Annotated in this window: 33 protein-coding genes; 20 read left to right on the forward strand and 13 right to left on the reverse strand. The window is 68.5% G+C overall.

The genetic code is table 11. The annotated features are described in order from the left end of the window. The first annotated feature begins 272 nt into the window (after positions 1-272). From HR086_RS48445 to HR086_RS11300, 4 genes are all read left to right on the forward strand, one after another. Positions 273-2,135: a sensor histidine kinase gene (locus tag HR086_RS48445; protein WP_174476173.1), complete on the forward strand. Its 1,863-nt coding sequence runs from the start codon at positions 273-275 to the stop codon at positions 2,133-2,135. A 221-nt stretch (positions 2,136-2,356) separates the two neighbouring features. After that, complete coding sequence (locus HR086_RS11290) at positions 2,357-3,346, forward strand: hypothetical protein (RefSeq protein WP_141643196.1); 990 nt, start codon at positions 2,357-2,359, stop codon at positions 3,344-3,346. A 236-nt stretch (positions 3,347-3,582) separates the two neighbouring features. After that, complete coding sequence (locus tag HR086_RS11295; RefSeq protein WP_174465601.1) at positions 3,583-4,440, forward strand: MbnP family copper-binding protein; 858 nt, start codon at positions 3,583-3,585, stop codon at positions 4,438-4,440. A 36-nt stretch (positions 4,441-4,476) separates the two neighbouring features. After that, positions 4,477-5,622 (forward strand): methanobactin export MATE transporter MbnM, encoded by a 1,146-nt coding sequence (locus tag HR086_RS11300; protein WP_141643194.1) that lies wholly within the window; start codon positions 4,477-4,479, stop codon positions 5,620-5,622. A gap of 26 nt (positions 5,623-5,648) precedes the next feature. Here the strand turns inward: HR086_RS11300 and HR086_RS11305 are convergent, their stop codons facing one another. Genes HR086_RS11305 through HR086_RS49560 form a run of 3 tightly spaced genes read right to left on the reverse strand, consistent with a single transcriptional unit; the run spans position 5,649 to position 7,482 of the window. Next, positions 5,649-6,119 (reverse strand): NUDIX hydrolase, encoded by a 471-nt coding sequence (locus HR086_RS11305; protein ID WP_141643193.1) that lies wholly within the window; start codon positions 6,117-6,119, stop codon positions 5,649-5,651. Then, positions 6,116-7,321 (reverse strand): DUF2380 domain-containing protein, encoded by a 1,206-nt coding sequence (locus tag HR086_RS11310; protein WP_306663262.1) that lies wholly within the window; start codon positions 7,319-7,321, stop codon positions 6,116-6,118. Before HR086_RS11310 ends, HR086_RS11305 begins: the two co-directional genes overlap by 4 nt. 32 nt (positions 7,322-7,353) lie before the next feature. Next, positions 7,354-7,482, reverse strand: a complete 129-nt coding sequence (locus tag HR086_RS49560) for a hypothetical protein (RefSeq protein WP_306663263.1) — start codon at positions 7,480-7,482, stop codon at positions 7,354-7,356. A 514-nt stretch (positions 7,483-7,996) separates the two neighbouring features. Here HR086_RS49560 and HR086_RS11320 point away from each other — a divergent pair. The 12 genes from HR086_RS11320 to HR086_RS11375 all read left to right on the forward strand — a co-directional run bounded on the left by HR086_RS11320 (position 7,997) and on the right by HR086_RS11375 (position 27,542). Further along, positions 7,997-10,492: an ATP-binding protein gene (locus tag HR086_RS11320; protein WP_174465603.1), complete on the forward strand. Its 2,496-nt coding sequence runs from the start codon at positions 7,997-7,999 to the stop codon at positions 10,490-10,492. A 76-nt stretch (positions 10,493-10,568) separates the two neighbouring features. Next, positions 10,569-15,674, forward strand: coding sequence for a hypothetical protein (locus HR086_RS11325; RefSeq protein WP_174465604.1), 5,106 nt, complete (start codon positions 10,569-10,571; stop codon positions 15,672-15,674). Continuing rightward, positions 15,671-18,718, forward strand: a complete 3,048-nt coding sequence (locus tag HR086_RS11330) for a helicase-related protein (RefSeq protein ID WP_174465605.1) — start codon at positions 15,671-15,673, stop codon at positions 18,716-18,718. Before HR086_RS11325 ends, HR086_RS11330 begins: the two co-directional genes overlap by 4 nt. A 144-nt stretch (positions 18,719-18,862) precedes the next feature. After that, the gene (locus HR086_RS11335) at positions 18,863-20,173 is read left to right on the forward strand and encodes an AHH domain-containing protein (RefSeq protein WP_174465606.1); all 1,311 of its coding nucleotides are present in this window, start codon (positions 18,863-18,865) and stop codon (positions 20,171-20,173) included. A 227-nt stretch (positions 20,174-20,400) separates the two neighbouring features. Next, positions 20,401-20,997, forward strand: a complete 597-nt coding sequence (locus tag HR086_RS11340) for a hypothetical protein (RefSeq protein ID WP_174465607.1) — start codon at positions 20,401-20,403, stop codon at positions 20,995-20,997. Between the two features lie 256 nt (positions 20,998-21,253). Next, positions 21,254-21,871 (forward strand): hypothetical protein, encoded by a 618-nt coding sequence (locus HR086_RS11345; RefSeq protein ID WP_174460704.1) that lies wholly within the window; start codon positions 21,254-21,256, stop codon positions 21,869-21,871. Positions 21,872-21,898: 27 nt separating this feature from the next. Beyond that, entirely contained in the window at positions 21,899-22,507 is a 609-nt protein-coding gene (locus HR086_RS11350; protein ID WP_141643184.1) for a hypothetical protein, read from the forward strand. A gap of 71 nt (positions 22,508-22,578) precedes the next feature. Continuing rightward, entirely contained in the window at positions 22,579-23,481 is a 903-nt protein-coding gene (locus HR086_RS11355) for a hypothetical protein (protein ID WP_174460705.1), read from the forward strand. A gap of 207 nt (positions 23,482-23,688) precedes the next feature. Then, entirely contained in the window at positions 23,689-24,618 is a 930-nt protein-coding gene (locus HR086_RS11360) for a lytic transglycosylase domain-containing protein (protein ID WP_174465608.1), read from the forward strand. A gap of 210 nt (positions 24,619-24,828) precedes the next feature. Next, complete coding sequence (locus tag HR086_RS11365) at positions 24,829-26,004, forward strand: hypothetical protein (protein WP_174465609.1); 1,176 nt, start codon at positions 24,829-24,831, stop codon at positions 26,002-26,004. A gap of 356 nt (positions 26,005-26,360) precedes the next feature. Further along, the gene (locus HR086_RS11370) at positions 26,361-26,936 is read left to right on the forward strand and encodes a hypothetical protein (protein ID WP_254626284.1); all 576 of its coding nucleotides are present in this window, start codon (positions 26,361-26,363) and stop codon (positions 26,934-26,936) included. A 9-nt stretch (positions 26,937-26,945) separates the two neighbouring features. Then, on the forward strand, positions 26,946-27,542 hold the full coding sequence (locus HR086_RS11375) for a hypothetical protein (protein WP_174460708.1): 597 nt from the start codon (positions 26,946-26,948) through the stop codon (positions 27,540-27,542). Between the two features lie 69 nt (positions 27,543-27,611). Here the strand turns inward: HR086_RS11375 and HR086_RS11380 are convergent, their stop codons facing one another. The 5 genes from HR086_RS11380 to HR086_RS11400 form a co-directional block, all read right to left on the reverse strand. After that, complete coding sequence (locus HR086_RS11380) at positions 27,612-27,764, reverse strand: hypothetical protein (RefSeq protein WP_174460709.1); 153 nt, start codon at positions 27,762-27,764, stop codon at positions 27,612-27,614. Positions 27,765-28,029: 265 nt separating this feature from the next. Beyond that, a complete protein-coding gene (locus HR086_RS11385; RefSeq protein WP_141643180.1) occupies positions 28,030-28,590 on the reverse strand; it encodes a response regulator transcription factor in 561 nt (186 codons plus the stop codon). Then, positions 28,587-29,894, reverse strand: a complete 1,308-nt coding sequence (locus HR086_RS11390; RefSeq protein ID WP_174453894.1) for an ATP-binding protein — start codon at positions 29,892-29,894, stop codon at positions 28,587-28,589. Before HR086_RS11390 ends, HR086_RS11385 begins: the two co-directional genes overlap by 4 nt. After that, entirely contained in the window at positions 29,891-30,640 is a 750-nt protein-coding gene (locus tag HR086_RS11395) for a hypothetical protein (RefSeq protein ID WP_174460710.1), read from the reverse strand. The genes HR086_RS11390 and HR086_RS11395 overlap by 4 nt, the downstream gene beginning before the upstream one ends. Before the next feature lie 3 nt (positions 30,641-30,643). Next, a complete protein-coding gene (locus tag HR086_RS11400; RefSeq protein ID WP_371745540.1) occupies positions 30,644-31,537 on the reverse strand; it encodes a transporter in 894 nt (297 codons plus the stop codon). A gap of 196 nt (positions 31,538-31,733) precedes the next feature. On the opposite strand from HR086_RS11400, the gene HR086_RS11405 reads away from it, so the two are divergent. Continuing rightward, positions 31,734-32,177, forward strand: a complete 444-nt coding sequence (locus tag HR086_RS11405; protein ID WP_174453896.1) for a DoxX family protein — start codon at positions 31,734-31,736, stop codon at positions 32,175-32,177. A gap of 13 nt (positions 32,178-32,190) precedes the next feature. Here the strand turns inward: HR086_RS11405 and HR086_RS11410 are convergent, their stop codons facing one another. Continuing rightward, positions 32,191-33,099, reverse strand: a complete 909-nt coding sequence (locus HR086_RS11410; protein WP_141643175.1) for a metallophosphoesterase — start codon at positions 33,097-33,099, stop codon at positions 32,191-32,193. A gap of 373 nt (positions 33,100-33,472) precedes the next feature. Here HR086_RS11410 and HR086_RS11415 point away from each other — a divergent pair, with 373 nt between their 5' ends. Then, positions 33,473-34,633, forward strand: coding sequence for a HAMP domain-containing sensor histidine kinase (locus tag HR086_RS11415; protein ID WP_254626285.1), 1,161 nt, complete (start codon positions 33,473-33,475; stop codon positions 34,631-34,633). Positions 34,634-34,714: 81 nt separating this feature from the next. Here HR086_RS11415 and HR086_RS11420 read toward each other — a convergent pair whose 3' ends face one another. The 3 genes from HR086_RS11420 to HR086_RS11430 form a co-directional block, all read right to left on the reverse strand. Beyond that, positions 34,715-36,271, reverse strand: coding sequence for a hypothetical protein (locus HR086_RS11420; protein WP_174460711.1), 1,557 nt, complete (start codon positions 36,269-36,271; stop codon positions 34,715-34,717). A 196-nt stretch (positions 36,272-36,467) separates the two neighbouring features. Next, positions 36,468-37,037, reverse strand: a complete 570-nt coding sequence (locus HR086_RS11425; protein ID WP_174465610.1) for a hypothetical protein — start codon at positions 37,035-37,037, stop codon at positions 36,468-36,470. 134 nt (positions 37,038-37,171) lie between these two features. Then, entirely contained in the window at positions 37,172-37,549 is a 378-nt protein-coding gene (locus HR086_RS11430; RefSeq protein WP_174453900.1) for a response regulator, read from the reverse strand. A gap of 330 nt (positions 37,550-37,879) precedes the next feature. On the opposite strand from HR086_RS11430, the gene HR086_RS11435 reads away from it, so the two are divergent. After that, a complete protein-coding gene (locus tag HR086_RS11435) occupies positions 37,880-39,148 on the forward strand; it encodes a trypsin-like peptidase domain-containing protein (protein WP_254626286.1) in 1,269 nt (422 codons plus the stop codon). A gap of 127 nt (positions 39,149-39,275) precedes the next feature. On the opposite strand, the gene HR086_RS11440 is transcribed toward HR086_RS11435, so the two are convergent. Beyond that, a complete protein-coding gene (locus HR086_RS11440; RefSeq protein ID WP_141643171.1) occupies positions 39,276-39,725 on the reverse strand; it encodes a Fur family transcriptional regulator in 450 nt (149 codons plus the stop codon). A 725-nt stretch (positions 39,726-40,450) separates the two neighbouring features. On the opposite strand from HR086_RS11440, the gene HR086_RS11445 reads away from it, so the two are divergent. Then, on the forward strand, positions 40,451-42,391 hold a 1,941-nt coding region (locus HR086_RS11445; protein ID WP_174465612.1), incomplete at its 3' end, for an ATP-binding protein.

Consider the following 42,391-nt stretch of genomic DNA (forward strand, 5'->3'; position numbering starts at 1 on the left):
GGGGCGAGCCGGTCGGGGCGTCGGGGGCGCGAGAGGACGTGGCTCGCGCCGCACAGTGCTTACGGGTGAGCACTGCGGCAATCGCTGTACCCGAGGACAAGTTCGCGACACCTCGGACATGGCACTCTCTACCAACGCGCGTTCCGCGCCCCAGTCTCCGCACGTGGACTGGAGGGGTGCTGGGCGCCGGGGGGAAGTCGATGGTGAGCCTGTCGTCGTTGCCAGGGAATGCCCTGGCACGGTCGCTCCATGCCGGAAGTCCCGCACCGTGCATGCGCTTGGAAGCGCTGCGGGGACCGGCGGGCGAGGTGCTCGACTTCCAGTGGTCGTCGCTCAACGCGGCGGCCGAGCACTTCGTGCATGACTGGGGCGTGCCCTCCTGTGTCTCGCGCTGGGTGCAGCAGGGCCTGCGCGGCGTGGAGCTGGAGGCGTGCGTGCGGGTCTGGGCCACGGGCGTGCCCCTGTCCTCGACGTTGCGCCTGTCCCGCGACGGGCTGGACGCATGCTTCCAGGTGGTGGGCGTCAAGGAGGCGGACGGCCTGGCGCTGTGGTTGTTGGAGCCGTCACCGGAGGACGCGGCGGGGCTGCGCGACGCGCTGGAGCGGGAGCGGGAGGCCCGGCGGCGCGCGGAGGGGGCGCTGGAGAACACCCGGGACGTGCAGGCCCGCGAGGAGCTCTTGCGGCTGGCCCTGTCCAAGGCGCGCATGGTGGCGTGGGAGTGGACGGAGGCGCGGCGCGTGGTGACCTGGTCCCAGGACGCGGACGCGTTTTTTGGCCAGGCGCCAGCAACGCTGGGCACCTCGCTGCCGAGCTTCCTGTCCTGTGTGGTGGTGGAGGACCGGCACCGCGTCGCGCGGGGAATCGAACAGGCGCTGGCGGTGGACGGGGCCTACACGCTGAAGTTCCGCTGTCGGCACGCGGACGGCACCACGCACTGGTACGAGGCGGTGGGACAGAGCTTCCACGAGGCGGAGCGGCCGCACCGCATGGTGGGCGTGGTGGCGGACTGCACCGAGCGCGAGCAGGCGGAGTCCGCGCTGCGGGAGGCGGAGGAGCGCTACCGGCTGGCCGCTCGCGCCACGCATGACGTGCTGTGGGACTGCGACCTGGCGACGGGGCGCGTGCGCTGGGATGCCGGACAGGAGGAGCTGTTCGGCTACGGACGCGACGCGGCGGACCATGAGCTGGGCTGGTGGACGCAGCGGCTGCACCCGGACGAGCGCGACGCGGTGGCGGACGGGCTGCGCGACTTCGTGGCGTCCACCCGGGCCGCGTGGCAGGCGGAGTACCGCTTCCTGCGCCATGACGGAAGCTGGGCCCATGTGTTGGACCGGGGCGTGCTGTCGCGTGACGCGGCGGGCCGGCCGGTGCGGATGATTGGCTCGATGATGGACATCACCGAGCGCAAGCACGCGTTGGAGCGGCTGGCGGAGGAGGCGGAGTTCCGCGAGCGCTTCATCGGGATTCTGGGCCACGATTTGCGCAACCCCCTCAACGCCATCACCCTGTCCGCCCGGGCCCTGCGGCGCCGCGCCCCCATCAGCTCCACCCAGCAGCAGATGGCCCAGCGCATCGAGGCGTCCGCGGAGCGGATGGGCACCATGATTTCGGACATCCTCGACCTCACGCGGGCGAGGCTGTCCGGCGGCATCCCCCTGCAAGTGGCGCCGGCGAATCTCTCCACCGTGTGTCAGCAGGTGGTGGAGGAGCTGTCCGCGGTCCATCCGGACCGCTACATCGCCTTCGACGTGGACGGCCGCTGTGACGGGCTGTGGGACGCGGACCGGCTGGCGCAGGTGCTCAGCAACCTGGTGGGTAATGCGCTGGAGCACGGCGCCCAGGACGCACCCGTGCTGCTGCGGTGTCTGGATTATGAGACGCGCCAGGTGGTGGAGGTCCACAACCCCGGCGCGCCCATTCCCGCGCCGCAGCTGGCCACGCTGTTCGACCCGTTCCGTCAGGCCGGCGCCGCGCGCGAGAAGGGCCGACGACGGGGTGGGCTGGGACTCGGCCTGTTCATCGTCCGGGAGATTGTCCACGCGCATGGTGGCAGCGTGGACGTGCGTTCCTCGGAGCTGGACGGCACGACGTTCACCGTGACGCTGCCGCGCGACGCCCGCCGCGCGGCGCGGTGATGTTTCAAGAACGTCTCGCGGTGTGTCACGGCCAGTGAATCATCGTCAACCGTGAGTCGATACACGGCTGAATCGTCAGCCGTTTCACGATGTCCCTGTCTGACGCACGACCCCAGCGGAAGAATTGCACGTGGGTACACCTGTCGCTCCTGGCGAGAAGCACTACCCGTTGTCTTGGCCGCGAGAAACCGCGCGGTCACCCCCAACGCGGAGACAGTCCCATGCGCCAGTGCTTCAGCCGTTTCGAGTCCCGTCCTTCCTTCCTTCGAGAACTGACGGCGTGGGGGTTGCCCGCGCTCTTGAGCGTCACTATCGGATGTGGCCCCGCGGGGATGGGTGATGGCGAGCCGAACGAGTCGACAGGCACCCACGAAGAGGGGCTGGTCTCGACGAATGGCTTGTCGACGAACGGGCTGAGCACCAATGGCTTGTCGACGAACGGGTTGAGCACCAATGGCTTGTCGACGAACGGGTTGAGCACGAACGGGCTGAGCACCAATGGCGTGTTCAATACATGGTTCAGCGCCAATCCAGCCCAGGCGGAAATGCTGATGAAGTATGTCGCCCGCTGTGCATTGTCGCCCACGCAAACACTGTCGTACACCCATGGCGGAACGACGTACTCGTGGCCGGGCTCGTTGGGGCTGGCGCCGTCGTGGACGGGGAGCGTGGCGGGCTCGCAGCCGCAGCCCGCGTCGGTGACGGAGCAGCAGGTGGTGTCCGCGTGCCTGGCGGCGCATGCGAACAAGTTCGGCGTGCACGTGAACATCTCCGTGCTGGGCAAGGGCGCATCGAACGTGGCGATTCCCTCCACCCCGGAGGAGCTGCAGTTGTTCAGCAAGCCGGAGGCGTGCTTCTTCGGCAACCTCTTCGCCAATGAGGGCCTCTTCGCGGCGAACGACACCAGCTACCTGTCCTATGACGAGAGCACGGTGCGCACCTGCGGCCTGTCGTCCTGGAGTGGTGACGCCGCGTGTGCGCCCGCGATTGCGCACGTGGGCAACTGCCTGGACCACTGCCAGGCGGACCCGTTGCGCGGCGGGTTCTACAAGAGCTGCACGTACAACGGGAAGCCGTACCGCCCCATCAGTACGCGCATCCGTCCCCAGGACATCTACCGGTGCGGCGACGGCGTGTGCCAGATTTCCGAGCAGTGCGGCACGGGGACCGCCGCGAACAACTGCGCGTCGGATTGCGGCGCCTGCCCGTAGTGCGAGCAGGCTGACCTGGACCCGCGGCTCCCCGCGCCGCGAGGTGTCACCAGGGCCGACCGGCTGACGGGCGGCGATATGTTCGGGAGTCGTTGGCGTTCCCGCCCCGAAGGACCCTGGGGCGCGTGTGCATTCCCGCCGCGACAACATGCCACACGGCGTTTGCTCCCCGGGGCTGGTACCCCTGCAGTCCGTCGCGGTGCGCTCCTCGCATCCGCCCCGTGGAGGTCGATTCGATGAACGCCGTCCGGAAGCTCGCGTCCTGGGCCCTCGTGCCCGCCCTCCTGCTCCTGCAGGGCTGCGGTGATGACGAGAAGAGCGACAAGACCTACACCGTGCGTTTCAGCCCCCAGGTGCGACAGGAGGCGCTGACGTGCGGCGGCAGCTACCCGGATATCGGCACGTCGCGGGGCGTCATCGAGCTGCTCGACTTCAAGATGTACCTGCGGGACGTCACGTTGGTGCGCGCCAATGGCGAGCGCCACGCGCTGAAGCTCGCGCAGGACGGGACGTGGCAGCGCGATGCGATTGCCCTCCTGGACTTCGAGGATGGCACCGGGACGTGCGCCACGGGCAGCCCCGAGGTGCGCCGCGAAGTGGTGGGCACCGCGCCGGAGCATGACGACTACACGGGCCTGGAGTTCAAGGTGGGCCTGCCGCCGGAGAAGAACCACCTGGATGCGGAGGCCGAGCGCGCGCCGCTCAACGTGGCGCCCATGTGGTGGAGCTGGCAGGGGGGCTACAAGTTCGTGGCCCTGGACGTCCGCTCCCGCGCGAACGAGAGCTTCTACTTCCACATGGGGGCCTCGGGGTGTCGGGGCTCGGTGCCGGACGGCTTCACCTGTGCGGCGGACAACCAGGCGACCATCACCCTGGCGGGCTTCGACCCGGAGGCCAATCAGGTCGTCCTGGACCTGGCGGGGCTGTACTCGGAGTTGGACGTGAATCGTGTCCCGGATGGAACGACGGACATGATGCCGGGGTGCATGTCGGGGGCGACGGACCCGGAGTGCCCGGGGTTCCTCGCGCAGTTCGGCCTGACCGCGGACGGCCGCCCCAAGGCGCTGCCGACGACGTTCTTCCGGGTCCGCTGAAGCCCTGTCCCGCGGCGAGTGAACGAGGAGTGCCAGATGTTCCGCGCATGGAAGGTGAGCGCCGCGCTGGGCGCGTTGTTGCTGGTCGGCTGCGGGGGCGATGAAGGCGCGCCGCCTCCCACGCCCTATGCGTGGAAGCTGCCCGCGGGCTTCCCGGAGCCCTTCGTTCCGGCGGACAACCCCATGTCGGACGCGAAGGTGGAGCTGGGGCGCCACCTGTTCCACGACAAGCGGCTGTCGGGCAACGGCACCATGGCGTGCGTGAGCTGCCACGAGCAGGCGCGGGCGTTCTCGGATGGGAAGCCGACGCCCCGGGGCTCCACGGGGGACCACGTCGCGCGCAACTCGCCGGGGCTGGCGAACGTGGCCTATCTGGCCACGTACACTTGGGCGAACCCGCTGCTGGAGACGCTGGAGACCCAGGCGCTGGTGCCGCTGTTCAACGAGTTCCCCACGGAGCTGGGTGTGACGCCCCGGCTGGAGGAGGTCTTCCAGCGGCTGCGGGACGACGTGAAGTATCCGGAGCTGTTCCGCGCGGCGTTCCCCGACGCGGTGGAGCCGGTGGACCGGGAGACCATCGTCAAGGCGCTGGCGTCGTTCCAGCGCACGCTCTTGTCGGGCGGCTCGCCGTATGACCGCTATCTGCAAGGGGAGCGGGAGGCGCTGACGCCGGAGGCCCGGCGGGGCATGGAGCTGTTCTTTGGCGAGCGCGCGGAGTGCTACCACTGTCACAGCGGGAGGCACCTCTCGAACTCGTTCCGCTCGAAGGACTCGGTGCTGCCGAACATGCAGTTCTTCAACAACGGGTTGTACGACGTGGACGGGAAGGGCGCGTACCCGTTGGACAACCCGGGCCTGTTCGAGTTCACCCAGCGGGCGGAGGACCAGGGCCGCTTCCGCGTGCCGCAGCTGCGCAACGTGGAGCTGACGGCGCCGTACATGCACGACGGCAGCATCGCCACGCTGGAGGCGGTCATCGACCACTATGTGGCCGGTGGGCGCAACGTGACGGAGGGGCCGTTCGTGGGAGATGGACGGGCGAACCCGAACAAGGACCCGCTGGTGCGGCCGTTCGAGCTGACGGAGTCGGAGCGCGCGGACCTGGTGGCGTTCCTCAAGAGCCTCACGGATGTGGAGTTCACGCGCGACGCGCGGTTCGCGAACCCGTGGGAGGAGCCATAGGAAGCTCCGGCCAAGCGGCCCAGCGGTCAGGCTTCGTCGTCGGGGAGAAGCCTCCGGAGAAGCTCGTCGTCAGGTCCGAGTGGACGCCATCCAGCGGGAGGTGGATTGGCGAGCAGTGCATCACCTGCCAATCGCACGCGGTCTTCATGCGTCTCTGGGACGATGCCGGACCAGAGCCCGAGTGCCTTGGCGACCCTGAAGCGGTTGTCGTCATCCAGCATTGCCGGCCAACCATCAGGGAGGCTCCCCCATAGCTCGCGCACGAGATGCCCACGAACCAGGCGGGTCACTTGCTTGCTTCGCACCGCTTCGGCCACCAATCCGTCGTACACCTGAACTCCGGCAACGTCGTCCGGACCCAGCTCCTCGGCCAATGCCACCCACGATGCGGTGGGACGGGCCTCGGCAAAGGCCGTGAGTGAATCGTAGCCGCGCTCACGAACGCGCTCATACAAGCGGGCCTTCCAATTCCCCCGCCATGAAAGTTCGTCCGTCATCGGCTCCTCCCCTTCGTGAACACGATCGGGACTTTGTAGAACTGCATACGCTCCGCGACGATGTCCAGGACCTGATTCCGCGTCAACATCCGGCCTGCTCTAGCCTCGGCGTCGCGCAGCGTCTTCATGATCATCCGGTTCCACTCACCGGGCCACACGCGACCCAGCGTCCAGTTGCCTCCGCCGTGAATGGCCTCGTGGTGGGCCTGCTCCAGCCGGACGCAGAACTGGTCGATGTCCATGTCGCCCTTGAAGCCGCGCTGCTCGAACCACTCCCGGTGCTCTTTCGGTAGGACGTGGTGCTTCGGGGCGTCGGACATGGCCGCTCCTGCCTTGCCCGTCACCCGCATGCCCCTCACCTCGGGACTGGCTCCCAGCGCGTCACGAACGCCCTCGGGCAGGTCTTGATGGGCCTGAGCCATCATCACCTGACCCCCGTGGATGCGGACGGCCGCGCTGACGGCGGGGAGGGAGATGACGCCTGCCTGCACGAGCCTTCGCATCAGCTCCACCCACTCGGCGGAGACAACGATGCGTGAGCCCGCCATGACGCCCCCTGAACTCATCGCGAGGCCCACGCCGAGCGTCGCGGGCGCGGCCGGGGGCAGTCGAGGCAGCGACATCTTCAGCGAGGAAATCAGGGTGACCATCTCCAACACCCGCACGGCCACCAGAACCTTGCCTCCTTCCTCCATGGCCGCCCGTCCGTCCGAATGAATCGCGTTGAACTCCCGGGTCAATGCCCCCATCAGCTCGGGCATCGCGAGTGCCGCGGCTTCGACACGGTTCGGGTCCTGGGAAGCGAGGTCCGACAACGGGGTCTCCACCAGGCCCCGGACGCGGTTGAGGTCCACGAACTGCTTCTCGAAGCTGCAGATGAAGCACTCCCGGAGCAATGCGTCGGTGAGCTGGAGGAAATCAACCCAGGTGGCGAGCAGCAGTGTTCCGAACATCGCGGCCTGGAGCCGTGGCCCCGTCATGCGCAGGACGCCCAGCTCCATCTCCGGGTTCTCCAGTTCCGACGCGGCCCCAGCCATCACCGTCGCGCTTCCGAGCGTGCCGTGAATCCACGTCACCTGCTTGGAGCCAAGGCGGAGAAAGCGCATGAACACCTCGCCGTTGATGCCCCGGCAATCGAAGCCGGGCCGACGTGTCGAAATCCTGGACAACGCGGACTCGACCCTCCCCAGCGAGCCCTTCATCTCGTCGATGGACTCGAGGATTGCTTGTCGAGTCAGTGTGGCGCTCCGCGCTCCGCCTCCAGTCGCTCCAGCCACGGTGCCAGGCCCAGCCCGGGTTGCGTCGCTGCGTGGTCCCCGATGCCGCCACAGCCGTTGTCCTGCTTCGGGTCCCGCGATGGCATGCGTGCGGTCGTCGCTCGGCTCCCCTTCCCACGCGGGGGACGAGGCTGCATGTGGCGCGTGGTTCAGCGTTCTGTCGCGCCCGGGAGCATGCGTCACCGAGGCGCACCCCGTGGCCAACAGCGCCATGGCCAACAAGGCGCTAACGCGCATTGTCCACCCCTGGCTTGAGCGTGCTGAACCCGCTCTCCAGGGCGGCGTTGTCGTAGCAGTTGCCGCATCGGCTGATGCCGCGGACGATGCCGTGTCTCGCCAGAACGTGCTGGTAGTCCTCACTGGCGTATGTGCTCCCCTGGTCCGTGCGGTGCCAAAGCCTACCAGCCCGACGCCGCACTGTACGGCGAGGCCGGAGGAGCACATGAAGCGAAGGCGCGGCGGTGCGCCCCTGGCGCCCGTGCCTTGACGCAATACCTCCTGAGGGGGATGGCCGGCCCCGGTGCCTTCGGGTGTCATTCGCGCGGGTGTGCGACGAGAGTGTCCACCTCGTGCCATGCTCTCGACCCTGGGAGGGGCGTCATGAAGGTCATGGTTGGCGATACCGTGGTCATCACGCAGCAAACGGGGAATCCCATTGGCATCGTGACGCGGCGCAGCGGCACCATGCTCACGGTGCGGCTGCCTCTCAAGGGTAATACCCTGGAACGGGTCTCCCGCGCGGACGTGGAGCTGCTGGCCCTGTGGCTGGCGGATGCTCGACGGCGGCAGACGAAGTTCAGCAACACCCTGAGCCTGGTGGGCCAGTCCTCTTTGTCCGAGCTGGTCGGGGTGTTTGGCTATTCAACAGACGTCAAGATGCAGCGCACCTCGTTGGGGAGCGTCGTGCGGCAGCTTGAGCGGGCAGGGCTGGATGTCAATCCCACCACGGGAAGCTGGGACCGCCACGCGCCCTTCGTTCTGTCATTGAAGAAGGCCCTCATCGACCCCTCGCCGGAAGAGGACGACACCCCGGATTCGGAGCCCTCCCAAGGCTTCGCGCTGCCGCAGCCCTTCTGGCCCAGTGCATTGGGTTTGTCGCAGGACCGCGAGGTGGCGTTCCTGCGAGCGCTCACCGGTGCCGAGCCGCTCCTCGCGCTGCTCTATCTTCCAGAGCGTCGGGAGACAGCGGACTGGCTTCAGGCCACCTGGGAAGGGGTGATGGGCTGGGCCTACCGCTCCGCGCAGCGCTTCGTCTGGACGGGGCGTGGGGAGAACGGGGCCCCCGCGGTTGTCCGAGGTTCGTCCCACTTACTGCATGAGTATCTCAAGCCCTCGCTGCTGGACTCGGATGGGCCCCGGCTGCGCGACGCGCCCCATGCCCTCAACCTCATCGCGCTCCAGCGAGACAGGGAGGCCCCCGTCGATTTGTCGCGCCTGCTGGCCGCGTGGCCGGGACCCATCTTCGAGTTCGATGCCACGGCGATTGCTGGGGGTGGGGTGCCCGTGTCCCAGTTGTTGTTGATGGTGGGAGGCAAACCCGCGCTGGCGACAGAGGCGGTCGTGTCGGAGCTGTCTCCATTGAAGCTGGTGTTGTGGAGTCGCGAGGCCAGCGCTCAGGGGGCGGCCCAGGCGATGAACTCGTGGGGAGACCTCCTCACGCGGACACCGCTCTCCCGGTTCAAGGGCAGCAACGAAAGCAGCACGTCACTCTCCCTCAAGGCCCGGCTGGCGCAGTGGCTCCTGGTGAGGAATCCCGAGGCCTCGCTCCAGTTCGAGCAGCACCGGACCGAGGTCCTGGACGATGAAGGTGACGAGCAGGAGGTGATTCGCACGGACCTGCATGTGGAGGGGCAGGGGACGTTCGAGGTAGAGACGCTGGTGGGCAGCGGCCCGATGGAGACCTTCTACCACCGGAAGATCTTCTCCCGTCGCAAGCCGGACGAGCCTTTCTCCCTGGTGGTCCCTGGCGAGGCGCTGCTGTGGGCTGGCCCCTTTCTGGCGGATATCGCCCACCACCTGGGCGAGGGAGGCTCGGTGCTGGTGCCCGTCGCGGGAGCCGCCTTCGCCTCGCTCGAGGCGCGTGCGCTGGTGGAGAATGCCTCGGAGGTAAAGGACCCGGAGGAGGCGGCCCGGCGCGAATCTTCGGTCGAGAAGTCGGAGCGCCGCGACGACGCGTTGCCGCTGCTGGACGACGTGGCTGGCTATGCCTCCGTCAAGGAGCGGATCCGCCGCGATATCGTATGGCCGGAGCAGCGCGGGGCGCTGCTGCGAAATGTCTCCCGGGCCTCGGGGATTCTCTTCTTCGGGCCCCCTGGCTGCGGCAAGTCGCTGCTCGCTCGTGCGATAGCGGGTGAGCTGGAGCAGGAGGTGCGGCTGCTCTCGCCTTCGGATCTGCGTGGCCCCTACGTCGGTTGGGGGCAGCGCATGATTCGCGAGCAGTTCGACTGGGTGGTGGAGCAGGAGAAGCGGATGCTCGTGCTCGATGAGCTGGACGCGGTCGCGCGCTCCCGTCGCTCGGGCGATATGCACAGTGACGAGAAGGCGGACGTCAACGAGCTGCTGGTGCAGTTGGACCGGGCGGGCAGGTTGCGACGCATCATCGTGGGCACGACGAACTTCCTGGGTGCTCTGGATGAAGCAGTCATCCGGAGCGGCCGTTTCGGACGCTTCGTCCCCGTGCCTCCTCCGGACCTGGACGAGGCGGTGGAGATTGTCACTCACTACCTGAGTCGGCTGGCGCGAGCGGAGACCGCGGCTGCGGACCGTGTCCCCAGCGCCGTGGAGCTGAAGGCCATCTTGTCTCCACTGTTCGCGCGGAACCTGGTGGACCAGCGCTTCTTCTCGGGCTCGGACCTGGAGGCCGCGGTCACCGAGTCCTATCTGGGCTGCGCGCTGGGCAAGGCGCCGAGTCTGGAGCAGAGCCTGGGGCCGGTGCACCTGACCGTGGAGGCGCTCGCCGCCGCGTTGGAGCGTGGGCCCCGGTCCGTCTCCAAGCGCTCCATCCAGCGGTTCCTCACCGAGACGCGACGTCACTGCGGAGCGAGCCTGGCGGATTTGCTGGCGGGACGGTTCGAAGCCCAGACGCGAGCACCCTGAAGGGCCTACCTCGAATCCAGGCGAAGGGAGCGGTTCTCGGGGGCTTCAAGGGGGCTCATTGTCGAACGAACAAGACATGTCCGCGTCATCCGTCGTGCGGCAACTGCTCTCGACACTGGAGCAGTCGTCTCTCCGCGAGGAAGCACGCTCCTTACGGCAACAGTTCGACCAACGAGGTTGGGCGGGGCTTGGTGCTCCGGACATCGCGCTGGTGGCGGCCCTGGTGGGGCGGCTGCAAACGTTTCCTCCCGCCGCGGTGGTCACTCCCGTGGCGCCGTTGCCCGCCGCTGTTGCGCTTGCTCGGGATGCGTCGGCACAACCCGAGGAGGTGGGGTGGAGCCCCTGGGAGAACGGCTCGGCATGGATTGACACCATTCCACGAGGGAGGGAGTGCCTGTCCCTGCTGGATGAACTCGCCCGGTGTGACGAGGCAGATGCGGCGCTCACCCTGTTGAGCCGCTTGTTCGTGGGGCATCTCCGATACGAAGCCCACGTGGTGGATGAGACGCAGCGGCTGGACTCCACGGCGGTCATCCGTCGACTCCGCACCATCGCTCGCCATGGCGACTTCATGGTGTCCCTGGCGGAGCTCGTCTTTCCCTACCCCCATGGCTCCAACTTCCAGCCCATCTTTCGCAGACATCCCTATGGACTCGTGGTGGCCATCGCGCCCGGATGGAATGCCTGCCAGTTCGCCTATCGGGAGGAGAAGGATGGAGGGACCCTCGTTCCCAGAACGCGTCAGATGGTGGGCTATGCGAGGGGCGGCGAGCTGCGTGACACCCTGTTGATATGGCTGCGCCGCATGAGCTTGCTCCGGCTGACAGGCGGGGAAGAGGTGGTGGAACTGGTGCGGCGCGTGGAGTCCGCGTTGGGGCCGGACCCCGTGGAGGTGTCACGCCAATGGAACCCGGTGGCCCTCGCGCCCTCGCTGTCGACGCCTCCAGGGGTTACCTGGGACCGGCTCCTGGACCATGAGCGGCGCGCGTTCCTGCAAGAAGACCGTGGTGCGCCAGGTCAGCAACCCCGGCTCTGGTGGGGATTGGAGCGGGTGCTGCGCATGGCCCTTCCCTTCACCCTGGCCCACAAGCAGGCGAGGCTGTGCTACCGAGGCTATGACCTCGAGGCCCCCACTTCGCCGGAGGTCGCGAGCCGGAGTGGGAAGAGCTGGTTTCGGCGGCTCACCCTGAAGCTGGAGCTTGTCTTTGACGACGGGAGGGCCCTGCCCCTTTCCCTTCCCGTCGGAGTGCCGGAGGTGGATGACCGGGGACGGATGCTCCTGGATGGCCTCTGGTATCGGTGGGTCCCCAGGGTGTTTGGCAAGGGACTGCTGAGCGCTGGAGATGCGAGAGTCCAGGAGCCGTTCTTCGACGAGGGGTTCGAGGAAGAGGTCGAGGACGAGTCGCCAATCCCGGAGCAGGGCGCGGCCCCGGAAGAGGAGGGGCCCGAACCTGAACTGGAGTCACCCCTGGAGTTGCTGAAGGAAGAGGGGCTTGCGCCTTCCGTACTCAGGGCCTCCCGGGACCCCGTGGCCATCGGGTCGCTGGCGGGCGGAAGTCTCTGCGCGTTCCTCGAAAGCGCGACGTACCGGAAGCTGATGGGCATCAGCATGCGGCTGGCATCCTATGAAGATGACGCCCATGAGCTTCCTCGGAGCCTGCCGGCCCTCCTGCGCGGTGTCGTCGGGCGTGACGACCGACTGCTCCTGGTCAGCAAGGTCTTCCTCAAGGCGGTCCTGGAGCCCGCGCCGGGGATGACGACACCGGAGGAACTGCTCCCCATCCTGCGGCACGCCGTCGCGACGGACGCCGGCACCGCACCCGCGTGGGCCTGTCCCGACGTGTCAGCGGACCTGCGTCCGGGGGCGTGGGTCCCGGTCGAAGTGGCTCGTCTCACTCCGGGGGGAGACCTCTCGGTGCCTCTCCGGAACGCGACGGGGGTGGTTCGGCTGGGAGTCTCGATGGAGTCGCTGCCTCAGGTGAATCCGCGAGCTGGGGGCACTGGAGGCCTGGGGACGCGGGGCTGGATTGCGCGGGGACTTTCCCACTTCGCCTCTCTGCCAGCGGGCCGGCTGCGGTCGGCCGCGCAGGTCGCGCTTCAAGCACGCCCACTCTCCGAGGGACTTCGCGTGGTCTCCGTCCACGGGCCCCGGTTGTGCGCCCGGTGGACGATGGAGGCGCCGCCGCCACCCGAGCGCAATGCAGGCCGCGCTCGCGAATTCAGCGTCAGGATTCCCGGGTTGATGCAAAGCGAAGGTGTCGTCGCGCACCGCGTGCTGCTGTCGCGGGGGGCCTGCGTGAAGGCCGGAGATGCATGGCTGGAGGCGGAGCGGTCGCTCTGGGCCCAGCTCGCGGGTACCCGACCGAGGACGACGAGCCTCCACGAAATGAACATGTGGAGCCTCGCCGCCAATGTCTTCACGTTCACGCCGAAGAAGCCCACGAAGGATGAGGCGGAGGAGGAAACCATCCTCCCGCTCCCCTCGCTGAAGCTTCCCAAGGCCGTGGAGCGCTGGTTCGTTCCGCCCGGTGTCCACGGACAAGTCCTCGACATCCATGAGGAGTTGGAGCGGGACAAGTCGGGCGAAGGGCTCGCGTGGCGAATCACGCTCGTCGTGGGCACCGAGGCTCCTTCCTTTCCCTGGAGCCATCTGGTCCTGCCAGATGGGCGGGTGCTTCCCTTCCAGGAAGGCTTGAGGCGGGAGGATGCTCCGTATCAGGAAGATGGTGCGCCCGCGCAGCTGGTCATCGAGGACCCGACCCTCGCGGCCATTTCTCCCTCGGACGTGTGGTTCGATGGGGTGACGGGCGAACTGCTGGAGCGGGCCACCGCCCACGTGGGCACCTGTTTCGTGCTCCCCGCGACGCGCGACGTGCTCGTCGGACCCGACCTCCAGCTCCGGTTTCGCGCCCGCGATGGAGAGGGCATTCCCGCGAGCGCTGAAGCGCCAGCGTTGTCCGCCATGGAGCGTCTGTGGTGGACGGCGGCTCGTCCCGAGGACTCGGCGAAGCTGGCGGAGGTCGAACGGGCCTGGGCGGGTGATGTCCCTCCTTTTCTTCCCCGCCTCGCGGAAGTCCTGGAGGCCGCCGACATCGCGCCGCCTGACTGGATGAAGACGAAGTCGACGCGCCAACCGGGAAAGGGGCGGGCCGCGAAGCTGGAGTCCTTGACCATGTCCCGCGTGCGGCAATGGACCACGGGCTATGCCAAGGAAGACGACGCGCCCGTCAGGTGGTCCTGCTGGTGTGGCCGGACGCACGGGCGCAGGCGCGCCTTCGAGCCGTGCGAACCCGGCTCCTGGGGCTGTGGCACGCCCGTCGTGTTGCGCCCTCCGACGCAGGAGCGGCGGGCCCTGCCGGCCTTGGGACTCTGTGAGCCGGTACTCCATCCTTGGAGGATGGAGAGCGCGGCCTGTCTGCTGGGACTGACTCTTCCCGAGTTGAAGGCGCAGCAGGTCCGGGTGGGCGCCGTGGTGCTGGGAATCCTCATGCGTCAGGCCTTGCGAAACGGGGCTCCAGGTGCCGCCGGACGAAAGCGTCTGGAAGGGCGGCTGTCCGCCGCCGAGCGCGAAGCCCTGCTGCGAGGTCTGGAGACCCTGGAGCACGACGTGGCCACGGGGAGCGCGGACCTCGTGGGTCGGTTCTTTCTCTCCAGCCTGGCGGTCCTGCCCAATACCTTTCATCCCACGGGGCTGCCGCCTGGGGCACCGGGGCTCGTGAAGTCTCCGTTGACGGAGGCGTACCACCGGGTGCGTTTCGCATCGAACAGGCTCGTGGCCCTGCGCGCTTCAGGCGCCCGGCTCGTGATTGAAACGGCGCGGGCTTCCTTCCACGAGGCCGTCGCGGCCCTGTTTGGCCCGATGGACCAGGGAATGCATCGGGACGAACCCACGAGCCTCGCGGGCCTCATCACGCGCCTCTGGCCCCTGACGAGAGCGCCGGGGCTGCGCTCCGTGGTCCCAGGGCTCTTTCGCATGGAGGGCAGCCCGGTAGCGGCCGGCTTCGACGGCGCCTTCATCGAACGGGGGGTCGAGCGGCTTCCCCACGTCCATGAGCTCCTGTCACGAGCTTCACCCGCCGAGGTTCGTACCGAGACGCGGGTTGAGGAAGACCCCGACAGCGACGACGAGGGGTGGGACGAGTCACCTCGTGATGGCATCGAGGTGGTGGGGCTACGGATGGCTCCGACCTCGCCAGGGGTGAGCACCATCGGCATCTTCTCGTCGGAGCAGGCCCTCTTCCTTCCACCGTTGCCATCGCCCGCGTGCGAGCCTCTCTCGGCGGAGTTCTGGGAGGGGCGCGCCGCGCGAGAGCGCCTGCTCCGGCTTCATCTGCCTCGCTTGATGGGCCTCGTGGGGGCGTTCTCCACGTCGGACGCCGAACAGGTGGACGCGGGGCGGGAATCGCCTGATGCGCAGAGGATGCCTCCTGGAAGCGTGGGGACCGTGGCGCTGAGGGAGCTCATGGGGGCGTTGGTCCTGCGGGAGTCACGGCCCCTGGACCTCTGCCGCCTCCTCGAAGCCAGGCGGCCCACCCCGCTCGTCGAGGATGGGGCACGGGCCAGCGTGTGGGTCGAGGAGCGGGTGCGGCGTGCCTTCCCGGGAGAGGGTGCATGGCTGCGGACCGCGCATCGCTTGTTGGCGCGTGCGTTGGCGGGCTGGTGGAAGTCTCGTCCTCGCGAGGGCGCCCCCTCGGGATGGTCCTGGGCGCCGCCGGACCAGAAGGGGGCCGCTGGAGGCCGCCGCTTCGTGCCCCCGCTCGCGTCCGCCGCCTGGGCTCGATGGCCAGGCATGGAGGCGGCCACGACACCCGTCCGCTTCCTCGTGGCGCATGCAGGACTCCCCGTGGAGGGTGTCTGGAGTCCGGTCCTTCTGAGGACCCTGGGGCTGGAGGCCGGGGCGGTCCCCATGGGGACGGAGCTTCCCCAGACGCAGCCGACCCTGGTGGTCCCAGTGCCTCCGCCAGGGGCTGCTCCAGTGGTGTCGCCGCATCCCGAGGAGATCCTGGTGGAGACCCCGTTGTTCGTGCCGCCTCCCATCCCGCCAGTGGGTGACGTGGACGAGGTTTCCCTTCTGGAGGTCACCATGGCGGCCTGGCTGGGCGACAACACGGGGCTTCTCCCCGAGGTGTCGCTCCTCTCCACATCAATGGATGTCTGGCTGAAGCGAGGGCGGGTCTCATGAGCACGGGGTCGATGGACGGAGCGACGTTGGTCTCGGCGGGGGAGTTGCGCACGGACGTCCTGGAGATCTTCCAGGCCGAGGCGCGCATGGAGCTCCTGTTGTCGGCGCCGGGTCTGCTGGCACAGCCTCCGCATGGACACGCGGCCCTCGCGAAGGAGCCGCATGCGGCCCTCCCCGCCAAGGCGACGCATGCGCATCGTCAGGCGCTCCTGGAGGCGTTCGGTGGACAGTTGGATGGACTTCCCCAGACGACGGAATGGGAGTCGAGAATCGGGGAGTGGGTTCGCAAGCTCTCCGCCGCCGAGGCTCGCGTTCTCCACCATCAACCAGGTCCCCTCTTCAGCCGGCTCATCAGCCGTCCGACGAGCAGCCTCGTCCCCATGGGACCCATCACGCGGGGCACCTTGCTTCGGCCTCCGGGCGCGGAGCTGGAGCTGACGCTCACGGGCGCGATGCATGAGCGGGCCCGGGAATGGTTCCGGTTGCGCGCGGCGGAGTCGGAAGACATCTCGAAGGATGTCCAGGCGCTGCTGGAGAACTCCTGGGCTGGAGGGATGATTGGGGCGGAGGACCTGTATCTCAAGGTCCTCTCGGAGTTCTTCCTGGAGATGCTCCAGGGCGCCGACCTGACCGACAGCAATCCCCTGCTGGACGTGATGACGACGTTCCAGCGGGCGGCCTATCAGCAGGCCAAGGGCATCCTGAGGCGCTTCGGAGGCGTCTTCCTGGCGGACGTCGTGGGTCTGGGAAAGACATACATCGCCATGGCCCTGTTGCGGTATCTCCAGGACACGATGGACCGCCACGCGCTGGTGATTGCGCCGCCCACCGTGTGTCCGACCTGGCAGGCCCTCGCCGACGATTTCGGAGTGAACCTCCGCACGCTGTCCCATGGAAAGCTGGAGGATCTTCCCAAGTACAGCCAGCGCCAGGTGCTCGTGGTGGACGAGTCCCACAACTTCCGCAACCCCGCGACGCGCCGCTATGAGCGAATCTGGGAGTGGCTGCATCCCAACAACGTGCCTTCGCGACGGCAGGTGTTGCTGCTCTCCGCGACGCCCCAGAACAACAGCCCCCGGGACGTGATGCAGCAGTTGAAGCTCTTTCCGGAGAACTTCACTCGGCTGCCCTTCCCAGGAGAATCCCTGGAGGACTACTTCAAGGCGGTGGAGGCCGGAAAGGAGTCCCTCACCAACGTCCTCCAGCACGTCGTGGTGCGCCGCACCCGCCGCTTCATCCAGAACCACTACCGCGACGCGAAGCTCCCGGTGAAACGGCCTGCTGGGGGATATGACTGGGTTCCCATCCGTTTCCCGAAGCGAGTCTCGGGACCAGAGCAGTGTCTGCGCTACCGCATCGAGGACACGTACGGCACCGGTCTGTACGAGCGAATCATCCAGGTGCTGGGCAGCATGGAATACCCGCTCTACGGGCTGGCCGCCTACGTGCTGGAGATGCACCGCGACGATTCCCGCATGGTCGGCTTCCGGCAGGCGGGACAGAGCCTTCGAGGCTTGTTCAAGGTGCTGTTGCTCAAGCGGTTGGAGTCCAGTGAAGCCGCGTTCCGTGCCTCGCTGGAGCGACTCCGGACCCGGCTCCGGCGTTCCCTCTCGAATCTCCAGGAGGGCTTCGTGCTGGTCGTCGCGGAAGTGGAGGACGAAGGCGAGTCGACCCCGGGAGGCGACCAGATGCCCTCGGGGATGTTCCATGTGGACCGGCTGCGCAACGCCCTGACGGCGGACCTGGACCGGGTGGACGAACTCCTGGGGGCCATGCATCAGCAGACCTCTGCGGCGGATGCGAAGCTCGCGCGCCTTCGGGCCTATCTGGCGGCACGTCCTCCCGGCGAGCACCGCACGCTCATCTTCACTCAGTTCACCGACACGGCGGAGTTCCTCCACGCGCACCTCGAGCAGGGGCATGGTGTGGTTGAGATGGTGACGGGGAGCAGCGGAAACGTCCGGCGGATTGCTCAGCGTTTCGCGCCCCGGGCCAATCCCGTGCGGGATGGCTCCGCGGTGCCGAAGGGGGAGCAGATCGACCTGCTCATCTCCACGGACGTGCTCAGTGAGGGCATCAACCTCCAGGATGCCGACACTCTCATCAACTACGACCTTCATTGGAATCCCGTGCGGCTCATCCAGCGCGCGGGACGTATCGACCGCCTGGGAAGCCTGAACGAGGAGATTCACATCTCCAGCTTCCTGCCGGAGCGGGCCCTCGAATCCAACCTGGGGCTCGAGCAGGTGCTCCGGCGGCGCATCCAGGAGTTCTTGAAGGTCTTTGGTGAAGACAGCCACATCCTTCCACTGGAGGAGCGGCCCGATGTGGACGGTGTCCTGGACATCTATGCCGGAATGGCCCTGGAGAAGGCTGAAGCACAGGACGAGATGGATGCGCTCGGCCGCCATGCCGAACGAATCCTGACCATCCAGCAGACGGAGCCCGCCCGCTATGCGCGAATCCGCGCCCTGCGTCCTGGACGCCGGGCGGCGACGCAATCCCGCCTCCCGGGAGTCGTTGCCACACGGTTGGGTTGGTACTGGGCTTTCTGGCGCGAACAGGATGAAGGGGGCATGGAGCGCATCGCCGATGTCGCTGGACTGGACCTGCTCTTCAATCATTCCCAGAAAACGGATGTGCAGGAAGGAGAGCGGGTTGTCAGGTGTCGGCAGCGCGCGAGCCTGTTGGCGGAAGAAGGGCGGCGGCTCTTCTCCAGTCTGGCGGAGAATGTTCGAGCACAGAGGCAGAAGCCGGCGCTGAATATCAATGAGGAGTGGGCCCTCTCCTCGGTCGACGCCCTGCGCAAGGGGAGCGATGAAGCACGGCTTGCGACCCTGGAGGCCATGCGTCAGTGGATCCTTGCCGGTCAGTACAAGCCAAGCCTGCGTCTGGCCGCCGCCCGCTGGCGCAAGGAACAACTGATGGGCGAAGCGCTCTTCCAGCAGATGGAGGCCATGCTCCGCTTCCCGCTCAAGAACGAAGTTCTCGGTGAAGAAGAGATGGTGGGGGTTGTCGTGGGGGAGGACCCCGGCGAGGCGTGAAGGCGCGGCGGCGCGTCATGCCGCCCGTGCCTCGACGCAATACCTCCTGAGGGGGATGTCCATCCCCGGTGCCTTCGGGTGTCATCCGCGGAGATGAGGCGCATCGCTCGTCGATGCGCTGGCGGCTGTCTTCAGGAGCCATCCATGAGAGCATTGGGAGTTCTTGCGCTGCTGCTGGCGAGCGGCTGCGCGTCGACCCGTGTCGTCCGTCTGGATACGGGAGGAGGCAAATCAATCGCATACACGCCCATCGAGACAGAGCCTGTCGAGATGGACGAGGAGGAGTTCAAGGGTGCCGTCGCGCGGCTCGTGCCCGACCTGCGCCTGGACGCCGTGTTCAAGGAGGTCGACCAGGAGGATCGTCGCTCCTCGAGCGTGTCCCACGGGAGCGGCGGCGACGGAGCGCTGGGGCGGGCCGTCTCGTCGGCCCATGAGCGCATCTGTCATCGGCAGGAGGACCCGATGGGCTGCCTGGGCATGATGACCGGTGGGCTCACGCTGGGGCCGATGGAGCGCAGGATGCTCGCGCTCTACTTCGCGTTCGATGGCGCCTGGGATGACATCGAGGAGGACCTCCGCGACACGGTGAATGTCGCGGCCCTGCGGGGCCTGGTGACGACGATGTCCGGGACGGCACTGAAGACGTTGGTGGCTCCCGAGCCCATGACGAAGCCCATCTCGCTCGCCTGGGCAGCCTCGTTGATTGCGTATCTCGGGACGGAACCCGTCTGGAAGCTCGGGCAGGGCTTCTCGCGGCTGGTGGAAGAGTCCCGGGACGCGGCGAGCTTCGAGGAGCTGGAGCGCGTCGGACATCGCTTCGGCAATGTGCTGGGCGACAACGGAGCCCGAGTCCTGGTGGTGGTCTCTCTGTCAGTGCTCGGCGGGAGGAATGCCATGACGACGCGGGGACCGAAGATGCCGGGTTTTGCTCAAGCCGCGATACGAGCCCAGACGGAAGCGGGCTTTCAGCTCGCGGGAGCCCTGTCCGGAGACGTCCGGTCGATTGCACTCACGTCCGGAGGAGAGCTGAAAGTGACGCTCGCGCCAACAGCGGTCGCCGCGGTCGCGATGGGACCTGGGGCGGCTCCCATGGGGACGGTGGGTGGCATCCAGGGGGACGCGGAAGGGGCGGTGCACCCCATCTGCGCGGGCAAGGGCACGGCCGCTGAATCGGATGGCGGCCCGTGGGCACAGCGCTGCCAGGAACTCTTCGGCAAGGGGGGGATGCGCCCGGAGGACCCAGCGAACCTGATTCGAATCAAGGGACATCGAGGGTCCCACCCGGAGGCCTACCATGCGCGGGTCTTCGAACTGCTGGACGACGCGACGCGAGGTTGCCGAGATATCGCCGGGTGTCGGGGCGCGTTGACGCGCGAACTCGCCCGGATTGCTCGGGAACTCGTCACGAAGGGGACGGAGCTGCGGACGCTCGTTACGTCGGATGCCGAGGAGTAGCGGGTGGAGCGACGCTTCCTCAAGAGCCTCACGGATGTGGAGTTCACGCGCGACGCGCGGTTCGCGAACCCGTGGGAGTGATTGCGGGGTTGGCTGCGGGGTGAGGAGCATCGCGTGGCCAACGCTCGGCCTGTCGCGTAGCGGAAGGTCGCATGTTCCCGAGGGGCAGGGGCCCGGCTCGCGTGGGCCTGCTGGCTACGCTGGACGCCTCATTCACGGAGGCGTTCATGCGACGAACGACGTGTCTGTTGAAGGCGTGTGTCCTGCTGATGCTCGGGTGTGGTGGCGTGGAAGAGCGCGTGCTCGCGGCACCAGATGAGGGCTCCTCGGCGGAGACTTCGGAGGCGGCGCTGGATTTGGGCCTCGTCCTCGTCACCTGTCCGGTGGGAACGAGTCAGGCCTCCTACTCGCCGGGGCTGAAGAACACGCCCCAGAATGTCACGGTGTCGGGTCAGGCGACCTTCAGCAACTGCGTGACGGTGCTGGGTGACCCGGTGACATCGGGCACCAGCAGCCTGACGTCGGGCGTGGTGCAGGGTTTTTCGTGCGGGGACCTGCTGCTGCCCAGGACGGTCACCCAGACGGTGACATGGAACACGGGGGAGTCCTCGACGATGGTCTTCACCCAGCTTCGCGTGGGCGTGCAGGGCACGCTGTCCGTCTTCACGCTGACGGGCACCGTGCTCTCCGGGAAGTTCATCGACGCGACCGCGGTCCGGACCATCAGCTATGTCACCTTGGACTTGGAGGATGGCTGCGCGTCCCCCGAAGGGCTCACCTCGCTCTCCGGCCTCACGACGCTCACCCTGACGAAGCTGCTCTGAAGCCGCTGGGCGCGTGAGTCGGTGTCGTGGTGGCGCGCTCATGGCCTCACGACGCCTCACTCTCGCGCGGCTGTGTTCGTTCCGACAGGCCGGGCGTGGACGTTGGTGTCCGACATTTCCCGTGCGAGGTGCGGCACACCGCCCCGTGCTCGCGGGGAGGTGTGAGCGTCTCCCAGCGTCCCTTGTCGTATTTTGCGGATGGGCGTGTGCGCGGCGGCTCCCTATCTCGGCAACGGAAGCGTTATCGGGAGCGGCAATGCGCAGAAGTCTGTCGGCGGCGGTGGTGGTCCTTCTTTCCGCACTCGCCCTCACCTCGACCTTTGATGTGTCGGCGGAGAATGGCGAGGAGGGGCACGAGCCCCGGGAGCCGGGGGCGGCTGTGGCCCCGCCGCGCTCCGACAGCCCGGGGCCCGTCGTCGTCACCTGTCCTGTCGGCATCACCCAGGCGTCGTACCTGCCGGGGCTCAGCGAGGTGACGAAGGACGTGACGGTGGCGGGGGCCACGACGTTGAGCAACTGTGTGACCATCCCCGCGTCCTCGGTGGTGTCCGCGCGCCTGCCGCTCGACTCGAGCCTGCTCGCGGGCTACTCGTGCGCGGACCTGCTGACGCCGCGCACGGTGCGCCAGGTGGTGACGTGGAACACGGGTGAGACGTCCACGCTGGTGTTCAGTCAGTCGCGGGAGCTGGCGCAGGGGCCGCTGACGGTCTTCACGCTGACGGGCACCGTGGAGTCGGGCGCCTTCGCGGAGGCCACGGCCATCTGGACGGTGACGTATCTCAACTCGGACATCGAGAAGGGCTGTGCGTCGCCGGGCGGGCTCATCTGGCTGAGCGGGCCGTCCACGCTCGAGCTCATCCGCACGATGACGTGAGTCGTTGGACGAATCAGGAGGGTGCTCATGCGTGCGACGTCATGGGGTGTGAGGGGGCTCGTGCTCGTCGGGCTCTGTGGGCCGCTGGCCTGTGGGGACGGAGGAGGACGCCAGGGCCGTGGGACGCTGGAGGGACAGGAGTCCGGAGGCATGACGATTGAGCGGCCTCCGGAGAAGGTGCTCATCACCTGTCCCATCGGACACGGCGAGGCGAAGTACGGCACGGGGGTGAAGGTGTCGCCTCGGGACAGCGCGGTGTCGTTCCAGGCGACGGTGAGCAACTGCGTGACGGTGCTCGGCTCGGCGGTGACGTCGGCGACGCTGGGCTCGGAGGCACCGAGCCTGGTGCGAGGCATCTCCTGCGCGGACCTGGCGAGAGCCGGAGCAGGACGGCAGGTGGTGACGTGGAACACGACGGAGACGTCCACGGTGCTGATGAGCCAGTCGCACGTCTCCGTGCAGGACGCGACGACGCTCGTCACGCAGACGGGGAAGGTGCTGTCCGGGAAGTTCCAGGGCGCCACGGCGGTGCGGACCACCACGTTCCTGAGCACGGACATCGACAATGGCTGTCGCTCCGATGAAGGCCTGACGTTCCTGAAGGGGCCGGCGACCTTCAGCGTGACGTACCCCTGAGGCCTCCTGCTGCGCGCGGTGGGTGATGCATTGCATGATGGCTCCAGCCCGCTGCCCGAGCGAGGAGCCGCATGTCCGACCCCCGTGAGTTCCAGAGCAGGCCCCTCGACAGGTTCCTGGAGAAGCGCCCGCCGCTGGACTGTCTGGGGCAGTGGGATGAGACCGTGCATGACGCGTTCCTGCTGAGCGGCCGGCTCGACACCCCCGCCGAGAAGGCATGGCTGAAGGAGACGTTCCTCGCCCTGCGCCAGCGGGCCTGCGCGGACCTGGTGGCGTTCCACGACGAGCTGATGGTGACGCCGTATGGAGGGACGGACGTCGTGTGCCCGGAGGGGTACTCGCCGTGGCGGGTGGAGTTTGGCCTGTCGCTGTTCCCGAAGCGGGAGCAGGGCTTCGCGCGCTTCGAGTGCGTCGTGGAGTTCAGCCTGTACGAGACGTGTCCCGATGCCTTTCGCGTGCTCAAGGTGTTGCCGGAGGCCGGCGCACAGGTGAAGGCGTGCGCGGAGCAGCGGGGTTCGCTCCAGCTCGAATCGTTGCGCCAGGCGCGGCTCGTGCTGCCGATGCCCAAGGCGCGGCGGGCGGCGGAGGTCGCGGTGGAGTTCTATGGGAAGCCGGGCCCGCGGCCCTCTCTCCACGACGCGGTCCGCACGTGTGTGAAGGCGGAGGCGCTCGGAGACACGGCGGCATGCTGGCGGCTGGACGCGTCCGCACCGAGCCGCGTGCCTGGCGCGGAGAGCCACTCGCTCGCTGTCATCCTCGCCGTCAGGCCGGACGCCCCGGCCATCCAGGCCGCCGGGAGCCTGCTGGCCTACAGCCAGGAGAACTGGCTGGACGCCGTCGTGGGGGACCACTGGCGGAAGTTCTTGAGCTCCGTGCGCGAGTTCCAGGGGAGCGGCGCGCCCGCGGAGGCCTATGGCGAGTGGATGGACATCCTCGTGCCGCCCTCGACCGGAGCTCGAGTCGCGGCGGAGTGATGGGCTGAGCTCGTCCCTGATGACGCGGACCATCGGCTGATGACAGCCGTCATCAGGAGGCGCTGCGCTGGCGTCATCCTCGGGCCCGCGCCTCTTTGGAAAATCCATGGGTTGTCTGTCGCTCGCCTCGTCGCGAGGGCTGGCACACGCGCTGCTATGGGGTCCTGGGTCGCATCAATCCGCCTCCCATCCCCCGAGTGTCTCGTCATGAGCATCGCTCCCCTGCACAACGCCGCCACGCCTGTCTCCCGTCCCAGCGCCTCTCCTCTTCGCAGCGGCGGCGTGGAGTCCTCCTCCTTCAGTCCGTCGGTGGGCTCGGGCGTGAAGCTGGCTCCCGGCCTGGCCGCGCTCCAGCAGGACGGCTTCGACCTGGGCAATGGGGGAAAGGCGCATCTGGGCAAGCTGCTGGAGAGCACCCTGTCGGTGATGAACACGCTCGTGCAGGTGATGTCGCAGATCGCCGAGAAGGGCGGCGTGCAGGCGCCCCAAGGTTCCAAGGGCACGTCCCAGGGTTCGTGCTTCGGTGACAGTGGCTTCTCTCCGCAGGCGTCCTCGGGGCGGCCTCCCCTGGACCTGAATCCCAGCCCGGTGGCTCCCAGCGCGGCGGCGAGCCCCAGCGCGGCGGCGAGCCCCGGTGCCGCGCCGAGCATCGAGGGCGGAAAGAAGCTGGGTGGCAACCTGCCTCCGGGCCTGGAGAAGCTGCGGAGCACCATCGAGTCCGCGGCGGCCAAGACGGGCGTGCCCGCCGAGATGCTGGCCGCGCAAATCTGGCAGGAGTCGCGTGGCAACCTGGATGCCATTTCCACCAACGGCGGCAATGGCCTGACGGACACCGGCCTGATGCAGGTGAACCCCAACACCTTCAAGGAGCTGCAGGCGAAGCACCCCGAGCTGCAGGGGAAGAACCTCTCCGACCCGGAGACCAACATCCTCGCGGGCGCCTGCTACATGAAGGATATGAAGGAGCAGTTCGGGGGCTGGGACCTGGCCCTGCGCGCCTACAACTCCGGGCCGAACGGCGTGGACCGCAACAACGCGAACGCGATTCCCGCCGGCACGGGCGACGCGACCTACGTGACGAAGGTGAAGGACTTCATGAACACCCTCTCCACGGGCGAAGGCACGCTTCCGGCGTGAGCGGTTCCCGCCCACCATTCCACGCACCCCTGACACGCGAAAATGACAGGGGTGCGCTCGCGACTTTCCCCCGGGATTTTCGTTCATCGGGTGTGCGGCTTGAGTGACATCGGATTTCACCTGTCAATCGACTGCATCTACTCAGCGTGAACCAGGGACACACCTGGTCGACCGCCCTGGCGCGGTCGTCTGCAACGGGAGAACGACGGAATGAAGTCCATCAATGGATGGTGGGGTGCGGTGCTTGTCTCGGGGCTCATCGGCTGTGGGCAGGAGGCGCACGAGCCCACGCCGGAGCAGGCGGAGATTCGTGCCGCCGAGCAGGAGGCGCGCTTCCTGACGCCGCCTGCGGGCTGTACGGAAGTCACCGTGGGTGAGCTGTTCAACGGCATCGAGCTGACGCCGGTGCAGTACGAGCGGCAGCCGACGTTCCGTGGCGACCTGTCGAGCATCGGAGGCGTGCAGCGGGACGAGGTGCGCATCCGCCTGGACATGAACACGCAGCCGGGGCTGTACGATTTGTCGCAGGGCGGGGCGAACACCTTTACGTGTGAGCAGTGCGTCTTCGGTTACCAGGACATGGGCACGACGGCGCAGAAGCTGTTCGTCGCCGATTCGGGGGCGCTGCTGCTCGCGCTGCAGGTGTCGCCGCAGCAGACGGTGGGGGCGCTGTCGAACGTGGTGCTGCGCGAGTCGGTGCTCGCGACGCCCACCTCGGGCCCGTACACGGGTTCGTCCGTGGTGTCGGGTGGCGAGTGTCGGTGGATTCGCTTCGCGACGTGGAACACGGTGCGTCCGGGCGGGTGTGATCCGCGCGAGGGTTCGCTGACGTCGAACCTGCCGGACACGGCGTGTGTCGCGGACGACTACGCCGCGACGGACGGCACGTTGCAGCGCGCGCTGGGGACGAAGACGCAGGGCGAGGCTTGCACGGCGACGCCCGCGGAGAGCGAGTACGCGTTGACGACGACGGACTGCGAGCAGGGCTTCGCGTGTACGGACCTGCTCAGCGACAACGCGCAGTGCCTGAAGACGTGTGACTTCATGGCGCCGACCCCGGGGTGCCCCACGGGCACGGTGTGTGGCGTGTATGGCCTGTGCATCGAGCAGTCGGTGCTGGAGCCGATTGGCTTCGCGTTCGATACGGCGCTGATTGGCGAGGCGTGCACGTCCACTTCCTTCACGGAGTTCTGTGGTGTGGAGGGTGCGCGTGGCACCTGCTTCGACGCGGATGGCGCGGCGGGCCCGGCGGTGGCGACGTGCCACCGCTACGCGCGAGCGCGCTCCGAGTGCGGAGCGGGCGAGGAGCTGGGCTACATCTACTACCCGCTGTCGGGTGGCGGTGGAGACCGGGGCTACGGCTTCTGCTACTTCGACGGTCGCTGAGGTCGGGTGACAGCTCCCCGTCCGGCACGTCGTCCGGGCGGGGAGGGCGCAGTGAGTACGTAGGGCCCATTCGCGCGCGACGGCGCGGATGAGCGCCATCGCACAGGTGTTGGCGCATTCTCGGTGCGTCCGTGGGAGCGCCGCTATAGTGCGCGCCGATGGCCTCCTTTGATGCCTTCATGCCTCTTGGGCTGCTCTCCTTGCTTCTCAGCGGATGCGCTGCTTCCACTCCCTCCGCCATCATCGCTCCGGACGCGGAGCTTGCGCGAGGGCCATGGTCGGAAGTGCCCGCCGTGGAGATGCCCACAGGAGACGCTTCCATCCCAATAAGCCTCTTGCAGGATGTGGCGGAGGCGATGTTGAAGCTCCCTGGCGCGAAAGCGTGCGACCCGGGAACGCGGCGCCCCATCGTGGGCTTGTCCACGGAGTACTGCGCGACGCTCTATGTAGCGGGCGGTCGCGACTCCCTGTCTTGGCGGGTGACTGAGCCCGTCCAAGGAAGTCACGACGCCTGCAATCCATTCTTCGCGGTGAAGGATGACGACTTCCCATCTCCGCAGGTGTGGGTTGTCGGTTACGTCCACAACCATGCATGCGCCGCGGCGCCCTCGTCGCAGGACCTCAGCGTCTGGCCGACAGATGCGCTCAGGCCCTTCGTGGCCATGGCGGAAGTGCGGCTGATACCCGGCAACCCCGCTCCAGCGGTCTTCAAGAACACAGCCATTGAGATGACGTCGGCGCTGGTGGCGGAGCGTCAGGATGGGACGCGCTTCTACCTGCGCTATTTCCCAACGGGTGAGGTTCAGCAGTGGAGCGAAACCAGTGCTCGATGGGTCACGCTGGGCATCTGCGCTCCGCGCAGTGCGCGCCCTCCTTTCCGGAGCGTGGCGCCTCAATGCCGTGATGGGAACTTGCAGCTACTCCGTGACTAGGTGGGGGAAATGATCAAGGCCTTGATGCTGGCGGGGTGTGTCGCGGTACTGCAGGGATGTGCCACACGGGCTGCGCCCTGGAAGGGCGAGGTGCTGTGGCCGGACGAAAGCTCGTCCAGAACCGTGGTCGAGCCAATGGAGGCAGGTGCCGCGCTCGCCGCGGCGGGCGCCATCCGCGAGGTGGTGAGAACCAACCCGTTCCCCAACCTGTTCGCGGGATGCTCGAGCCCGGAGCAGGGCCTGGATGTTTCCGTCTTCGCGGGCACGACGCCGGGCTTGTACTTCGTGGTCGTGGACCAACGCTTTCACCGTTGCGGCGGTCCGAGCGGACGTGTCCTCGATTGGTGGGAAGTCTATGCGGTGACGTCACAGGGCGTTGTGGTCGAGAAGGCCCCGACTCCGACTGGCGATGCCCCCGCTGATTCGTTGCCACCTGAGAAGTCTGTGCCTCCTCCCGAGCCCACTCCGGACAAAGAGGTTGCTCCACCTGCCTCGCTTCCTTCTCCTCACCCTGAGGCATCGACTGCTCCTTCGATGCCATCATCACTCGCCGTCCCGGAGGTGATTCCGCCGGCTCCTATGCAACCTCACCCGGAAAACAAATGACGGTGCTTTTCTGGGCGCCAGAGGTCGTCGGCAAGTTCTCGTAGAGGCACGACCAGCGTCATCCACGGGTCAGGCCCGCTTGCCGCGTGTCTCCAGGTACTGCCAGATTCCGGCGGCCAGGGCGCCTGCTGCGATGCAGATGGCAATGCCGATTCCCGAGTTGCCGAACGCAATCCCCAACACCACTCCGCCGAGCATTCCCCAGACAAGCCTGGTCGACATGCCAAATCCTTTCCAAGGCCTTGGGCGAAGGGCCTGAGCTGCTTCTCCCCAGGGAAGGCCACGAGGTGGTCAGCCAACCCAAGCTAGATGCCGAGGTGGAGTGAGGCATCCCCGGGCCACTCGGGCCTCCCCTCATCACGGTGTCCGTTGAGAGGCGAGGAAGGCGACGAGGGGCCAGGTGCGATGCAGGAGGCCGAGCGAACGGCCTTCTGCCGACGAGCGGGCATGAAAGAGGAGCCGCCCGCGCCGGTGTGCAAAGGCGTCACTACCGCGCCGGCGGGTACTTCTGGAGCTTTCGCTGGAGCGAGCGGCGGTGGATGCCGAGCTTGCGCGAGGCCTCGGAGATATTTCCCGCGCAGTCCGCGAGCACGCGATGGATGTGCTCCCACTCCGCGCGCGCCAGCGAGGGCGCTTCAAATGTCTCCGGCGCCGCCAGCGATGGCTCACCCGAAGCTCGCGCGAAGGCCGCGAGGATGTCATCCACATCCGCCGGCTTGGGCAGGTAGTTCACCGCCCCCAATCGAATCGCATCCACCGTCGTCGAGATGCTCCCATAACCCGTGAGGACGATGGCCTTCGTGGACGCATCCACCGCCAGCAGGTCCTTCACCACTTCCAAGCCACTGCGTCCCGGCATGCGCAGGTCCACCACCGCGTACTCCGGTGACTCCCGTCGCGCCGCCGCCAGCGCCTGGTCGTAGTCGCCCGCCGTCGTGACTTCCCACCCGCGCTCACGAAACGCCCGCGCCAGCCGCTCCCGCAGCGTCGCGTCGTCATCCACGAGCAACAGGCTCGGATGATGCCCATCACCGCCCACCGTGCTCACGACGCCACCTCCGTGGCGGGCGGTGCGCCGACAGGCAGCGCCAGGCTCGCCACCGTCCCCTGTCCCGGCGTGGACCGCAGCTCCAGCGAACCACCGAGCTGCTCCGCCAGCGTGCGCGCGAGAAACAGTCCCAACCCCATGCCCTCACCCGGCGCCTTCGTCGTGAAGAAAGGCTCGCCCGCCCGCGCCAGGATTTCCGCCGGCATCCCCGCACCGCCATCGCGCACCTCCAGCCGTGCGCCTCCTCGCCCCGCCAACACCCGCAGCTCCACCGACCTCGAAGGCGGCGACGCCTGGAGCGCGTTCTTCACCAACCCGCGCACCACCCGCGCCAGCGCTCGCGGAGGCCCCTGCACCCGCCACGCGCTCAATTCCTCGGGCAGCTCCACCCGCACCCGCTCCACGCCCGACAGCTCCGACAGCGAGTCCTCCACCAACCGCCCCAGCGGCATCGGATGGAAGGCCTCTCCCGTCGTCTGACCCGCGTCCGCCGACATCTGCACCAGCACGTCGCGGCAGCGGTCCACCTGCTGCCGGATGAGCCGCAAATCCTCGCGCACCGCCTCGGACGTGCCCGCCACCGTCAGCGCCCGCTCCACTTCCTTCGACACCACCGCGATGGTCGACAGCGGCGTGGACAACTCATGCGCCGCGCCCGCCGCCAGCGTCGCCAGCGAGGCCACCTTCTCCCGCCTCGCATGCTGCGCGCGCGCCTGCGCCAGCTCCTGCTCGCGCTCCTCCAGCGCCCGCGTCACCCGCTGCACGAAGTACACGATGAAGCCCGCGGCCACCGCGAATGCCACCCACATTCCATTGATGTGCAGCCGCATCAGCGCAGCGTGGTCCGGCCGCGACAGCCCCGGCACCAACACCACGTCCTGCAGCAGGAACAGCGAACCGAACGCCATCAGCGTGAAGCCCAACAGGCTCCACATCCACCGTGCGGGCAACAGCACCGTCCCCAGCGCCACGTTCACCAGGTACAGCGTGGTGAAGGGATTGTGCGTGCCACCACTCAGCGCCAGCAGCCCCGTGAGCACCAGCGTGTCCCACAGCATCAACTTGCCGATGGTGCCCTCCGTCACTCGGGCCCGGCCCAGCCACGCTCGCACCGCGAGGTTCGTGGCGGCCTCCAACCCCAGGAGCCCCGCCAGCACCGGCACCGGTAGCGCCAGCTCCAGCCCATACGCCGCCAGCGCGATGACCAGCGCCTGCCCCAGCAAGAGCCCCCAGCGCAGCCGCAGCAGCCACTCCAGGTTGATGCGGGCGCGAGAAGCGAGCTCGGTGGAGACAGGAGGCGTCATGGCACGACTGCGGACTGGAGCGAGGCGGAGCGGGCCACATTGCCCAGCAGGTCCACGTTGCGAGGCGACTCGCCCGGACCCACGCCATCCAGCCACGAATCCCACGCCAGTGTGAAGACCCGCGCCGCCTTCGGCGCGTCTTCCGTCAACTCCAGCCCGTCCAGCACCACGTCCACCGACGAGCGGCCCCGCGTCTCCACCTCGAAGTCACGCTCCCCATCCGCCAGCGTCCCCCGGACGTGCAGGCTCAACCCCAGCATGTCCACCGGCACCGCGCCCTGTGACGCGGACGACAGCCCCTCCGCGTCCGAGTCCGCCGGCTCGAAGGTGAGCCTTGCCCGGCAGTAGCGCCCCGGCGGCGGACGCATCACTCCGAGCGACACCACCTCTCCATCCGTCGCCCCCAGCGCCACCACGTGCGGCGTGCCCAGCCGCAGCGCGTTCGACACCGAGTGAGCCCAGGCCGTCCCCACCGGGGACAGCTCGTTCAACAGCCGCCGCCAGCCCGTCGCCTCGCAAGGAATCAACTCCACGCTGCCCAGCGTGACGAGCGCCCCGAAGAGCGTGGCCCGCGCGCCCTCATCCGTGACGAGCGTGCGAGCCCCCGCCGCCTCCGGGACGCCTCGCGCCCGAGCGGTGGTGAGCCCCAGGGTCAGCTCCATCCCCTCGATTCGCTCACCGCCACCACAGCCGGCGAGACACAGCAACAGGGAGGGCAGGGCGAAGCGCTTCACGGCGACAGGCATGGCTCAGAGGTCATACGCGACGGACATCATCGCGATGGGAGTGGGCGCCACGCGTCCGTGGAGCCGGTTGAAGAAGGGAACCCGCACGCCCGCGGCCACGACGATATCCGTGCTGGGACTGAAGAGGACATCGGGCGACGCGTAGCTGATGACGCCACCGCCGTTCTCCTCCTTCTCGCCGTCGATTTCCGCCGCCGCTTCCACCCGGCTGTCGAGCCCCAGCCGCACCGCCCACCGGGGCGCGGGCTGGTACTGCGCGGCCAGCGTCGTGCGCAGGGAAGGCCCCGCGCGGAAGCCCAACATGCCGCGCGTGGGCAGGAAGCCCGTGGCGCTGACGAGGAAGGACCAGTCGCCCCGGAAGTGCTGGTAGGCCACGCCCGCCAGCGGGTCCACCGAGCCGCTTCCCAACTGCGTGTCCAAATCCAGCAGCGTGCCGTCCGCCGCGCGCAGCCGGGGCGCGGTGGGCAGCTTCACCCCGGCGAGCACGCTGAAGAGATGGTCCGCGGAGAACTCGCGGTCCTGGTACAGGAACGCCTTCGCGCTCACCTCCACGTCGCCCACGCCCCAGCCGCGCTCGCGCGCCAGGCTCACCGAGCGCACCTCGCGCGCCTGCAGGGGCAGGGTGGCCGACAGGAACAGCCAGGGCAGCGGCGCGTAGGCCACCGCCACGTCCATGCGCGCCTCGCGCAGGCGCAGCGCGTCCACGCGCTCCTGTCCCACCGTATGGCCCCAGGCCCGCAGGGTGGTGGACAGCCGGAGCCGTCCGGAGAACGGCTGCTCGGTGCCCATCGACGTGAGCGTCGGGTCGCCACACGCACACGTGGCGCAGGCCCAGGCGGAGGACACGGGCACCAGCACGGCGCCGCAGAAAAGGAGGAGGGCGAGGGAGGCTTTCACGACGGAGAGGACGATACGCCCGGGGCCGCCACCGCCGCGTGTGGCGTGTTGTCGCAGTCCATCGGGGCGACCGGTGGCACGCGGCGCCACCCGTGGAGCGAACGGGGGAGCGGGCGATGGCTGCCTCGCGGGAAGTCATGGGCAGGTTGAGAATGACTTCCACGCCCCGGCGTTGGTGGGAAACAGGAGGCCTTACATGGGAGTGCTCGCGCCGCTTGGTCGGCTGCTCTTTTCCGCCATCTTCATCACCAGCGGCTTGAATCACTTCATCCAGCTCGATGCGCTCACGGCGCACGCGCAGAGCTCCGGCATCCCCGAGCCGCGCCAGGCCGTGTTGCTGTCGGGCGTCGCGCTGGTGCTCGGAGGGCTGTCGGTGCTGCTGGGCGTGTTCGCTCGCCTGGGGGCCGCGGCCATCGCCATCTTCCTGGTGTGCGCGGCCTTCATGGTCCACCGCTTCTGGCTCATCGCGGACCCGGTGCAGGCGCAGGACCAGCTCATCCACTTCATGAAGAACCTCTCCATGGCCGGAGGCGCGCTCTTCATCGTGTACTTCGGCTCCGGCCCCTTCAGCCTGCGTCGTGGGGGCCGCAAGGAAGGGCTCCTCGGCGGCGGGCGGATTGGCACGCCGCTGAGGCCCTGAGGCACGAAGGTGCTCAGCCCGCCGCGGCGATGGCCGTCGCGGCGGCGCGCAGGGTGAAGAAGGCCACTTCCGGCTCGCTGCCCCGGCGCAGGTACGGGCCGCCGAAGCCGAAGCCCAACCCCCGATTCACGTAGAGCTGGTTGCCGTTCACCTGGTAGTGCCCGCGGATGTAGGGCTGGCCCGCGCGGCGGAACAGGCGCTCGGTGAGGCCCTGGACGATGAACTGGCCGCCGTGCGTGTGCCCGGAGAACTGCACCAGGTTGCCCTGGGCGGGCAGCTTGTCCACCGTGGGCGGAGTGTGCGCCAGCACCAGCCGCGTGCCGGACTCCGGCGCGCCGCGGAACGTCGCCTCCACGTCGTCGCGTCCGGTGCGCCCGTCATCCACGCCCAGCACCGTCACCGGAGCGCCGCGCAGGTGGACGACGCGGTGCTCGTTCTGGAGCACCGTGTAGCCCAGGTGCTCGAAGCACTGGCGCAGGTAGGGCGCGTCCACCCAGTGGTCATGGTTGCCCAGCACCACGAAGACGCGGCCCTTCAGCCCGGAGAGCACGTCGCGCACGCGCGGCAGCGGCTTGGGGCTGTGGGTGACGTAGTCGCCGGTGAGGAAGACCAGGTCGGGTGACTCCGCGTTGACGGCCTCCACCGCGCGGCGGATGCGCACCTCGGAGGTGGCCTGTCCCACGTGGACGTCGGAGAGCTGCGCCACGCGCAGGCCGTCATGACACGCCGGCAGGTGCGGCAGGTGGAGCAGATTCTCCGTGAGGGTGAAGTGGTCCCTCCACCGAAGGCGTCGCTCCGGGCGCAGCGGATCCGCTCCGCTCCAGGCCACCACCTCGTTGCGGCCCCCCTGCAGGGGCTCCAGGTGAGATCCACTGGACGAGGACGACGAGGGGCGGCGACGGGCCAGACGTCTCAAGCGCATGCGGTGCGGTTCCTTTTCCGGGCCGTGGGCGGCGAGCGCCCGATTCTATGAAGCCGGGGGAGGTGGGTTGAAGCAGGTGTCCCGCGCACGCTTGCCCTCCTTGCGGCCAGCGAGCGGGGTGAGGGGAAAACCCTCATGATTCTGGGAAGATTCCGGGAGGGCCTCGGGCCTTTCTTCCACCATTGGACACACTGTCGGGGGGCATGCGGTGACGGCGTCCTACGAGGTTGGTACACACGCTGAGACGATGAGCCCCCGGCTTGGGACGGCCCCCGACATGGGCCCGGAAGTGATGATGCCAGCCGGTGAATCCGCCCCTGAACGGCGGGAGGCTTCTTCCGAAGGCTTACGCCCCGTCGCCCTCTCCGAGCTGATGAGCACCATGCCCCTGGGCATGGCGGTGGTGGACCGGGAGCTGCGCTTCGTGGAGGTGAGCGAGGCGCTCGCCTCCCTCAACGGCCTGTCGCGCGAGGCCCACCTCGGTCGCCTCATGGACGAGGTGATGAACCCCCACTCGTCCCTGGGGGACACCGCCCGCCGGGTGCGCCGCGTGCTGGAGACGGGCGAGCCCCTGGACGGCGTGGAAATCATCCACCGCGAGCCCGGCATGGGCGTGGAGCGCACGCGCGTCTTCCGCGCCAGCTACCACCCGGTGCGCCGCGACGGCGAGGTCATCGCCGCGTGCATCTACGTGGAGGACCTGACGGAGCGCCGCCGCGTGGAGGCCCAGCGTGACGCGGGCGCGGCCCGGGAGCGCGCGGTGCGCGAGCAGGCCCTGCGCGAGACGCAAGAGGCCGTGCGAGCCCGCGACGAGTTCCTCAGCGTGGCCGCCCACGAGCTGCGCACGCCGCTCACCAGCATGCGGCTGCACCTGCAGTTGCTCTTGCGTCAGGTGACGGGCGCGCAGCCCGCGCTGGGGCAGGAGCTGGCGCCGCGCGGTCAGGTGCTGGAGCGACAGCTGTCGCGGCTGGGCAGCCTGGTGAACACGCTCTTGGACGTGTCGCGGCTGGCGGCGGGCAAGCTGAGCCTGGAGCCGCGCGAGCTGGACCTGGTCCAGGTCGTCCGGCAGATGGTGGACGCGTTCTCCGAGGAGTTCGCGCGCGCGGGCTGCGAGCTGGCGGTGCACGTGTCCGGGACGCTGCCGGGCCAGTGGGACCCGCTGCGCGTGGAGCAGGTGCTGGTGAACCTCCTGTCCAACGCGGCCAAGTACGGCGCGGGGCGGCCGGTGGAAATCTCGCTGGTGGGAGAGGGCACCGTGGCGGTGCTGGCCGTGAAGGACCACGGCATCGGCATCTCCGAGGACGGCATGGCCCGCCTGTTCGGCAAGTTCGAGCGCGCCGTCTCCGAGCGCCACTACGGCGGCCTGGGACTGGGCCTCTACATCACCCGGCAGATTGTGGAGGCCATGGGCGGCAGCATCACCGTGCGCTCCGCCCAGGGCCAGGGCTCCACCTTCATCCTCCGCCTGCCCACGCAGCCGCGCGCGCCGTCCGTCGGCATCCAGGCCGTGGTGGTGGGCGGCAGGGCGAAGTAACGAGGACGGGCGCCCCTCCAGTGCTCCGGAAGGAGGCGCCCGCCATGTGTTGTCGGCTCGAGCCCGCGAGGCTCTTGCGTGTCAGTACCCGCGCAGCACGTACAGCCGCCCGTCCACGAGGGCGTACAGCGCGGCCGGCGTCACGCGAGGGTCATAGATGAGCTGCCTCACCTCGCCTCCGCTGACGCCCGCCACCTTCTCCATCTGCTTGCCGGGCGTCAGGCGCCACAGGCCGTTGTGCGCCGTGCCGACGAAGAGCGAGCCGTCGGCGGTGGCCGCCAGCGCCGTGTAGTCGTTGGTGTTCGCGCCCTCGATGCGGACGTAGTCCGTGTCGGCGTACTTCTTCGGGTCGTGTCGCTGGGGATTCGCCTGGAACTGCCACAGGCCGCTGCCCAGGCCCGCCACGTAGTACAGGCCGTCCTTCGTCTTCTGGATGGCGCGCCACTTGTTCTGGGGCGCCGCCTGGTCGCGGTACTGGTCGTTGCCCGGATTGACGGGGTCCACGAAGGTGTTGAGCAGGTACTCGGAAATCTCCGCGTCGGCGGGCACGCCGTCACGGTTCTCCCGGTCCCACCACTTGAGGTCCGCGTTGGGCGGGAGGATGCCAATCTTCCAGTCGTTGGCGATGAGCAGGTGGCCCTCCGACGAGAGTCCAAGCCCGTAGGTGTAGCCGGCGCGCTGGGACTGCTTGGGAGGTTTGCTGGGGTCCTCATTCGGGATGGTCTGCCACCACGCGGGGTGCCGGTGGCTGCTGTAGTCGTAGCCGCGGACTCGCGTCACGCCGTGGTTGGTGCCGAGATAGACCTCGCCTTCGTACGTGCCGCTCATCACCCGGACGCACGAGTAGACGGAGCGGTCCTCGTCGTAATGGAAGTCGTTGCTGTTGCGGATGCCGAGGGGCTCGTTGCGGCTGGGGCGGCTGGTGCCCGCGGAGCGATAGAGGTGCTCGCGCAGCACGATGTCCGAGCCCTCGCCGTTGAGCTGCACGACGTCCACATCGCCCTTCTGGAACTCGACGTAGCGCTCCTCCGAGAAGCCCTCCTCACCCCGTCCGATGATTCTCTGGCCGCCCACGATTTCGTCGTGCGTCCGGTAGCCGACGTAGGCCTCGCCGGCCTTGCCGCCGCAGATGACGGTGGAGTCGATGGCGAGCTTGTCCGCCTCCCACCCCAGGCCGAGGCTCGCCTGTCCAATGGGCTGGCTGGTCCACAGCGGCCGGTCCGTGCCCGCGCGCAGCACGCCAATCTGGTTGCCGTTGAGCAGCCAGACGTTGTGCGCGCCATCCACGCCCACCGAGCGGACCTTGGGGATGTCGTACTTCGCGGAGAAGTTCGTCAGCGCGTCCGTGGGCCAGGGGCCCTCGGGCGTCGTGGGCTGAGTGCCGCCGTCTGGAACCGGGTCCGTGCCTCCGTCGCCAGGGCCAGGGCCGGCGTCACCGGGGCCCGCGTCGTCGCCGCCGGCGTCCGTGCCCGCGTCGCCGTCGCCCGCGTCCTCCGTCCCGACGTCACCCCCGTCATCCGAGGGCGACTGGATGTCATCACCGCCGTCCTTCGACCCCGTCCCCTTCGAGCTGTCGCAGGCTCCCGCCGCCAACACCATCGCCACACCGACACACGCGCCCAACAGTCGTCGAATCACCGATTCCTCCCGTCCCCGGTGTGGAGCAAGCGGCGTACCGGGGTGTTGCGCGCGTGCCCACATGGGAAAGAGGGAAGCGCGCTGCCCACCGTGGGCAAGGCGCGGGCGTGACGTGTCGCCAGAAATGACCAGGCCCGCCCCCCGTGAGGGAAGCAGGCTTGGGAGGCCTGTCGGCCGGGTGACTTCGAGCAGGGCTTCAGTGGACGGCGTCGTCCACGTCCTGCTTCAGGTCATCGCCCGTCTGCTCCACCTGGTCGCCGGCCTTCTTCGCGTCCTTCTTCGCGGCGTCGGTGGTGCCGGAGCCGCCCGTGCCCTTGGCGCCCTTGGGGCTGGTGGCGCGCAGCTCCACGGCGACGGCGTTGTCACCGGAGAGCTGGAAGCGGGCGTGGACGTCCGCGCCCTCGGGGAGCTGGTCGGCCCGCACCGTCTTGCCGTCCAGCTTCACCACCGTCTGGGGCTTCACATCCAGCTCGGCGTCCGGCAGGTCCTTGCGCGACAGCTTCACGCTGTCGTCGTCCGACTCCTTCACCGTGCCCTTGATGTTCAGCGAGTGCGCCTTCTTGAAGGTGTTGTCCACGCCGGGCACCTTCGAGGCCTCCTTCGTGGCGCCGTTGATGCCGCGCCCCACGTCGGAGGCGTCCACGCCCGTCTGGACGCGCGCGCCGGAGCTCGGAATCTGGTTCTGCGACGGTTGCTCGGCGGGCTCGCTCTGCGCGAACGCGGCGGAGCCCAGGCACAGCGCGAACGTGGTGATGAGCTTCTTCATGGGGTTCCCTCTCCCTTGGTCGGTTGAATGACTTCTGGGAGCAAGGGTGGAGAGGCTGCCTCCCTTCGCCAACCTGTCCGGGAAACCCCCACGTCGTTTCGCCCGTGGAGCGAGCAGGCGAAGCAAGGCGTCGCTCAGACGGCCTGGCTCAGGCGCTTCACCGTGGACAGCAGCTCGTGCAGGTCCAGCGGCTTGCGCAGGCAGCCCGCCACGTCGAGCTGTTTCGCGGCGACCTCCAGGTGGAGGTCCGCGCTCGCCACGACGACGGGGATGTCCGACAGCGCCGTGTCATGGCGCAGCGCCTCGCGGAAGGCGAAGCCATCCATCCGGGGCATCATCAAGTCCAACAAGATGAGGTGCGGACGCGAGCCCTCCTGGCGCAGCTGCGCCAGCGCCTCCAGGCCATCCGCCGCGAGCAATACGGAGTAGCCCTCCAGCTCGAACGCGTCCTGGAGCGCGTCGCGGATATCCAAATCGTCGTCCACGACGAGCAGTGTCTGAAGCGGTTGCACCGGTCCTCCGACCCTGGTCCGGAGCGGACTCGCTCCCACACCACGGTAACGATGGGGTTGACTTCGTCCAGGTGGAAGCGCTTCGCCGGCGAACCGGGTCAGGGAGTGCTCACCACCCGACGCCCGCTCGCCCTGGGACCACGCTCCGGGTCCAACATTGCAATGGAGTTGCGTTAATTCGGATTACACGGAAGTTGATGCTGTGTTGGTTTGCTCGTCTTGCGGGTTGGACTGAAGATGCGCCCGGCTGCCCGTCCCCTCGGCGGGCGCCCATTCCAGGGAGCAGACCGCATGCGAACCATGTGTCGAAGTGGAGCAGGCAGGAAGTTGATGGCCTCGCTGCTGTGCACGCTGTCCGTCGCGGCGTGTGGGCCCGCGCCCGAGCCGACGAAGCCGGAGGAGGCTCCTCCCGCGACGGGGACCACGGGGCAGCCGGTGGTCTACGGCACCGACAACCGCACGGATGTCTACGCGCACACGAACGCGACGCTGCGCGCGCGCGCCGAGCAGTCCACCGTGGCGCTGATGAGCCCGTCCGACTTCACCGTGAACAGCGCGGGCAACGTGACGTTCAACGCGCCCACGCTGGGGTCGGCGTATGGCCTGTGCTCCGACCAGCGCTTCCTGAACGACCTGACGCCGGCGTTCTGCTCGGGCACGCTCATCGACGATGACCTGGTGCTGACGGCGGGCCACTGCATCACCAGCGCGTCCGCGTGCAGCAGCACGCGCGTCGTCTTCAACTTCTACCGGACGTCGGCCACGGGGATGAAGGCCGTGACGTCGGCGGACATCTTCTCCTGCCAGTCCATCGTGGTGCGCAAGCAGGAGTCGAGCCCGCTCAACCTGGACTACGCCATCATCAAGCTGGACCGCGCCGCCACGCCGCGCTTCGTCCCCGCGCCCATCCGCGCCGGCAACGCCCCGCTGGCGGTGGGCTCGAAGGTGACGGTCATCGGCTCTGGCAGCGGCATCCCCTTCAAGATTGACGACGGCGGCTCCGTGCGCAACGCGCGCGCCAGCACGCTGGACTTCTTCGTCGCCTCCACGGACACGTTCGGCGGCAACTCCGGCTCCGGCGTGTACGAGAACACCGACTACACGGTGGCGGGCATCCTCGTGCGCGGCGAGACGGACTACGTCGCCAACGGCAGCTGCGACATCGTCAACACCTGCACGGAGACGGGCTGCCGTGGCGAGGACATCACCTACGTGCGCCCCGCGGTGAGCGCGTACTGTCTGGTGGCCGGCAGCCTGCGGCTGTGTGGCACCACCAACCCCCCGCCCACCACGACGTTCGCGTTCACCGCCACCAACACCAACAACGCGACGCAGAACACCACGGACAAGACGGTGACGCTGGCCGCGGGCCAGACGCTCCAGTTCGGCACCTGCACGCTGACGGGCGCCTCCGGCACGGGTGACACCTACCTGCGCCTGGTCAACTCGGCGGGCACGTCCGTGGCGAACAACGACGACTCGTGCAGCCTGCTGTCCTTCGTCTCGTATACGGCCCCGACGGCGGGCACGTACACGATGCGCGCCGGCTGCTACTCCAGCAACAGCTGCAGCGGCACCGTGGCCTACGTCATCCAGTAGTCGCACCCCGCGTGCGCCGGGCGCATGAACGCCCGCGTCCGGCCACGCACAAGCCGCCTGGGCCCCGTCGAAAGGGGCCCGGGCGGTCGTCACCTGGGGTCAGCGGGCGCTTGGGAAGCGCCGGACTTCAGGCGCAGCGGTCGCAGACGCCGCGCAGCTGCACGTCCACGCTCTTCTGGGCCACCGCGCGAGGCACGCCCTTGGAGGACGCGATGCGGATGGACTCCTCCGGCAGACACGCCACCGTGCCGCAGTCGGTGCAGGTGAAGTGCGGGTGGTTGCCGCTGTGCTCGTCGCCCGAGCGTCGCAGCTCGAAGCGCCACACGTGGTCTCCCAGGTCCGCGCGCACCACCAGGCCGGCCTCGGTGAGGTCCGTCAGGTTGCGGTAGATGGTCACCCGGTCATAGCCCTCGTCACCCAGTGCATCCACCAGGTCGGCGTGGCTCATTGGCGCGGTGGCGGTCTCCAGTTCGCGAAGCACCGCCACGCGGGGCGCGGTGCTGCGAAGACCCGACGCGCGGATCCTCTCCTGGAAATCAGCGAGCTTCGGCTGCACGGCGATTCGTTTGGCTCCCATGATATCTTTTCGCATAACCGATCTGCGGGACACTTTCACCTCGCCCGTACCGCAACGTCCGATGTCGAGGACTGGAGTGGCTCGCCCGCCGGGTCCCCCCAGACTCTCTGATATGAGAACAAACACCAGGAGTCCAGGATACTGGTGCAATCCTTGTGCGGAACGAGAGTTCGCGCCTTCCGGCTTCCTGAGTTCCTGATTCGGACGCTCGTGGACCCCGTGAGGTTCAAACTGGCCACCGCGCTCGGAGGGAGCGGGCTCCGGATGTCGTGGACATGACAGTCGCCCCGTCGCGTCATGGAGGGCTCCAGGGGGTGGTATCAGAAACAGGAAGTCGAGTGAGTCCTGGGTGCAGGTGCAACTCATGAGTCACCGGTGACGCGGTGCCGGAAAGAAGCCGGTTCGCGCCGCGTGTGGCCCTGCCCGGGCTCACGGTGGGGGGCTCGCCCGGCGTGTGGGGCGGGCATACGGGTGGACGGGCTCCAGGCTGGTTTTCGTATCTGAGTTGTAAAAGCACCTGCGATGTTTTTGTCGCGGAGTTCCCGCGCGGTGCCGGGGAAGGGAGGGCGCCTCGGGTTGCCTGGAGGGCAGAGGCGGGTGTTGTCCTGTCCAACACTCCGGCACGGGTACCTTGACTCACTGCGATGAGTGCCCACACTTGCGCCTTTCGCTCCGCAGGGTGCTCTGGACGGCCCTGTAGCTCGTGTCTCCGGGTCCCCCTCGCCGTGACGAAGCCCAGCCTGCTGCTCATCGAAGAAGCCAGCGTCGCCCGGGAGCTCCAGGTGCTCGCGCTGGAGAGCCAGGGGTGGCAGGTCGTTGCCCTGGCGGACGTGGGGGCCGCCGCCTCGCTGCTCCAGGCCCAGCCGGTGTTGCTGGTGGTGGCCGCCGCGGGGCTGTTGGCGGCCGGACAGGAGGGACTGGCGGCGTTGCGCCGGGCGCTGGAGACGACGGCGGTGGGGCTGTACGTGCTGGCCTTCCCCGCGGAAGAGGAGGTGGTGCGCCGTCACTCGCTGCCGCTGACGGGCTTCTTGTGGCGCCCGCTGAGCCTGTCGGGGCTGGTGGAGGGCGTGCGGCAGGCCTTGCCGGGGCTGGAGGCACAGGCGCCCCGGCCGCTGGTGCTGGTGGCGGATGACGACCCGGTGTCGCGCAAGCTGCTCCAGCTGTTCCTGGTGCCCCTGCGCTTCCAGGTGGTGTCCGCGTCGGACGGCCCGCAGGCGCTGGACGTGGCGCGGCGGCGGCGGCCGGACGTGGTGCTCGCGGACGCGCTGATGCCGCGCATGGATGGCTACAAGCTGTGCCTGGCCCTGCGGCAGGACCCGAGGCTTGGGCGCGTGCCGGTCATCCTCACGCACGCGCTGGCGCCGGACGAGCTGGATTTGCGCATGGCGCAAAACGTGGGGGCCAACGGCTTCGTGCGGCGCGCGCAGGATGGGGACGAGCTGGTGGGGACGCTGCTGCGCGCGCTGGAGGCGGGAGGCCCCGCGCCGCTGGTGCCCACCGGGGAGCTGTCCACCGAGGACCACCTGTACCGGGTGGTGCGGCAATTGGAGCGGCGGGTGGGGCTGCTGGAGCATGCGGAGCGGGGCGCGCGCGAGAGCGAGGAGCGCTTCCGGCGGGTGGTGAATGGCTCCTATGACGGCATCTGGGACTGGGACCTGCGTCGTGGCTCGCTCTACTGGAGCCCGCGCCTGTTGGAGATGCTGGGGCTGACGCCGGAGTCGTTCGCCGGCACGTATGAAGCCTTCGTGGAGCTCCTGCACCCGGAGGACCGGGCGGCCGTGCTGGCCGCGCTGACCGAGCACCTGGAGCGGGGCGTGCCCTACGACGTGGCCTTCCGGCTGCGGCATGCGACAGGGGGCTATCGCTCCTGCGTGAGTCGGGGGCGCGCGTCGCTCGACGGCCAGGGGCAGCCGGTGCGGATGTCGGGCATCATCGGCGACGTGACGGAGCAGCTGCGGCTGTACCGCGAGGCGCGCGAGGCGGTGCGCGCGCGCGACGACTTCCTCAGCGTGGCGGCGCATGAGCTGCGCACCCCGCTGGCCGCGCTGCGCCTGCGGGTGCAGGGCGCGCAAGGGGCGCTGCGGGTGCTGGGCGTGGCCCAGGCCGTGCCCCGGCTGGAGCGGGCGCTGGAGGCCGCGGACCGGCAGGTGCAGCGGATGTCGGACCTGGTGGAGTCGCTCCTGGACGTGTCCCAGTTCCAGGGCGGCCCGCCCCACCTCCACCTGGACGTCGTGGACCTGTCCTCGCTGGTGCGTGACGTGGTGGCGCGCTCGGAGTCGGCCGCGGCGCGCGCGGGCTGTGAGCTGGTGCTCGGGCCCATGTCACCCACGCGGGGCCGCTGGGACGGCACGCGGCTGAGGCAGGTGGTGGCGCACCTGTTGTCCAACGCGATGAAGTTCGGCCCTGGCAAGCCGGTGGAGGTGGAGCTGGCGCACGAGGACTCCACCGCGACGCTGTGGGTGAAGGACCACGGCATCGGCATCGCCCCGGAGCGGGTGGAGGGCCTGTTCCGCCGCTTCGAGCGCGCGGTGCCGGTGCGCCACTACGGCGGCCTGGGGCTGGGGCTGTACCGGCTGCGCCGCATCGTCGAGGCGCATGGCGGCGAGGTGTCCGTGGACAGCACGCCCGGCGAGGGCTCCACGTTCCGCGTCCGCCTGCCCCTGGAC

This window comes from Myxococcus sp. CA039A (assembly GCF_013336645.1).
GTDB lineage: Bacteria > Myxococcota > Myxococcia > Myxococcales > Myxococcaceae > Myxococcus > Myxococcus llanfairpwllgwyngyllgogerychwyrndrobwllllantysiliogogogochensis.

Bases quoted from the DNA above. Each gene is read 5' to 3' on its own strand.
- HR086_RS11310 (WP_306663262.1), bottom strand. From the start codon at position 7,321: ATGAAGGGCTCGCTGGGGAGGGTCGAGTCCGCGTTGTCCAGGATTTCG.
- HR086_RS11405 (WP_174453896.1), top strand. From the start codon at position 31,734: ATGGGAGTGCTCGCGCCGCTTGGTCGGCTGCTCTTTTCCGCCATCTTC.
- HR086_RS11320 (WP_174465603.1), top strand. From the start codon at position 7,997: ATGAAGGTCATGGTTGGCGATACCGTGGTCATCACGCAGCAAACGGGG.
- HR086_RS11355 (WP_174460705.1), top strand. From the start codon at position 22,579: ATGTCCGACCCCCGTGAGTTCCAGAGCAGGCCCCTCGACAGGTTCCTG.
- HR086_RS11360 (WP_174465608.1), top strand. From the start codon at position 23,689: ATGAGCATCGCTCCCCTGCACAACGCCGCCACGCCTGTCTCCCGTCCC.
- HR086_RS11325 (WP_174465604.1), top strand. From the start codon at position 10,569: ATGTCCGCGTCATCCGTCGTGCGGCAACTGCTCTCGACACTGGAGCAG.
- HR086_RS11340 (WP_174465607.1), top strand. From the start codon at position 20,401: ATGCGACGAACGACGTGTCTGTTGAAGGCGTGTGTCCTGCTGATGCTC.
- HR086_RS11305 (WP_141643193.1), bottom strand. From the start codon at position 6,119: ATGACGGACGAACTTTCATGGCGGGGGAATTGGAAGGCCCGCTTGTAT.
- HR086_RS11290 (WP_141643196.1), top strand. From the start codon at position 2,357: ATGCGCCAGTGCTTCAGCCGTTTCGAGTCCCGTCCTTCCTTCCTTCGA.
- HR086_RS11350 (WP_141643184.1), top strand. From the start codon at position 21,899: ATGCGTGCGACGTCATGGGGTGTGAGGGGGCTCGTGCTCGTCGGGCTC.
- HR086_RS11435 (WP_254626286.1), top strand. From the start codon at position 37,880: ATGGCCTCGCTGCTGTGCACGCTGTCCGTCGCGGCGTGTGGGCCCGCG.
- HR086_RS49560 (WP_306663263.1), bottom strand. From the start codon at position 7,482: ATGCCATCGCGGGACCCGAAGCAGGACAACGGCTGTGGCGGCATCGGG.
- HR086_RS11335 (WP_174465606.1), top strand. From the start codon at position 18,863: ATGAGAGCATTGGGAGTTCTTGCGCTGCTGCTGGCGAGCGGCTGCGCG.
- HR086_RS11440 (WP_141643171.1), bottom strand. From the start codon at position 39,725: ATGGGAGCCAAACGAATCGCCGTGCAGCCGAAGCTCGCTGATTTCCAG.
- HR086_RS11395 (WP_174460710.1), bottom strand. From the start codon at position 30,640: ATGCCTGTCGCCGTGAAGCGCTTCGCCCTGCCCTCCCTGTTGCTGTGT.
- HR086_RS11370 (WP_254626284.1), top strand. From the start codon at position 26,361: ATGTTGAAGCTCCCTGGCGCGAAAGCGTGCGACCCGGGAACGCGGCGC.
- HR086_RS11375 (WP_174460708.1), top strand. From the start codon at position 26,946: ATGATCAAGGCCTTGATGCTGGCGGGGTGTGTCGCGGTACTGCAGGGA.
- HR086_RS11345 (WP_174460704.1), top strand. From the start codon at position 21,254: ATGCGCAGAAGTCTGTCGGCGGCGGTGGTGGTCCTTCTTTCCGCACTC.
- HR086_RS11415 (WP_254626285.1), top strand. From the start codon at position 33,473: ATGAGCACCATGCCCCTGGGCATGGCGGTGGTGGACCGGGAGCTGCGC.
- HR086_RS11380 (WP_174460709.1), bottom strand. From the start codon at position 27,764: ATGTCGACCAGGCTTGTCTGGGGAATGCTCGGCGGAGTGGTGTTGGGG.
- HR086_RS11330 (WP_174465605.1), top strand. From the start codon at position 15,671: ATGAGCACGGGGTCGATGGACGGAGCGACGTTGGTCTCGGCGGGGGAG.
- HR086_RS11365 (WP_174465609.1), top strand. From the start codon at position 24,829: ATGAAGTCCATCAATGGATGGTGGGGTGCGGTGCTTGTCTCGGGGCTC.
- HR086_RS11425 (WP_174465610.1), bottom strand. From the start codon at position 37,037: ATGAAGAAGCTCATCACCACGTTCGCGCTGTGCCTGGGCTCCGCCGCG.
- HR086_RS48445 (WP_174476173.1), top strand. From the start codon at position 273: ATGCGCTTGGAAGCGCTGCGGGGACCGGCGGGCGAGGTGCTCGACTTC.
- HR086_RS11300 (WP_141643194.1), top strand. From the start codon at position 4,477: ATGTTCCGCGCATGGAAGGTGAGCGCCGCGCTGGGCGCGTTGTTGCTG.
- HR086_RS11410 (WP_141643175.1), bottom strand. From the start codon at position 33,099: ATGCGCTTGAGACGTCTGGCCCGTCGCCGCCCCTCGTCGTCCTCGTCC.
- HR086_RS11295 (WP_174465601.1), top strand. From the start codon at position 3,583: ATGAACGCCGTCCGGAAGCTCGCGTCCTGGGCCCTCGTGCCCGCCCTC.
- HR086_RS11390 (WP_174453894.1), bottom strand. From the start codon at position 29,894: ATGACGCCTCCTGTCTCCACCGAGCTCGCTTCTCGCGCCCGCATCAAC.